This is a genomic window from Exiguobacterium sp. s16 (assembly GCF_018618115.1).
GTDB lineage: Bacteria > Bacillota > Bacilli > Exiguobacteriales > Exiguobacteriaceae > Exiguobacterium > Exiguobacterium mexicanum_A.
Genome location: NZ_JACSLM010000002.1, coordinates 57672 through 115342, shown reverse-complemented (window position 1 = coordinate 115342; position 57671 = coordinate 57672). Strand labels below are relative to the sequence as shown.

General features: G+C 53.4%; 53 protein-coding genes, 1 pseudogene and 1 riboswitch (2 of these 55 cut by a window edge). Of the genes and pseudogenes, 12 read left to right on the top strand and 42 right to left on the bottom strand.

Going from position 1 to position 57671, the window contains the following annotated elements:
• Both KNP86_RS04110 and KNP86_RS04105 read right to left on the bottom strand, forming a co-directional pair.
• On the bottom strand, positions 1–1188 hold the 5' portion of the coding sequence (locus KNP86_RS04110; RefSeq protein ID WP_029595115.1) for a NupC/NupG family nucleoside CNT transporter. Its footprint begins 24 nt before the window's first position; the window shows 1188 of its 1212 coding nt (coding positions 1–1188); it begins with the start codon at positions 1186–1188; its stop codon lies off the left edge, out of view.
• A 210-nt stretch (positions 1189–1398) separates the two neighbouring features.
• On the bottom strand, positions 1399–1635 hold the full coding sequence (locus KNP86_RS04105; RefSeq protein ID WP_021065517.1) for a YuzB family protein: 237 nt from the start codon (positions 1633–1635) through the stop codon (positions 1399–1401).
• A gap of 97 nt (positions 1636–1732) precedes the next feature.
• Here KNP86_RS04105 and KNP86_RS04100 point away from each other — a divergent pair, with 97 nt between their 5' ends.
• Together KNP86_RS04100 and KNP86_RS04095 are read left to right on the top strand one after the other, a co-directional pair.
• A complete protein-coding gene (locus KNP86_RS04100; protein ID WP_214753004.1) occupies positions 1733–2788 on the top strand; it encodes an NAD(P)/FAD-dependent oxidoreductase in 1056 nt (351 codons plus the stop codon).
• A gap of 237 nt (positions 2789–3025) precedes the next feature.
• A complete protein-coding gene (locus KNP86_RS04095) occupies positions 3026–4456 on the top strand; it encodes a S8 family serine peptidase (RefSeq protein WP_034778398.1) in 1431 nt (476 codons plus the stop codon).
• A gap of 38 nt (positions 4457–4494) precedes the next feature.
• On the opposite strand, the gene KNP86_RS04090 is transcribed toward KNP86_RS04095, so the two are convergent.
• Positions 4495–4788: a DUF1462 family protein gene (locus tag KNP86_RS04090; protein WP_138859124.1), complete on the bottom strand. Its 294-nt coding sequence runs from the start codon at positions 4786–4788 to the stop codon at positions 4495–4497.
• 96 nt (positions 4789–4884) lie between these two features.
• Between KNP86_RS04090 and KNP86_RS04085 the strand changes: the two genes are divergently transcribed.
• Positions 4885–5142, top strand: coding sequence for a NifU family protein (locus KNP86_RS04085; RefSeq protein WP_232819607.1), 258 nt, complete (start codon positions 4885–4887; stop codon positions 5140–5142).
• Between the two features lie 32 nt (positions 5143–5174).
• On the opposite strand, the gene KNP86_RS04080 is transcribed toward KNP86_RS04085, so the two are convergent.
• Positions 5175–5945, bottom strand: a complete 771-nt coding sequence (locus KNP86_RS04080) for a TIGR01457 family HAD-type hydrolase (RefSeq protein ID WP_214706604.1) — start codon at positions 5943–5945, stop codon at positions 5175–5177.
• A gap of 4 nt (positions 5946–5949) precedes the next feature.
• Entirely contained in the window at positions 5950–6393 is a 444-nt protein-coding gene (locus tag KNP86_RS04075; protein WP_214753002.1) for a DUF86 domain-containing protein, read from the bottom strand.
• Between the two features lie 158 nt (positions 6394–6551).
• Between KNP86_RS04075 and glpX the strand changes: the two genes are divergently transcribed.
• Complete coding sequence (gene glpX / locus KNP86_RS04070; RefSeq protein ID WP_214753000.1) at positions 6552–7532, top strand: class II fructose-bisphosphatase; 981 nt, start codon at positions 6552–6554, stop codon at positions 7530–7532.
• Between the two features lie 35 nt (positions 7533–7567).
• Here glpX and KNP86_RS04065 read toward each other — a convergent pair whose 3' ends face one another.
• The 8 genes from KNP86_RS04065 to KNP86_RS04030 form a co-directional block, all read right to left on the bottom strand.
• Positions 7568–8242, bottom strand: coding sequence for a DUF975 family protein (locus KNP86_RS04065; protein ID WP_034778418.1), 675 nt, complete (start codon positions 8240–8242; stop codon positions 7568–7570).
• Between the two features lie 103 nt (positions 8243–8345).
• The gene (locus tag KNP86_RS04060) at positions 8346–8651 is read right to left on the bottom strand and encodes a hypothetical protein (RefSeq protein ID WP_214752998.1); all 306 of its coding nucleotides are present in this window, start codon (positions 8649–8651) and stop codon (positions 8346–8348) included.
• Positions 8652–8807: 156 nt separating this feature from the next.
• Positions 8808–9188, bottom strand: coding sequence for a YutD family protein (locus tag KNP86_RS04055; protein ID WP_021065508.1), 381 nt, complete (start codon positions 9186–9188; stop codon positions 8808–8810).
• Between the two features lie 48 nt (positions 9189–9236).
• Complete coding sequence (locus KNP86_RS04050; protein ID WP_251130424.1) at positions 9237–10577, bottom strand: bifunctional metallophosphatase/5'-nucleotidase; 1341 nt, start codon at positions 10575–10577, stop codon at positions 9237–9239.
• 14 nt (positions 10578–10591) lie between these two features.
• The gene (locus KNP86_RS04045; protein WP_214753384.1) at positions 10592–11437 is read right to left on the bottom strand and encodes a DUF72 domain-containing protein; all 846 of its coding nucleotides are present in this window, start codon (positions 11435–11437) and stop codon (positions 10592–10594) included.
• Between the two features lie 17 nt (positions 11438–11454).
• Positions 11455–12636 carry an MFS transporter gene (locus KNP86_RS04040; protein WP_034778427.1) on the bottom strand — a complete coding sequence of 394 codons (1182 nt, stop codon included), beginning with the start codon at positions 12634–12636 and terminating at the stop codon, positions 11455–11457.
• 114 nt (positions 12637–12750) lie between these two features.
• Entirely contained in the window at positions 12751–14070 is a 1320-nt protein-coding gene (gene brnQ, locus KNP86_RS04035; RefSeq protein WP_034778429.1) for a branched-chain amino acid transport system II carrier protein, read from the bottom strand.
• A 241-nt stretch (positions 14071–14311) separates the two neighbouring features.
• Positions 14312–14584, bottom strand: coding sequence for an acylphosphatase (locus KNP86_RS04030; RefSeq protein ID WP_214752996.1), 273 nt, complete (start codon positions 14582–14584; stop codon positions 14312–14314).
• Positions 14585–14695: 111 nt separating this feature from the next.
• Here KNP86_RS04030 and KNP86_RS04025 point away from each other — a divergent pair, with 111 nt between their 5' ends.
• A complete protein-coding gene (locus KNP86_RS04025; RefSeq protein WP_251128278.1) occupies positions 14696–16060 on the top strand; it encodes an alanine/glycine:cation symporter family protein in 1365 nt (454 codons plus the stop codon).
• Positions 16061–16095: 35 nt separating this feature from the next.
• Here the strand turns inward: KNP86_RS04025 and KNP86_RS04020 are convergent, their stop codons facing one another.
• The 6 genes from KNP86_RS04020 to KNP86_RS03995 all read right to left on the bottom strand — a co-directional run bounded on the left by KNP86_RS04020 (position 16096) and on the right by KNP86_RS03995 (position 22733).
• On the bottom strand, positions 16096–17061 hold the full coding sequence (locus KNP86_RS04020; RefSeq protein WP_214752994.1) for an L-lactate dehydrogenase: 966 nt from the start codon (positions 17059–17061) through the stop codon (positions 16096–16098).
• A gap of 21 nt (positions 17062–17082) precedes the next feature.
• The gene (locus tag KNP86_RS04015) at positions 17083–19677 is read right to left on the bottom strand and encodes a polynucleotide kinase-phosphatase (RefSeq protein ID WP_214752992.1); all 2595 of its coding nucleotides are present in this window, start codon (positions 19675–19677) and stop codon (positions 17083–17085) included.
• Entirely contained in the window at positions 19677–21023 is a 1347-nt protein-coding gene (locus KNP86_RS04010; RefSeq protein ID WP_214752990.1) for a 3' terminal RNA ribose 2'-O-methyltransferase Hen1, read from the bottom strand. The genes KNP86_RS04015 and KNP86_RS04010 overlap by 1 nt, the downstream gene beginning before the upstream one ends.
• 168 nt (positions 21024–21191) lie before the next feature.
• On the bottom strand, positions 21192–22148 hold the full coding sequence (locus KNP86_RS04005; RefSeq protein WP_214752988.1) for a leucine-rich repeat domain-containing protein: 957 nt from the start codon (positions 22146–22148) through the stop codon (positions 21192–21194).
• 3 nt (positions 22149–22151) lie between these two features.
• Positions 22152–22574, bottom strand: a complete 423-nt coding sequence (locus tag KNP86_RS04000) for a DUF6678 family protein (RefSeq protein ID WP_214752986.1) — start codon at positions 22572–22574, stop codon at positions 22152–22154.
• Between the two features lie 6 nt (positions 22575–22580).
• Complete coding sequence (locus KNP86_RS03995) at positions 22581–22733, bottom strand: hypothetical protein (protein ID WP_214752984.1); 153 nt, start codon at positions 22731–22733, stop codon at positions 22581–22583.
• Between the two features lie 629 nt (positions 22734–23362).
• Between KNP86_RS03995 and KNP86_RS03990 the strand changes: the two are divergent.
• Positions 23363–24702, top strand: a pseudogene (locus KNP86_RS03990) (IS1182 family transposase); the annotation flags it as partial.
• 157 nt (positions 24703–24859) lie between these two features.
• On the opposite strand, the gene sufB reads toward KNP86_RS03990, so the two are convergent.
• From sufB to KNP86_RS03940, 10 genes are all read right to left on the bottom strand, one after another.
• Positions 24860–26257: a Fe-S cluster assembly protein SufB gene (gene sufB, locus KNP86_RS03985; RefSeq protein ID WP_034778439.1), complete on the bottom strand. Its 1398-nt coding sequence runs from the start codon at positions 26255–26257 to the stop codon at positions 24860–24862.
• Positions 26258–26276: 19 nt separating this feature from the next.
• Positions 26277–26711 (bottom strand): Fe-S cluster assembly sulfur transfer protein SufU, encoded by a 435-nt coding sequence (gene sufU / locus KNP86_RS03980; RefSeq protein WP_034778441.1) that lies wholly within the window; start codon positions 26709–26711, stop codon positions 26277–26279.
• Positions 26701–27921, bottom strand: coding sequence for a cysteine desulfurase (locus tag KNP86_RS03975; protein ID WP_034778443.1), 1221 nt, complete (start codon positions 27919–27921; stop codon positions 26701–26703). Before KNP86_RS03975 ends, sufU begins: the two co-directional genes overlap by 11 nt.
• A 1-nt stretch (position 27922) precedes the next feature.
• Complete coding sequence (gene sufD / locus KNP86_RS03970; protein ID WP_034778444.1) at positions 27923–29191, bottom strand: Fe-S cluster assembly protein SufD; 1269 nt, start codon at positions 29189–29191, stop codon at positions 27923–27925.
• A gap of 12 nt (positions 29192–29203) precedes the next feature.
• Entirely contained in the window at positions 29204–29965 is a 762-nt protein-coding gene (gene sufC, locus KNP86_RS03965; RefSeq protein WP_152567746.1) for a Fe-S cluster assembly ATPase SufC, read from the bottom strand.
• 172 nt (positions 29966–30137) lie between these two features.
• Positions 30138–31352 (bottom strand): MDR family MFS transporter, encoded by a 1215-nt coding sequence (locus KNP86_RS03960; RefSeq protein WP_214752982.1) that lies wholly within the window; start codon positions 31350–31352, stop codon positions 30138–30140.
• Between the two features lie 102 nt (positions 31353–31454).
• A complete protein-coding gene (locus tag KNP86_RS03955; protein ID WP_214752980.1) occupies positions 31455–32285 on the bottom strand; it encodes a MetQ/NlpA family ABC transporter substrate-binding protein in 831 nt (276 codons plus the stop codon).
• Positions 32286–32315: 30 nt separating this feature from the next.
• Positions 32316–32978 (bottom strand): methionine ABC transporter permease, encoded by a 663-nt coding sequence (locus KNP86_RS03950; RefSeq protein WP_034778455.1) that lies wholly within the window; start codon positions 32976–32978, stop codon positions 32316–32318.
• Positions 32968–33996, bottom strand: coding sequence for a methionine ABC transporter ATP-binding protein (locus tag KNP86_RS03945; protein ID WP_034778457.1), 1029 nt, complete (start codon positions 33994–33996; stop codon positions 32968–32970). Before KNP86_RS03945 ends, KNP86_RS03950 begins: the two co-directional genes overlap by 11 nt.
• Before the next feature lie 78 nt (positions 33997–34074).
• Positions 34075–34180, bottom strand: a riboswitch (SAM riboswitch).
• Positions 34181–34633: 453 nt separating this feature from the next.
• Positions 34634–34891 (bottom strand): thioredoxin family protein, encoded by a 258-nt coding sequence (locus tag KNP86_RS03940; protein ID WP_214752978.1) that lies wholly within the window; start codon positions 34889–34891, stop codon positions 34634–34636.
• A gap of 187 nt (positions 34892–35078) precedes the next feature.
• Between KNP86_RS03940 and KNP86_RS03935 the strand changes: the two genes are divergently transcribed.
• Positions 35079–36131, top strand: a complete 1053-nt coding sequence (locus KNP86_RS03935) for a PTS sugar transporter subunit IIC (protein ID WP_214752976.1) — start codon at positions 35079–35081, stop codon at positions 36129–36131.
• A 42-nt stretch (positions 36132–36173) separates the two neighbouring features.
• Here the strand turns inward: KNP86_RS03935 and gcvH are convergent, their stop codons facing one another.
• The 6 genes from gcvH to KNP86_RS03905 form a co-directional block, all read right to left on the bottom strand.
• The gene (gene gcvH, locus KNP86_RS03930) at positions 36174–36557 is read right to left on the bottom strand and encodes a glycine cleavage system protein GcvH (RefSeq protein ID WP_021065488.1); all 384 of its coding nucleotides are present in this window, start codon (positions 36555–36557) and stop codon (positions 36174–36176) included.
• A 39-nt stretch (positions 36558–36596) separates the two neighbouring features.
• Positions 36597–36959, bottom strand: a complete 363-nt coding sequence (locus tag KNP86_RS03925; RefSeq protein ID WP_034778464.1) for an arsenate reductase family protein — start codon at positions 36957–36959, stop codon at positions 36597–36599.
• Between the two features lie 45 nt (positions 36960–37004).
• Positions 37005–37733 carry a hypothetical protein gene (locus tag KNP86_RS03920; RefSeq protein WP_214752974.1) on the bottom strand — a complete coding sequence of 243 codons (729 nt, stop codon included), beginning with the start codon at positions 37731–37733 and terminating at the stop codon, positions 37005–37007.
• A gap of 89 nt (positions 37734–37822) precedes the next feature.
• Complete coding sequence (locus KNP86_RS03915; RefSeq protein WP_214752973.1) at positions 37823–39607, bottom strand: acyl-CoA dehydrogenase family protein; 1785 nt, start codon at positions 39605–39607, stop codon at positions 37823–37825.
• A gap of 13 nt (positions 39608–39620) precedes the next feature.
• Complete coding sequence (locus KNP86_RS03910) at positions 39621–40793, bottom strand: acetyl-CoA C-acetyltransferase (protein WP_214707315.1); 1173 nt, start codon at positions 40791–40793, stop codon at positions 39621–39623.
• Positions 40794–40812: 19 nt separating this feature from the next.
• The gene (locus KNP86_RS03905) at positions 40813–43224 is read right to left on the bottom strand and encodes a 3-hydroxyacyl-CoA dehydrogenase/enoyl-CoA hydratase family protein (RefSeq protein WP_214752971.1); all 2412 of its coding nucleotides are present in this window, start codon (positions 43222–43224) and stop codon (positions 40813–40815) included.
• A gap of 214 nt (positions 43225–43438) precedes the next feature.
• Between KNP86_RS03905 and KNP86_RS03900 the strand changes: the two genes are divergently transcribed.
• The 3 genes from KNP86_RS03900 (at position 43439) to KNP86_RS03890 (ending at position 45651) form a co-directional block, all read left to right on the top strand.
• The gene (locus KNP86_RS03900; protein ID WP_371743398.1) at positions 43439–44341 is read left to right on the top strand and encodes an SDR family oxidoreductase; all 903 of its coding nucleotides are present in this window, start codon (positions 43439–43441) and stop codon (positions 44339–44341) included.
• Positions 44342–44463: 122 nt separating this feature from the next.
• Entirely contained in the window at positions 44464–45018 is a 555-nt protein-coding gene (locus KNP86_RS03895) for a YcxB family protein (protein WP_214752969.1), read from the top strand.
• A gap of 60 nt (positions 45019–45078) precedes the next feature.
• A complete protein-coding gene (locus KNP86_RS03890) occupies positions 45079–45651 on the top strand; it encodes a YcxB family protein (protein WP_214752967.1) in 573 nt (190 codons plus the stop codon).
• Between the two features lie 15 nt (positions 45652–45666).
• Here KNP86_RS03890 and KNP86_RS03885 read toward each other — a convergent pair whose 3' ends face one another.
• The 6 genes from KNP86_RS03885 to secA2 all read right to left on the bottom strand — a co-directional run bounded on the left by KNP86_RS03885 (position 45667) and on the right by secA2 (position 55390).
• Positions 45667–46584 (bottom strand): proline dehydrogenase family protein, encoded by a 918-nt coding sequence (locus tag KNP86_RS03885; RefSeq protein WP_034778483.1) that lies wholly within the window; start codon positions 46582–46584, stop codon positions 45667–45669.
• Between the two features lie 158 nt (positions 46585–46742).
• Positions 46743–47414 carry a PAQR family membrane homeostasis protein TrhA gene (trhA, locus tag KNP86_RS03880; RefSeq protein WP_034778486.1) on the bottom strand — a complete coding sequence of 224 codons (672 nt, stop codon included), beginning with the start codon at positions 47412–47414 and terminating at the stop codon, positions 46743–46745.
• Positions 47415–47509: 95 nt separating this feature from the next.
• On the bottom strand, positions 47510–48952 hold the full coding sequence (locus tag KNP86_RS03875) for a carbon starvation CstA family protein (RefSeq protein WP_034778488.1): 1443 nt from the start codon (positions 48950–48952) through the stop codon (positions 47510–47512).
• Positions 48953–49161: 209 nt separating this feature from the next.
• Positions 49162–51906, bottom strand: coding sequence for a bifunctional 2',3'-cyclic-nucleotide 2'-phosphodiesterase/3'-nucleotidase (locus tag KNP86_RS03870; protein WP_214752966.1), 2745 nt, complete (start codon positions 51904–51906; stop codon positions 49162–49164).
• 291 nt (positions 51907–52197) lie between these two features.
• Positions 52198–53019, bottom strand: coding sequence for an SLAP domain-containing protein (locus KNP86_RS03865; protein WP_034778490.1), 822 nt, complete (start codon positions 53017–53019; stop codon positions 52198–52200).
• A 1-nt stretch (position 53020) separates the two neighbouring features.
• The gene (secA2, locus tag KNP86_RS03860) at positions 53021–55390 is read right to left on the bottom strand and encodes an accessory Sec system translocase SecA2 (protein ID WP_214752964.1); all 2370 of its coding nucleotides are present in this window, start codon (positions 55388–55390) and stop codon (positions 53021–53023) included.
• A 236-nt stretch (positions 55391–55626) separates the two neighbouring features.
• On the opposite strand from secA2, the gene KNP86_RS03855 reads away from it, so the two are divergent.
• Together KNP86_RS03855 and KNP86_RS03850 are read left to right on the top strand one after the other, a co-directional pair.
• On the top strand, positions 55627–56922 hold the full coding sequence (locus KNP86_RS03855) for a Y-family DNA polymerase (protein WP_214752962.1): 1296 nt from the start codon (positions 55627–55629) through the stop codon (positions 56920–56922).
• The gene (locus KNP86_RS03850; RefSeq protein ID WP_214752960.1) at positions 56919–57248 is read left to right on the top strand and encodes a YolD-like family protein; all 330 of its coding nucleotides are present in this window, start codon (positions 56919–56921) and stop codon (positions 57246–57248) included. The genes KNP86_RS03855 and KNP86_RS03850 overlap by 4 nt, the downstream gene beginning before the upstream one ends.
• Here KNP86_RS03850 and KNP86_RS03845 read toward each other — a convergent pair.
• Positions 57245–57671, bottom strand: the final stretch of a protein-coding gene (locus KNP86_RS03845; protein WP_214752958.1) for a SulP family inorganic anion transporter. Its footprint extends 1130 nt past the window's final position; only the last 427 of its 1557 coding nucleotides appear in the window; the start codon falls outside the window, past its right edge; its stop codon occupies positions 57245–57247. The genes KNP86_RS03850 and KNP86_RS03845 overlap by 4 nt on opposite strands.

The window sequence follows — 57671 nt, the reverse complement described above, 5'->3', positions numbered from 1 at the left end:
CGCTGACATCAAGTTGGCAAGCGTACCTGCGAGAATCGCGAGGACACCCATGCGCGCGATGTCGTTCCGACGGTTCGGCGCCATTCCACCAAGACCACCGAGAAGGATGGCGAGTGATGAGATGTTGGCGAATCCACAGAGTGCGAACGCGATCATAGCTTCCGTACGTGCCGAGAGGTCACCAGAACCGATGATTGGTGCGAATTCAGAGAAAGCGACGAATTCGTTCAACACGAGTTTTTGTCCGAGGAAGCTACCGAATTGAACAGCATCTGCCCATGGCACACCGATCACGAATGCGAGCGGTGCGAACACATAACCAAGAATCAATTGAAGCGTGAGACCGTCGAAACCGAACAAGCCACCGATTCCACCGAGAATCAAGTTAACGAGCGCGATCAATGAAACGAAGGCGAGAAGCATCGCACCGACGTTCAAAGCAAGGAAGAGACCGTCAGAGGCACCGCGAGCGGCTGCATCGACGAAGTTCGCTGCCTTGTTCTCTTCATCTTCAGCGATTTCGATATCGTCATCCGGTACGTCTGTTTCCGGGACGATGATTTTCGCGAACATGAGACCAGCAGGAGCAGCCATGAAGCTCGCTGCGAGCAAGTACTCGAGCGGTACACCAAGAGCAGCGTATCCAGCAAGAACTGAACCGGCAACCGAGGCGAGACCACCGACCATGACAGCGAAGAGTTCCGATTGTGTCATCGTTGGAAGGTAAGGTTTGATGACGAGCGGCGCTTCCGTCTGACCGACGAAGATGTTCGCTGTCGCTGAGAGCGACTCTTTACGTGACGTGCCAAGTGCTTTGGCGAGAGCCGTACCGAGGATACGAATCACCCACTGCATGACACCTACATAGTAGAGAAGTGCGATGAGTGACGACATGAAGACGATAATCGTCAACACTTGGAACGCGAAGACGAAGTTGTCTCCGCCGACAGCTGTACCGAAGACGAAACTAATCCCGGCGTTCGCCGTGTTCAAGACGTTCTGGACGCCTCCTGAGATCCATTCTAACGCGTTACGTCCTACTGTAGTGAAGAGGACGAGGAAGGCGAACGTAAACTGTACCGCGAAAGCGGCAAGCACGGTGCGCCATTTGATGGCTTTACGGTTGGTCGAGAAGATGTAAGCGATTCCAATTAGTGCCAAAATACCAACCACGCTCATGATATTCATTGGTGTTGTGCTCCTTTCATATTGGGGAAACCTGATAATGTGATATACCCGAATCGAGATGTGTCCTACCGTTTGAAACGCTTTCTTTTTCTGTTGTTAAACGTCAGACAACCTACATTCGAACCTCTTTGAATATAACAGACCCTTTTTAAAAATGCAACGGGTCAAAACGGTCAAAATAAAAAAAGTTTGAAGGTCCTTCAAACTTTTTCACCATGCCATTTCTTCAATTTTTTCATATACATTCGTCACGAGTTGTTCCGGTGTATCCCCGGTCACGACCTCACCATCGACGAGACAAAACAAGTCAAGCGAACAGACGCCGCAGTAGCCCGTACAGCCATATTCGACGACGTCTAAGTCTGGATCGGACTCTAATTTGGCGCGGGCGATTTGTGAACCCATCGCTAAATTGGAGGCACAGAACTCAATGATCGGATTCATCATGTCATTCACCCTTCCCCTTTCCTTCAAAGCAGGAAAATGGTTCTTCTACGGCGTATTATAACATGATACAGTTGAAGTGTAACAAAGGGGGATTTTTATGCGCAAATTAGTCGTCTTGGGAGGCGGTTACGGGGGTATGCGTGTAATCGAACGTGTCCTCAGCCATCAGCTGAAGGACGTATCGATCACACTCATCGACCGTCTACCTTACCATGGATTAAAAACAGAGTATTATGCACTTGCGGCGGGGACCGTGTCGGATCGTGACATCCGTATCGATTTTCCAGAAGAGGTCGACTACATATACGGCCAAGTCACCGATATCGATACGGGGGACAAAATGGTCCTGCTCGCGAGCGGGGAAAAAGTGCCGTACGACGACCTCGTCATCGGCCTCGGCTGCGAGGACAAGTACCATAACGTACCCGGTGCCGCCGAGTTCACGTACAGCATCCAAACGTTAGAAGAATCACGAAAGACCCAGCAAGCAATCAACGGCCTATCTCCGGGATCGGTCGTCTCGATCGTCGGTGCCGGCCTGTCCGGTGTCGAGCTCGCCAGCGAGCTGCGCGAGAGTCGTCCCGACTTGACGGTCCGTTTGTTCGACCGCGGCCCGTCCGTCCTATCGTTCCTATCAAACCGCGTCTCGATGTATGTCCAGTCTTGGTTCGAGGAACATGGTGTCGAAGTCATCAATAGCTCGAACATCGTCCGGGTCGACGCCGATGGGTTATGGAACCATGAACAGCACTTCGCTTCCGATTTGACGGTGTGGACCGCCGGGATTCAACCGGTCGCCGTCGTCCGCAACCAAGGTTGGGAACTCGACGGGGGTGGACGTGTCAAATTGACACCACACCACTACGTCCCGGAACAGCCCGACATCTTCGTCGTCGGGGACAACGCCAGCCTGCCGTATGCACCTTCGGGTCAGCTCGCGGAAGCGCAGGCCGAACAGATCGTCCAAGTGCTACTCTGTAAATGGAAAGGTGTCGCATATCCGGATTTACCGGATATCAAACTCCGAGGCACGTTAGGATCGCTTGGGAAGAAGGCCGGATTCGGCGTCTTCATGGGCAAACAGTCGCTCACCGGAAAAGTCGCGCGATTGCTCAAGTCCGGAATTCTTTGGAAACATAAAGTCATTAAATAACATGCCTGGGTCGGCCATCTCGGTCGATCCTTTTTAGTGTAAAGCAATCCATTTGTCGTTCAGCCACCGTCGTGTTGAGCCAAAAGTCTTGTATCTGAATCCCCTGTGTCCTTATCTAAATATTCAGATTATTGATTCGATTGACATATTCTACCCGTTGGCAAAACTTGTTACTCTAGGGTCACGGCCGAACGACTTCGTGTCACCTCGCCTACATAACCCGAAGGAGGAAACAAGTTGAAAAAAATCTGTAGCACCGTCCTCGCCTCATTGCTCGTCTTGTCAACCGTCCCGGAAGCCGCGGAAGCTGCTCCCAACAAATCGAAAGAACGCGTCATCGTCGTCTTCAAAGAGTCAGCGAAGAACATCCCGCTCTCAATCGAAGGCATGGAAGTTCGCCAACAGTACAAAAACATTCCAGCCGCAGCGCTTGAAGTACCGAAAGCCGCACTGAACGGACTGAAGAACAACCCGCACGTCGCCCACGTGGAAGTCGATCAAACGGTACAAATCGAGAACCAGACCCAGGACTGGGGCATCCCGAAGTTGAAAGCCCCATCGGCTTGGCAGAGCGGATACACCGGGAAAGGCGTGAAAGTATCGGTCGTCGATACGGGGATCTCGCCGCATCCTGATTTGACGATTTCGGGCGGTGCCTCATTCAGCGCGGTCACGAGCTCGTACGCGGATGACAACGGTCACGGGACGCACGTCGCTGGTATCATCGGGGCCCGTAACAACAGCATTGGGACCGTCGGGATTGCCCACGAGGCGAGCATTTACGCCGTCAAGGCACTCGAGGCGAACGGTAGCGGTAGCCTATCGAGTATTATCGCCGGGATCGATTGGTCAATCACGAACGATATGGACGTCATCAACTTGAGTCTCGGGACGACGAGTCCATCCTCAACGCTCCAACAAGTCGTCGACCGTGCCAATAATGCTGGCATCCTCGTCGTCGCGGCAGCCGGTAACAACGGACGCACCGACGGATCGGGCGACCTCGTCAACTACCCGGCCCGATACAGCTCGGCCATCGCTGTCGCAGCGACGGACATCAACAACAATCGCGCTTCATTCTCGGCTACAGGCAGCACGGTCGAAGTCGCGGCACCAGGCGTGAGCATCAACTCGACACTCGCAACTGGCGGATACGGCCAGATGAGCGGGACATCGATGGCGACACCGTACGTCGCTGGTAACCTCGCTCTCATGAAGCAAGCGTTCCCGACGTTGTCGAGCGCACAACTCCGCTCAAAACTCTCACAAGACTCGATCGACCTTGGCGCAGTTGGACGCGACGCCTGGTTCGGAAACGGACTCGTCCAAGCTCCAACGTCTGGTGGGACGTCACAACCTGTTCAAGCACTCGCGACGACAGTATCGACATCGAAGTCGACTTATTACGCGGGTGAGCAAGTATCGATCTCATCGACGGTGCGGGACGCGAACGGCCAACCGGTCGCAAACGCCGACGTCCGTGTGACGGTCACACAACCTTACGGCACGACGCTCACAGGGACAGGCAAGACAAGTTCGACCGGCGCCATCACGTTCACGCTCTCGACAAGTTCTTCGTCACAGCGCGGCACGTACCAAGTGAAGGCTGATGCGACGCTCACTGGCTACACGGCAGGTTCGGCGACGTCATCGTTCCGCCTTCTGTAACGAACAAGAGTCGAACGACAATCGTCGCTCGACTCTTTTCATGCTGTCGTCTGCTCGATGGCCGAGTAGACTTTTCGTAACTGGACGACCCCTTCATCCACGACTTCTCCATTCAAGAGGACAAGCGGATAAAACCACTCGTCTTGCTTGATCGCCTCAGCGATGTCGTCGTCCGCCGTCTCGAAATCGATGTACTCGAACTCGAACGCCTGATCCGGATATTTCCGGGCAAGCGCACTTTGCAACCATTCATATGTCTCGATCGAGCTAGGTGCCCCGACGCAGCTCGCACACTGCACCTCAGCCCCATATACCGTGATTTTCATGTCCATTCCCCCTGTTCTCTCCTATTATACAAAATTCAAGAAGTGACATCGTCACAAAACGCTCAGCGTTAATGATTGAGAAACAATCTCAAACTTGCTAGAATGAAAGGGAACCAGAAAGGGGTAGATACCATGGAAATGTTTGATCAAGTCCAAGAAGTACTCGATAAATTACGCCCGTTCTTGCTTCGCGACGGCGGTGACGTCGAACTCGTAGACGTGGAAGAAGGCATCGTCAAACTTCGTTTGATGGGTGCATGCGGCAGCTGCCCATCTTCAACCATCACTTTGAAAGCCGGGATTGAGCGTGCGCTCATCGAAGAAGTACCTGGCATCGTTGAAGTCGAACAAGTATTCTAAACAAAAAGGGAGACGTGAGTCATCCCTTTTTTTCATGCATGCGTCCATTCATCTAAGCTTTCGACCATATAGGTCGGGAGCTTTTCTTGTTCTTGGATAAAGGCCGGACCGTGTACGCCCGAATTGACATGAAGCGTCCGGAGTCCACCGTTGATTCCGAACAAGATGTCGGTATGATAGTTATCCCCGACCATGACGACCTCTTCTTTTGTGAGACCGATCATCTCAAGGGCGATATCGACCATGACCGGTTCCGGTTTCCCGATGAAGAATGGGTCTTTTTCTGTCGTCACAGCCAAGACGGATGTGAGCGCCCCGTTCCCAGGCAAAAAGCCACGTTCGGTCGGGATGGCTATATCGCCGTTCGTCGAGATGAAGCGGGCACCGGAACGAATCGCGAGTGCGCCTTTCGCCAACTTCTCGTAAGTGATATGGCGGTCGAGCCCGATGACGACATAGTCCGCCTTCGCCTCTTCCGTCACGTGGAAGCCGCGTTCTTCAAGCGCTAAACGCAAGCCGTCTTCCCCAATCATGTAAACCGTCGCGCCCGGCGTCATCTTCTCGATGTAACGGGCCGTCGCCATCGCGCTCGTCAATACGTGCTCTGGTGTGACATGTACACCCATCGAGACGAGCTTATCTGCCACTTGTTTCGGCGTCATCGACGCGTTGTTCGTGACGAACAAGTACGGGAAGCCCGTTGCTTCGAGTCGATTCACGAAATCGACCGCTGCTTGAATCGGGGCTGTCCCCGCATAAATCGTGCCGTCTAAGTCAAATAAGTATCCTTTAATCGAATCCATCCAATCACTCGCTTTCTGGTAGAAATGCTGATACAGGTCCAAGTTCCACTTCGATATAATGCCGGACCTGCTCTGGGAATGCCTCGAACGTCGCTCTATAGCGCTCGACCCAAGCGTCGAATCGGTCCGAGTCTGCCGTGACGAACTCCCGGACGTAATGAGCCCGTAGCGCCACGAGCGCTTTTGCGGCTACTGCCGTCTCGGCATCGAGCACGCGTTCATCGAGCAAAATATCGACGATGTCCTCATAACTGCCCGGGTCGCGCATGATGAAGCCATCAATCATCGAATTGCCGACATCAATCACGCCTTCCATCAAATGGACGGCCAACCGCTGTTTCGCCAGTTCGACCGTGAAGGCGTCCCCCTCTAGTTGATCAAGTCGACCGAACATCGTCTCCATATGGGCCAACGTCTCGCTAATCTTTTCTCTGTTCACAAAATACATCGGAATCCCCCCTGCCTCCTATAGTAATCCTTTTTCTCGTTCGAGAAAAGAATCTCACCTATTTACATCATTTATCTGATTGTGATACACTAATCCACGGATTAACACAATAAATAGTATGACACATTAAATAGACATCACGTGGAGGGTACAACACTATGGAACGAGAATTAGCGCTAGAGATCGTACGAGCAACTGAGGCAGCAGCACTTGCTTCGTCAAAATGGATCGGTCGTGGTCAAAAGAACGAAGCAGACGACGCAGCCACGTCAGCAATGCGTGAAGTCCTCGGGACGGTCAATATGGACGCCACCGTCGTGATTGGTGAAGGCGAGCTCGATGAGGCACCGATGCTCTATATCGGTGAACGTCTCGGCACGACGTTTGGGCCGGAAGTCGACATCGCGGTCGACCCGCTCGAAGGGACGTCCATCGTCGCCAAAGGGCTCGGCGATGCCATGGTCGTCATCGCGGTCGCCGATAAGGGCGCCCTCCTCCACGCACCGGATATGTATATGGATAAACTCGTCGTCGGGCCGAATTTGAAAGGGAAAGTCTCGCTCGACGAACCGCTCGAATCGATCATCGAGAAGGCAGCCCTCTATAACGGCAAGCGTATCGAAGAAGTCACGGTCATCATGCAAGACCGTGATCGCCATGAGCACTTGCGTCAAGCGGCGATGAACATGGGCGCTCGCGTCAAGCTGTTCGAAGACGGAGACGTCTCGGCGGGAATCGCGGCAGCCGTCAAATCAAATCCGATTGACATCTTTATCAGCACGGGCGGCGCCCCGGAAGGCGTCATCACGGCAGCGGCCGTCAAAGCGCTCGGAGGCGACATGCAGGCACGCCTTCACCCGATGAACGAAGAAGAAACGGCGCGCGTCATCTCGATGGGCATCGAAGACCCGCTCCAATTGCTCACAATCGACGACCTCGTCAAGAGCGATGACTGCATCTTTGCGGCGACAGGCGTCACGTCAGGCGAATTGCTCGACGGCGTCAAATTCTTGACGGATGATATCGTCGAAACGACGTCGCTCGTCATGCGCTCGAAAACGAAGACGATTCGTAAAGTCGTCGCCGAGCACACGTTGTCACTCAAGCCATACCTCCAAAAACAAGAAATCAACGCATAATAAAACCTCCGCTCTCGATGAGCGGAGGTTTTCGTTTAGAATCCTTGTTCGAAATCCGTTCCGGCATGGTTCGTCTGTGGTCGTTCCGCTTGACGAATCGAGTCGTAGAACGTCGCGTACGTCGTCGTGAAGTACGGGTAGACGTACAAGAAACCGATTCCGAGCGTAAACACCCCGACGAAGAACCAACCGATGAACGAGAGGACGAGTTTGAACGCGTCCATCTTATGCCCATCCATCATGCGGCGTGATTCCGTGATCGCCTCAAGGGCCGATAGTTCCGGTTGGTCCCGTAAAATGTAGTACGTCAGTGAGTACGAGAACCCTTTGATGATTCCCGGGATCACGAGGAGCAACGTCCATAAGAAAATGAACAATCCCATGAAGAACGGGGCGAGCACGTGCTTGACGTAGCCCGTTTTAAATGGCTCGAACAACTTTGAGACGCCTGGCCGCTCGCCGCGTGAAACGGAAAGGACGAGCCACGCCCAGCCGATCGTGAGAGGTGCAATCAACAAAGTGAGAAGAAGCGACAAGAACGTAAGTCCCGTGTCAGCCGCTGTCGGTATCGCCTCTGGGTCTACAGGGACAGGCGGCGCGAACGATTGTGGAATCCCGTTCAAGACGACGAATAAAATTAATAGCCCGGCCATCAGCCAACGCTTTCCGGTTAACATTTTTTGTGCATGTTGTTTTAACTGTGCAGTCATTTTTCATCATCCTTTTTGTGAGGTCTTTCCTAAGTGTACGTCATCGCCCCCAGAAAAGTTTCAAAAAACCACGAAAAAAGGGAAAAGGTTTTTCCCCTCCCCCTCAATACATCACATTGCCCATGAAAAACTGTGACATCGATAAAATAAATAAGAGCACACCTGTGGCCACTGCCGCCAACGAAATGATTTTAAATAGACGGCTTCTCAGAAACGCCTGACGATATTCAAAGCGGCGGATCAGCAATACGTGGACAACCTCATAGAGAAGGACTGCGGCCGTGAAGTAAAACGTCATGATACTCCCGAACCCGAAGAACAACATCGCAAGTAAGCCCAGACCGAAGTTATGAATTCGGTTGTGGACGTCATCGCGGTCACCGACGGTCGCCGTTTGTACGTGTTGCATACTTCCACCTCACTTCCAAAACCCGAACAGAAACAATTGCTATAAATATAAGTTATCACAATTTTCCCACCCCTAAACCTGTCACACCGTCTTTTCACCTAAAAGAAACATTTGGAAAATAAATGTAACAAAAAAAGCGCTGATGTCATCAGCGCGTCATGTGCCGGTCGAAGGCTCAGCTTCTTCCGACTTATTGAATTTGCGTTTCAGTTTGAGCGGTTGTTTCGTGCCGCCGAAGACCGGACCGTCTTCCGCCTCATCGATTTCCGTCTCTTTCTTGAGCACGAAGAACGGGCACCCAAAGTTACAGTATTCATACACGTAATCCATCACATGGTCGATCCGATTGTCATATGTCGCGAACTTGGATTTTGTCTCATAAAATCCTTTCAACCGAAGTTGTCCGTGACCCCAGTCCCCGACGATATAATCATACTTATCGAGCACGTCGCTATAGCGTGCGATGAATGCCTCCTCGTCAAAACCGTCCCGTTTTTCTTCGATGACGGTATAGCCGTGGCGATTCACTCTAATCATGTTTCACACCTCCACTCTCCTATCATATCATGCCGACCGGCCCTGCCCCTATCCTTTTCGGATGGCATTATGGCGTGTCACAATCGTTTCCCGCAACACATCACGGAGCAGTTCTGGCATGAAGTAACGCTTCGTCTGGTCGGCCAAGTAAGGAAGGAGCGGTCCGAACGTGAACATGTCGACCGTGGCGACGCGATACGTCTCATCGAGCTCGACTTCCTGACCGTGGACGTAATAGCGACCATGCCTCAACTCGAGACCGTGGACAATCGGGGCGCCAAGCACCGTTCCGCGAAATCCGAGGCCACGGACATGCATCGTCGTGAACGCTTCTTCTTGGACATCGTTTAAAAAACGGATCAGTGTGGCTCCGTCCAGCGAGAGCAGACAGGGATTGATCGGATGCGGACAGATGCGGTGAAGCATATTGAGCGTGACGTGCCCCGGTAATAATCCTTCCAATAGGACGCCTGCCGGGATCACGCTCACTTCAGCGTCACACCAGTCCGCCAGCCCGCCTGCCAACAGTTCACCGAGGGCAGATGGGCCGAACCAGTCGCTCGGATAACCCGGCGTGTCAGCGATGGTCACGTCGAGCAGCCGCTCGGCTTGGCTGTATTCTTCTTGTAAGGTCGAAACCGTCGCTTCATCTGTATCTCGTTCCGTCAAGTCATGCAAACTGGCCCGCTTCTCGATGATTCGGTTCCCGTCGAGGGTGAGTTCCACTTCCCCGACGTATTGACCGTATTTGCCGGCCTGGGCGATCAGGACGCCGTTCGTGACGACCCCGTCATCGAGCACGTGATGGGTATGGGCCCCGAGGATGACATCGATTTCCGGAAATGCTTCGGCGAGCCGCTCATCGGCGTAAAAACCGAGGTGGCTGAGGGCGATGACGACATCACAGTCTCGAAGTGTTTCAAGCGCACGTTTCGTCGCCGCGTGCGGGGCTTCGATGGCCCAACCGAGTTCCGGATAAAGTTCTTCATACGGTGCCGTCACGCCGAACAGCCCGATGCGGAGTCCGTCTCGTTCGACGACGAGCGTCTCCGTCGCCCAATCGGGTCTCGTGCCATCCGCCTGATAGACGTTCGCGAGCAACACCGGGAACTCCGCTTCTTCGTATAGATGGGCGAGCCAGTCATGCGGGAACGTGATGCCTTCGTTGTTCCCAATCGTGACCGCCGTCGGTTGGACGCGATTGAGCAGGCGGACGTTCACTTGTCCTCGCGTCACTTCCGTCGCCGGATGGGTCCGATCGGCATGGTCGCCGAGATCGAAGACGAGCGTCTCTTCTGTCCGGTGCTCGTTCAAAAACGAGACGAGACGCGGCCAGTTATGAAATTTCGAATGTAAGTCATTATAATGATACATCGTGATCGTTCTCAAGACGATTCCCCTTCCTAGAACAGGCTGATTTGGCTCGGGGCGAGCTCATATTCGGCACCGAGGATCTCGATCAACCGTTTGGCATTCGGTACCGCGTCTCCGGCCGAGTTGTTGTTGAAGTAGACGTACACCGACTTCGCCGCTGCGTCGACTTGTTTAAGCGCCGCCGCGAGCTCTTGCAGTTCGTCTTCACTATAGCGATACAGACAACGCACATGACGCCACTCTTGGCTCGTCATTCCTGGTTTTCTAAGCCAGCCAGCCGTGTTGCGCCCGTGTAAGCGAACGACGGCCACTTCCGGATTGGTCACGACCGGCACGAACGGGATGCTGCTCTCTTTCGTCTGCGGCTCATCACAGATCGTGTTGATGAACCGAAGTTCCGTCAAGAAAGCGAGCGTCCGCTCCCGGAACGCCTCGGAGAACCAAGTCGGGTTGCGGAACTCGATTGCGATGTCATAGTCCTTCAACTCGTCGCGAATCGTCCGCAAATAATCGAGATGCGGCTTTGAGACGTCAAACCACGGCGGCAGCTGGACGAGCACGGCCCGTAGTTTTCCGGCCTGCTTCAACGGTTCGACCGAGGTCCGGTACCGTTCGAACAGTTCGGCGAGCGGTAATTTCGGGTCGCGGTCATGTCCGCTCATTTCCCTGGAAACTTTGACGACGAACTGGAACGTTTCCGGTGTCTCCTGGTTCCACTTCTCATAGTTCTTCACAGGTTGAATCGCATAAAACGAGGAATCGATCTCGACGGTCGGAAAATGCCCCGCGTAGGTCGACAGTTTATGTTTACGTTCTTCCGGGTTCGTATAGAGCAAATCGTGGTCGCCCCATCCCGTCACACCGACATAAATCATCATGTTCCCTCCTCACATCATTGTTCGAACGTGGCCGTCGCTTTCCGCTTCGACCAGTTCAACGTTCCGGCGAACGTCACGAGCAACAGGACGAGTCCCATCACGAACGGATAGCGCATATCGATATCAAACGCGATCCCGGCGAGCGTCGGCCCGACGATATTGCCGATGCTCATGTAGGCGTTGTTCATCCCCATCGCAAACCCTTGTTCCTTATCGGCCATTTTCGACACGAGCGTATTCAACACCGGTCGTAAAATCGACGTCGACAAGAAGATAATCAACGTGACGGCGAAGAAAATCGTGTAAGACCCGGCGAACAACGAGAACAAGAAGCCGAGCGCGGCGAGCATGATGAAGATGAGCACGACTTTGATCTCACCGAGCAATGAAACGAGACGGTCGACGGCGAACAGCTGCACGATGACACTGACGATGCCTGTCCCGGTGATCATGACCGCGATTTGTTGCGGTGTCGCGCTGAACGTCTCACTGACGAACAAGCCGAGGACAGATTCATACGCCATCAAACCGAACGCCATGACCAAGTTGATGACGAGAACGAAGAAATACGGCTTCCGTGTCGACGACACGAGTTGGCGCGGCAACGACTCGCTCTCGCTCGTTTGAACGTATGGCTCTCGATCCGGTTCCTTCAATAGAATGATCGACGAGATGACGGCGACGAACGAGACGATCGCCGACAAGAGAAGCGGCGCCTTCAAACCGAACTCAGCGAAGAAACCACCGATCCCCGGTCCGATAACAATCCCGAGCGACATTGCCGCGGAAATATAACTGTTCCCTTTCGCCCGTTGCTTGAGCGTGGTGATGTCGGCCACGTAGGCGAAAATCGCCGGAATCAATAGCGCGGCCCCGACGCCGCCGATCGCCCGTGAAATCAAGAGGACGGTCAGGTTGTCAGATAAGTAAAAGACGCCCATCGAGACGGTAAAGCCGATCAGACCTAAAATAATCATTAGACGGCGCCCGTAAACATCCGCCCATTTCCCGGCAATCGGCGACATGAGCAACTGGGCCCCTGCGAAGACTGAGATCATGAGACCGGCAGCAGTGCCGCCTTCTCCGATCATCTTCAAATAATCAGGAATGATCGGAATGATGATCCCGAATCCTGCTACAGCGATGAACATGTTCAACATGAGAATCGCCAATTGTTTCTTTTGTTTAGTCGTCAATGTATGTCACTTCCTTTTCATCCTTTCATTTTACTTGTTGATGAATGGAATGAGCAAACGATAAGACAGCAAAACACCCATCCTTGACCAGAGGATGGGTGTTCGTTCACTTGCTTATGAGATGCGTGATTGAGCGAGTGATTGATTGGAACGTTGTTTCGGTAAGAAAAGCGTGATCACATACACGATCAACGTTGGAACCGCCCAGGCGAGCCCGATCTCAGCCATCGGCAAGTTCGTGATCCATTCGGTTGCAGCAGACGGCGCCAAACCGTGTGTCGTCTCAAAGAGCGAGAGCACGAGGGCCGTATACACTGTCGCCTTCATGGCGACGTGAGGGTTGCGTTGAATCCGTTCCGTGATCGACACGAGAACGAGTGCGATCATGACCGGGTACAAGAGCGTGAGAAGCGGTACCGCGATTTGAATCAACGTACCGAGTCCGACGAGTGAGATGAGATAGCCGAACAACGTCGTCGCGATAACGACCTGATAATACTTGAGTGATTCGAACGTGTTGCTGATGAAGCGTGAGAACTCAGTGATGAGTCCGACTGCTGTCGTCAAACAAGCGAGGAAGACTGCTGCCCCAAGGGCGAGCATTCCGACTTGTCCGAATGAAGAACCGGCGAACGCTTGAAGCAAGCTTGCGCCATCTGTCGTCCCCGTTTGACCCGTCATATTCGCTCCGATCGATCCGAGCGAGATATAGACGAGCATCAAACATGTGACGGCAAGTAAGCCTGACGAGCGGAGAAGCGAAGACGCTTCTTTTTGGTCTGTCATACCGTTCGCTTTGAGCGTGACGAGCACGATGGCACCGAAGACGAGTGCGCCGAAGACGTCCATCGTCAAGTAACCTTGTTTGAAACCTTCCCCGAGCGCACCGATCCATGTCTCATATCCTTCTGCTGGTGCGACCGGCTTCCCGAGTGGAGCCACGAGGTTCGTGATTCCGATTGCCGCAAGCAAGAGCAAGAGGATTGGTGTGATGATGCGTCCGATGATTTCAATCAATTTTTGAGCGCGTAACGTCAAGAAGAACGTTAATCCGAAGAAGACAGTTGAACTGATTGCGAGCGTGAGCGTAGATGGCGCACCGAGGAACGGTACGACTCCCATCTCATACGTGACGGCTGCCGTCCGAGGAATCCCGAAGAACGGCCCGATTGCCACGTACATTAATCCCGTCAAGACGAGAGCAAGACGCTTCGGAATATACCGAGCGATTTGGTCAGACCCACCGCCGACCCGCGCGACTGCGAAGAGCGCGAGTAATGGTAGCCCGACGCCGGTAATGACGAAGCCGACTAGGGCTGGGACGAGGTTCTGTCCTGCCATCGCACCTAGCATCGGTGGGAACAGCAAGTTCCCGGCCCCGAAGAATAATGCGAAAATCGTGAACGCTAACGGGAATAATGTCGATTTTTTCATACAACTACCTCCACATACATGTAATACCTTCCGTGTTACCCAATGAATCAAATGACTAAATTTTCTGACAATAAAGCGCTTGGTCTATTTCATTATACACACTTTCATTTTTTTGACCACCCTATCCTTAAAAATGATGTTTATTTTTTTGAAATGTGGATTTTTCATATGGAACCGTTCCCTCATTTTACAAATTATCGGCGAGTAAATGAGGAAGGATTGCTCTTTATGAGAGAAATGGTCAATAACGGATATCGAATTTCCGGAAGGATTCGATCGTCGCCTCTTCGGCTTCGATGCGTTCGACCCCGACAAAACGATTGCCGTCATATAAAGCACGTTTATAAGATTCGAGTCTCTCCGCGTCTCCTTCGATTCGAAGTTCGACCGTCCCGTCATTCAAGTTCCGAACCCAACCCGTGATGCCGTATTCAAGCGCTGTCGCTTGAGCGAAGTAGCGGAAACCGACCCCTTGGACACGACCCGATACGATGAGATGTTGTGCTTGTTTCATGCATGTATTCCTCCTTGTATGTGAAATAACAGGTTTAATGACGCTGTAGTTAGGAAACAATATTTAAGTAAAATAATGGATAGGAGTGGTGATGTGGAACAACTTGTGAATATGGTGACGACGTTTTCGGATTGGCTATGGGGAGTGCCAATCATCTCATTACTTGTCTTGTCTGGACTTTATTTGACGATTCGTTTAGGGTTCTTCCAATTCCGATACCCGCTATACATATTGCAACAAACGTTAGGCAGTGTCTTTAAAAAACCAAAAGGCGAAGGCGACATCAGTCCTCGCCAAGCACTCACGTCGGCCTTGTCGTCGACGATCGGTGCTGCCAATATCATCGGGGTACCGGCTGCCATCATGTTCGGTGGTCCCGGTGCCATCTTCTGGATGTGGGTCATCGCCGTCGTCGGGATGGCCATCAAGTTCTCGGAGAGCGTCCTCGCTGTCCGTTACCGCGAGAAAAACGAGGCCGGGGAATTTGTCGGCGGTCCCGTCTACTATATGGCCAAAGGATTGAAGTTGAAATGGCTCGCTTCTTGGTTCGCCTTCGCCCTCATGATTGAACTCATCCCGAGTATCATGGTCCAAGGGAACGCCGTCAGTTCGGCCGTCCGCGAGACGTTCGACGGCAATACGCTCGTGACCGGACTCATCGTCGCGGGCCTCGTCGCGCTCGTCGTCTTCGGCGGCGTGAAGCGGATCGCCAAAGTGACGGAGGTCATCGTCCCGGCGATGGCGCTCGTCTATGTCGGTGCCGGGTTCATCATCGTCTTGATGAACTTCTCGCAAATCCCGGAAGTACTCGGGCTCATCTTCTCGTACGCATTCCAACCGATGGCTGCCCTTGGCGGTTTCGCCGGTGCCGCGATTGCCGAGACGATTCGTTGGGGCTTCGCCCGCGGTCTGTATTCGAACGAGGCTGGACTCGGGACGGCACCGATCGCCCACGCGGCCGCCCAAACGGATCATCCGGTCCGTCAAGGCTTCTGGGCCGTGATCGGGATTGTCATCGATACGCTCATCATCTGTAGCACGACGGCGTTCGTCGTCTTGTCTTCCGGTGTATGGACAGAGGCCGGCGCCATGAACGACCCGGCCGCTCTGACGACGATCGCATTCCAACAGTACTTCGGTTACACGGGTAGCCTGCTCGTCACGATCTCGCTCATCTTCTTCGTCTTGTCGACGATCATCGTCATCATCTTTTACGGGTCGCGCCAAGCCGAGTACTTGTTCGGGTTGAAGGCCGGATTCTTGATGAAAGTCGTCTATATCGCCTCGATCGTCATCGGTGCGATCGGCGGCGCCCAAATGATTTGGAACTTCCTCGACTTCATGCTCGCGATGATCCTCATCCCGAACATGATTGCCGTCTTGATGTTGAGCGGTGAAGTGAAGCGCTTGACGACTGAGTTCTTCACGTCCGAGAAATATTATAAGAAAGACGTCGCCGAGAAGAAGGCTTCGTAACGACAAACCCGGCTGCAATCGCAGCCGGGCCTTTTTTATGAACTCGATTCAATCTTGTCGATCGCTTGACGAATCCGTCCGACCGAGGCGTCGAACTGTTGTTGTTCCTCGTTCGTCAGTTCGATCTCGACGATTTGGCGGATACCGGTCCGATCGATCAAGGCCGGTACGCCGATATGGAGCCCAGAGGCACCGTATTCTCCGTCGAGATGAGCACCGATCGTCACGACGGAGTTCTCGTTCCGGACGATGGCGCGAACGATCCGGAGGAGACCGAGCCCAATCGCGTAGTACGCCGCGCTCTTATATTCGATAATTTGATTCGCCGCATCGCGGACGTCTTGATAGATGGCGTCCAAATCTTCTTGGCGGTACGATTCATTCTCCTCAAGTAACTGCTTCATCGACTTCCCATAAATGCGGGCATTGTCCCAGGCGACGAATCCCCCGGCGCCATGCTCGCCCATGTAATAGACGTGGCAGTTCCGTGAAGACAAGTCGAAGTACTCACCGACCTTATAACGAAGACGGGCCGTGTCAAGCACCGTACCCGAACCGATGACGCGGTGCTTTGGCAAGCCGGACGCCTTCCAGGCGACGTGCGCCATGACGTTAACCGGGTTCGTCGCAACGACGATGATGCCGTCGAATCCGCTCGCCATGACTTGTTTCGTGACGTCACGGACGACGACCGCGTTTTGTGCAGCCAGGTCCATCTGGGTCTGACCGAGCTTTTGAGCAGCACCGGCCGTGATGACGACGATATCGGCGTCACGGCAGTCCGCGTACTCCCCCGCCCAAATGCGGACCGGGCTCGGGGCGAACGAGATGCCATGGTTGAGGTCCATCGCCTCCCCTTCGGCCTTGGCGTGGTTCGAGTCGATCAAGACGAGCTCTTCACAGAGCGCCGCCATCGACAGTTGATAGGCGAAACTGATACCGACCCAGCCGGCGCCGACGACGGCGATGCGGGTGATGTCTTTTGGATCAATCGTTTCCATTCAATCATTCCTCCCTAATCTTTATAGTCTTGGATCAACTGGCTCGGCTTCCATCGCAAGTGTCGCCAGAACGCATTCATGATACCTTTCGAGCGATTCTCGCTCCACAAAACGTTTCACACCTTCTATCCCAAGTGCAAATTCACGCAAGGCGAGCTTTTGTTTCTTCGAGACGTTCCGTTTTTTTAATCGCTTCAAGTTGTTAGGTTCTAAATAATCCATTCCATAGATGATGGATAAGTACTTCCGACCACGTACTTTGATCGCAGGTTGAATCAGTTTCCCTTCAACTTGCGTCAAAAACCGCTCTGGTTTGATGACGATTCCCTCGTGACCGTCTTCAGTCATCGTTTTCCACCATTCAATCACATCAGTTTCAGTCTCGGCATCTTCAATGATTCTATAATCGGTCGCTAAAAACAGTTCATCCATTTCTGAAAATCTCTGATTCATGGTCATATGCCATTCATGCGTCTTATCAAAAAACGTTTCTTCGCTATGTGCCAACACATGGAAAGGTGCAATCTTAATCGCGTTAAGATCTTCAACGTCCCAACAATACGTTTGAAACGCCTGTTTAAATGTCTCGGCTTGTTCCAGCTTTTGACTCACTTCTCTATACCATTCACGAACGCCATCCACGCGGTCTACAGCTGACTCGAGCGAACGTTTTAATTGCTCTCGATCGAGTAACGCTTGCTCAGCGACGTGAGCATACTGATGACGAATCAACTCTCTCGCTTTCAAATTCCAAGGCAGGATTTCGGCATCAAGTAAGACAAACTCTGTTTGATGCGACGCGAAGTAATCGTTTGATGTCAACGACTGATGAAGTCGCGTAACGACTTCAAGCTCTTGCTCAGATTCAAAGAACCGTCTACCTGAACGCGTATAAATGATCCCCTTCGTTCGTCGGCCAATCGCTTGCTCTGCAGCATCCTCATTCTTAAATAGAAGTAGAATTGCACGACTCCCCATATGCTTTTTCTCAGCGATCAGTCGCGTAATCCCAAGTTCTCGATAATAGGCAATCGCTTCGTTTGGGTGCTCGAGATAACCCTCCTCAGCAGCTGGCTTCGGTGTCGGGCTCATCGTCGGTGGAATGTAAACCAACTCTTCAAGCGGGACGGTATGATGTGATACGAGATCAATGGACGGTAATGCTGTTTCTTTCGAGACCTTTACTGCACCGATGGCTTCCGTTTCTACCGTATAGCCATTCATAAACTTCCCGATATTTGGTGGGTCTAATCGTTTCGCTTCTAGCATCGCGAGCGGATTGTCATCGACTTGTGCATAATCTTGCTTTGCTTCCACTTGAACGATGGTTTGTTCCGGATAACGAAATGCCGTCAAGCGCCCACCAAAAACCACACCTTGATCGATATTAATGGTTTGATTGAGACGTAGTGGACGTGGACGCGGATCGTGTCCCCAAATGATTAACTTGTTCGAGCGATGATGCACCGTCCAATCTTTTCGAATCGGCTTACCTGCGTCATCAAATCCATCATTGTCACCGTAGCGACAAAAATCACTAATCTCTCGAGAGTACTTACCAATGAACTCGTCTCGAATACCGGCATGGACACAGACTGCTGTCGGAATATCGTGCTTGGTCAGAACATAGTGAGAGGGTGCATGTTTTAGCAGGCGCTTCATTGAAGACTTTAACGCCTCCGTTAATTCTGCGCCATTCTCCTCTTCGAATGCATGGAGTTCTTCCACAAATAGCTCATCCCCATGCTTCATCGTAACGTTTCGTCCTTCGAGCCAGCGCAACACTTTCCAGCCATGATTACTATCAATCATTTTCGCAACACCCGCTTCGACGTGCCGAATGAAGAACAAAATGGTGTCAAGTGACTTCGGACCGCGACTCGTAATATCTCCAAGTGACAAGAAGGTGCGTCCTTCTGGATGTACGTATAACCCTTCTTCGTTTTGGATGTATCCTAAGCGTCCGAGCAACTCGATGAACTCATCGAAACATCCGTGAATGTCCCCAATCACATCAATCCCATGATCCGCCGATATATGGAGAGGATTATTCATTTGGCGCACAAGTTCGACTTTCTCAACGTCTGCAACGATGTGAAGTTGGTCGAATCCTTCGCGTTTCATCGAGCGCTTTTCCCGATTGAACACTTGAACTTGTTGTTTTACACGTCGCCCCCCACGAGGGAAATCGCGTTGTTGATCACGCTCAAGTAATGTGTGTTGTTCGACGTCTAAGACTAGCGCGTAGATAGGTTGATGCAACCGTCGTGCCAATTCGATATAAGTTTTACGGTCAGACGCATAGAGGTGTGTCGCGTCGATTATCGTCAGTTTATTGAGTCGCGCCCTTGCTTCGATGAGTGAAGTCATCAGCGCAAACGCCTCTGTGGATATGTCTTGATACGCTTCATAAAGCGTGTCAGCTTCGTCCGGCGGATGTCCTTTCCAATCGATATGCTCGACATCCCCGACAAGTTTCCGGTAATCATCCGAACTGACGACTTCGCTCGGACGAATCGTTTCGTCTTCGATTAATTGTTTGAGCCATGTCGACTTTCCGCTATTAGACGGTCCGACCAATAATACAATTCCCGCATAAGGAAGTTGAATCCGCATTATAACACCTGCTTTCTTGTAAACTCGGCGAGTTGAGTCGGCTCTCCAAACGTCGGATGGTTTTCGCCTATCCCACTGAACGTACACGAGTAACCGAACAGCGCTGCTTGCGTCTCACAAAAAGACATGAACTCTGACCTCGTCCACTCGAAGCGGTGATCCGGGTGTCGATATGACGAATCGAGCCCATACACCTTGTTATACTCTCGATTTGGTGTCGTCACGAAGAGTGACTTCGGTCGGTACGTATCGAGAAGTGTGGCCATCATCTTAGGAATACGATCTTCATCGATATGTTCGATGACCTCACAAAGAATGAAGACGTCCGCTCCGCGTAATCGGTCATCCACATAAAACAGCGAACCGAACATCGACACCGGTTGATTAAATGTTTTATCTTCGGCATTTTTTTCATAACGTTTTAATGCCTTGAGTCGCTCACGCTCAGACGGTTCGACCGCATAAATCAGTTCAATCCCAGGCACAAAACCAAGTTTGCTCGCAAGCTTCCCTTCTCCGGCACCCATATCAATGACGACACGACGCTCTGGTAAGGCGCTCACTTTTCCGATGATTGCCTCATAACGCAGGTCGTTCAACCGCTGGTGATCCGCTTTTTGTACTTTAGCTACCGGCTCCTCTTCTAAGAGACGATATACGTCTTTGAAGCGCAATGCTTGTTTCAAAATATATGTACGTTGTGGATGAGAATCTAACCATCCTTCCCCGTAACGTTTGAGTTTTTCAATTTCTTTCTCATCGATAAAATAATGCTTATAATTGTCCATGACAGGAATCAAAACATACAATTGTCGCAATGCCGATTGAAGTGTCGTCATGCCTGACAATTGTAGCATTCGGGCAGAGTGTTTCTTCGTTAAATCTAAATCGTCGGTTGTCTCGCTATAGACGAACTCCACCTGATAACCGAGTGGTTCGAACAACTCACGAATGGCTCCATCACTTAATGCACTCGCAATCGGCCCAACAGAAATGTGTAACGGAAACGAATGATTGACCCATTCCGCATATTCTGGTTTTGGTTTACCGTTGAGCGCCGTGCCGAGGGCCGTTCGTAATAACGAGCAAAAAATACTGCTGACGGCAAATTCTCGGTCATTTATGTATGAAGTAATATCGTATTGGCCAGCATTGTTACGTGAAAGTTCGATTGGGTCGGGCGTTACGAAAAATGTGACGTCTACATGTTCAGCCTCAAAGCGGTTAAAGAACATCCGGACGAGATGACCGTTTTCAGTGCGTTCATATATATTGTTTGGATTTTTAGCAAGCAAATAGGACAAGACTTCTACGTGTTCGCCTGTAGCTCGGATGGAGAGTTGCATGGCTTCACCTGACTTTCTTTGAATGTATGTGTTCAATTTTATTCAAATATACCATATTTTTGAATCCTCTCGTACTCGCCATATGCTAGAATGCGTTAATCCCAATCACTGATCTCAACCTTCCCGTACTGGTTCATCATTTCTGTAAATTCGTCATTCCGACGCACGCTACCAAAATCGACCACTACTTCCTCCACAATCGGGTTTTCTAAAAGAGGTACATAATCTTTGAATTGCATATGCTTCGCAGAAAAATGGGAAAAATTGTCGTAACGAGGGTGCTTCACCTAAGCTTGAAAGATTGATCAGGCCTTGTAAATGTTCGATTTCTATTCTTTTCAAGTGATAAAGTTTACTAACATCAGGTAATTGTTGAACACGACGAAGCGACTGTAAATGAAGTGTTCGCAACTCGAGCAATTCAGAAATGACGGATAAATCTTCTAATCCCCGAATGTGCCGCAACCCCAAATGTTGTAGCGCTTTTAATGAGGAAAGTGCCGTCAAATCGCGTGTCCCGCCTAATAGGATGTTCAGTGTTGTCAGTTTTTCAAGACCGCCTAAACAAGAAAAGTTATGTAATCGTACCGACCGTAACGTCAGCTCTTCTAATTGAGGGAGTCTCCTCAACACATCGATGCCTTTCGTATGTCCTTCTATGCGCAAACGTTTTAGTCTCGAGAATCGACTAATCACCGATAAATCGGGCTTCGTCGACTTCGTCGCCCCGATCGAGAGGTCAATCAGGTGCTCTGTCACACCGTCTAAAATGTCTAAACTTTCTAATCGATAGACGTGTAACACGAGTTCAGTTAACGAACGAAGCTGATGAATGACGTTTAAATTCGTTATTCTACGATCAACGTCAACATATAACCTTCTTACTGACGGGACATACGCAAGATTAGATAAGTCGCACCGTGCAAAATCAAAGCTATGTGCACGCAACACGATGTCATCACGTTTTGAAAAGAGATGCGCTTCTAATAACATAAACGTTTCTTGTGATACAACATCAGAGAATTGAATCGTGTGCAGGGTTTCCAACTGTATGAGTTCAAGTACTTCTGACTCCGTTAACCGGTCCGTGATTTCGACTCGTCCGCCACCTATATCTTCATACATGTTTTAATTCTCCTCTCTTTCGAAAATCCCCGTATCTCGAACATAACCAAAAATACAAATAATCTCACCTTCCATTACAAAAGGTATCTTTAGTCGTCTCAATATGTGATGAAATTTATCGGTTACATCATGAATCTCTGGTTCCATGATAGAACCACGAGCTTCTTTGACGATAGGTAGAATCCGCATCCATTCGATTGAAGCGGTCGGATAAGGAAAGCCATCATCCCAATCACTTGAGAGATCAGCCGTCTTCGATAAAAATTCAGGACTTGGTGTGTCTTCTAATACATATTTGATTTGATAAGGCGCTTCAGATAAGCATTCAGGTGCCACCGCTCGTCTCAGTTCCTCCCACTTCGTCTTGTTCATCACGGATGTCAATTGCCGCTTTTCAATTTCATGTAGCCGTTTTTGTCGGTCCATCCCGGTTCATCCCTTCTCATATACGATCTCTAAGCGCTTGATTGCCCGCGACACGTCTTCTCGATTATGTTTTTGCTTCATCCACTTGGGCAAGCGACTCTCCATACTTCGGTTCGCGCCGTCGCTCGTCCGAATATCTGCTTCCACGTACTGTCTCATATACGCGAGGTGCTCCTGGTTATAAGCCCATAGGATATGACCACAGCAGTTCGTCTGTAAATAAAGTGGAAGTCTAAAGAAAGGATCGTAGGCGCCTCTTTCTACCCGTATGCCTTGATCCGAATACATCCGTACGTACCCACAGGCCAGACAACTAAGACGTACCTCTTCATGAACGATTATGTCGGCGCGCTGCTCACATCGAGGACACCGCACAAGAATCTGATGCATGAACGCCATTAATGTTTTGCTCTTTAACTGAAATCGCTTCACTCGACACGCACCTCCTCATTTGATTATACAAAAAACCAGCGAAGCTACGCTTCGCTGCAGCTTGTTGACTAACATGATTTATATCGCTCGTCCTTCCGGCGCCCACGCTTTCCGCAGGCAATCCCGGAGCCGCATCGCGACTAGCGTCGCTGCTGGGTCTCCGTTGGATTGCTCTCCTGCAGGAGTCGGGGCGCCATCGGACGAGCAACGCAAACGGTCGCCACTCGGCGGCCGTTTGTCTTTTTCTGAGGCCTCGATGGCCGAAGAAAAAGCCCCGGATATGTTCTTCGAACCCGTGAAAACGGGAAATGGTATGTATGGAACGTCACCGCCTCCGAACAGGAAGGGGAATCATCATGTATCGAGCCCATATCTCCAAACGTCATGAACCAATCCACACCGATGCCTCGCTGGACCAGCTGGTCCCAAAAGACCATCTCGTCCGCAAGCTCGACCGCCACATCGACTTCTCCATCGTCCATCGGCTATGTGCACCGCTCTATTCGAACACCGGACAGCCTGGCATCGACCCCGAGATCCTCATCAAAATCATCCTCCTTGGTCCACTGTTCAACATCCGCTCGGTCCGCCAAACCATCAAGGAAATCGAGACGAACCTCGCGTACCGTTGGTTTCTTGGGCTCGGGATGGACGAGAAAGTTCCCGACCACTCGACGATCAGCCAGGCCTATAGACGCCGGTTCGCCGGCACGGACGTCTTCCGGCAGATTTTCGAGGACATCGTGGGCCAGGCCGAAGCCCATAGTTTCGTGTCGGGGCGTATCCTGATCACGGACTCGACCCACATCCGCGCCAACGCGAACAAGAAGAAGTTCGACAGGGTCGAGGTCGAGCGTGTCGTCGGCGATGTCGAAGACGAGCTCCTAGCCCGGGTGAACGAGGAACGGTCGGACCGCGGAAAAAAGCCCTGAAGCCCGCCACTCCGAAAAAGGAGAGCCGATTTATGAAAGTGAGCCGGACCGACCCGGAAGCGGGTTATATGTATCGTGATCAAAAGCCGGAAGGCTTTTTCTGGCTGGTGCACCGGACGGTGGACGCCAAGCACAACTTCATCGTCGACGTGCACGTCACGCCCGGGAACGTTTCAGACAGCACCGTCTATCTCGCCCGTCTCGACTATATCCTCGCTCATTTCTCCTATCCGCTCGAGGCGGTCGCGCTCGATGCCGGGTACCACACGACCGAGATCGCGAAAGCGCTCGTCGAGCGCGGTGTTTTCGGTGTCATCGCCCGGCGTCGCTTCGGAGGCAAGAAAGGGAAGTTCCGAAAGTCAAAATTTACCTATCTGCCGGGCGAGGACGTCTATGTGTGTCCGGCGAAACAGCGCCTCGCCTACAAGACGACCGACCGTCGCGGCTACCATCATTACGCCTCCGATCCTGCCATCTGTCAGAATTGTCCGCTCCTCGAGAAGTGCATGTCCAACCAATCCCATCGTCGCGTCATCACCCGTCACCTTGACGAATCCTACCGCGAAGCGGTGAGCGTGAACAGGCTGTCCGCATCCGGACGGTACCTTTACCGTCTCCGGCCGCAGACCGTCGAGCGCTCTTTCGCCGATGGGAAGGAGCTTCATGGGCTCCGCTTCACGTTCTACCGTGGGCAGCAGGCGGTAGAACGCGCCAATCTAGTGGCAGCGACCGCACAAAACATGAAGAAGCTGGCCAATCTCTTGGCCGAAAAAGACCGTATACATATCATTTTTTCAAATCTATGTCGGGCAGAGCGCCTCGAGTTCTTTGAACACAAAAAAAGACGAACCAATTCGCAAAAGCGAATTGGTTCGTCAACAGCCTGCAGCGAAGCTACGCTTCGCTGGTTACATGAATAGATTACCCGATTGATCCTTCCATCTCGAACTTGATGAGACGGTTCATTTCGACGGCATATTCCATTGGCAATTCTTTCGTGAACGGCTCGATGAAGCCCATGACGATCATTTCCGTCGCTTCTTCTTCCGAGATTCCACGGCTCATGAGGTAGAAGAGTTGCTCTTCTGACACTTTAGAGACTTTCGCTTCGTGCTCGAGTGAGACTTGATCGTTCAAGATCTCGTTGTACGGGATCGTGTCCGACGTCGACTCGTTGTCCATGATGAGCGTGTCACATTCGATATTCGAACGTGCGCCTTTCGCTTTACGGCCGAAGTGGACGATACCGCGATACGAGACTTTTCCGCCTTGTTTCGAAATCGACTTCGAGACGATTGAAGATGACGTGTTCGGTGCGAGGTGAATCATTTTCGCGCCGGCATCTTGGTGCTGCCCTTTACCGCCGAGGGCGATTGAGAGCGTCATACCGCGTGAGCCTTCACCTTTTAAGATGACGGCCGGGTATTTCATCGTGAGTTTCGAACCGATGTTACCATCGATCCACTCCATCGATCCACCCGCTTCACAGACGGCACGCTTCGTGACCAAGTTGTAGACGTTGTTCGCCCAGTTTTGAATCGTCGTATAACGGCAATACGCGTCTTTGTTGACGAAAATCTCAACGACCGCTGAGTGAAGTGAGTTCGTCGTGTAGACCGGTGCTGTACATCCTTCGACGTAATGGACAGATGCGCCCTCGTCGACGATGATGAGCGTCCGCTCGAACTGACCCATGTTCTCCGAGTTGATGCGGAAGTAAGCTTGGAGCGGTTGCTCGAGCTTCACGCCTTTTGGTACGTAGATGAACGAGCCACCTGACCAAACAGCCGAGTTGAGTGCCGAGAACTTGTTGTCCGTCGGCGGAATCAATTTTCCGAAATACTCACGGAAGAGGTCTTCATTTTCTTTAAGCGCCGTGTCTGTATCTTTGAAGACGACACCTTTCGCTTCGAAGTCTTCTTGCATGCTGTGATAGACGACTTCAGACTCATACTGAGCCGAAACGCCTGCCAAGTATTTTTGCTCCGCTTCCGGGATTCCGAGCTTGTCAAACGTACGTTTGATTTCTTCAGGAACCTCGTCCCACGAGTGCTCTGTCTTTTCAGACGGTTTGACATAATACGTGATCTCATCGAAATCGAGTGCCGTGAGATCGCCGCCCCATGTCGGCATCGGCATTTTGCGGAACTGTTCGAGTGATTTCAAGCGGAACTCGAGCATCCATGCCGGTTCTTCTTTCATGCGCGAGATCGTCTCTACGATTTCATTCGTCAAGCCGCGGCCTGAACGGAAAATCGAGATGTCTCGGTCATGGAAGCCATATTTATAATCGCCAATGTCAGGCATGTTTTTCGCCATATCGGTCTCCTCCTTCTACTTACGCTTCCTCGTCGACTCCCTTTTCAAGCGCTTTCCACGCGAGCGTGGCGCACTTGATGCGAGCCGGAAACTTTGAGACGCCAGACAACGCTTCGATGTCGCCTAGGTCGAACGTGTCTGTATCGTAGTCTTTCCCTTGGACCATCTCCGAGAAGATGTTGGCCAATTGGAGTGCCTCGTCAACAGACTTGCCCTTCACGATTTGAGTCATCATCGATGCCGAGGCGAGACTGATCGAACAGCCTTCCCCTTCAAACTTGGCATCTTTCACGATTCCATCCTCGACTTGGAGTTGGAGTCGGAGTGAATCCCCGCATGTCGGGTTGTTCAAGTCGATCGTCACGCCATCTTCGATGACGCCACGGTTTCTTGGGTTTTTATAATGATCCATGATGACCTGTCGGTACAACATGTCGAGATTGTTAAAACTCATAATTGAAATACTCCTTCGTTTGACGTAGCCCTTCGATGAAGCGGTCGACTTCTTCTTTCGTATTGTACAAGTAGAAGCTCGCTCGGGCTGTCGATGATTGCTTCAGGAGACGCATGAGCGGCTGAGCACAATGGTGGCCGGCCCGGACCGCAATGCCTTGCATATCCAAGACGGTCGCTAAGTCGTGGGCGTGCACGTCACCTAAGTTGAACGTGACGAGTCCGACCCGTTCCTCTGGCCCGAAGATTTGGATACCTTCGATTGTCCGCATCTGTTCGATGGCGTACGTCGCAAGCGCCCGTTCGTGGGCTTCGACGTTCTCGAGACCGAGGTCTTCTAAAAAGTCGATGGCCGCTGCCAAACCGACGGCGCCGGCGATGATCGGCGTCCCTGCTTCGAACCGGTACGGGATGTCTTTCCATGTCGACTCATACAAGTCGACATAATCGATCATCTCGCCACCGAATTCGACCGGCTCCATGTTTTTAAGCAACTGTTTCTTCCCGTATAAGACCCCAATCCCGGTCGGACCGAGCATCTTATGGCCTGAGAAGGCGAGGAAGTCGCAGTCGAGTGCTTGCACGTCAAGTTTACGGTGCGGTGCGCTTTGCGCCGCATCGACGACCATGACCGCGCCTTTCTCGTGGGCGAGCTTCGCCACGTCGGCAATCGGGTTGATCGTACCGAGCACGTTCGAGACGTGACTCATGGCGACGATTTTCGTCCGGTCCGACAAGACGGCACGGACCGCGTCGAGCGTGACTCGACCGTCCGGCGTCAATTCGACGTAACGGAGTTTGGCCCCTTTACGCTTGGCGAGCTGTTGCCACGGAATCAAATTGGCGTGATGCTCCATCGGCGTGAGGACGATCTCGTCCCCCGCTTCGACGTTGGCATCCCCGTAGCTTGACGCGACGAGGTTAATCGCCGTCGTCGTCCCGCGTGTGAAGATGATCTCTTCCGGGACGGCGGCGTTGATGAATGAACGGACGCGCTCCCGCGCCCCTTCATACGCATCCGTCGCGTGCGTCCCGAGCGTATGGACGCCCCGGTGCACGTTCGAGTGGATGCGGCGATAGTAATCCTCGATCGCCTCGATGACAGCAAGCGGTTTTTGGGAGCTCGCCGCGCTGTCGAGATAGACGAGCGGATGACCGTTGATTTCCTGATCTAAAATCGGGAACTGTTTACGAATCGAGGCATCGATCATCTTAACGTACTTTCCCTTCGATGACTTCACGGAGACGGTCTTTGACCGACTCGATCGCGAGTTGCTCGACGACCGGGTTCAAGAATCCGTGAATGATCAAACGTTCGGCTTCTTTACGCGACAGACCGCGGCTCATCAAGTAGTAGAGCTGCACGTCGTCGACGCGTCCGACCGAAGCGGCGTGACCGGCCATGACGTCGTCCTCATCGATGAGGAGAATCGGGTTCGCGTCGCCACGTGCCTTTTCAGACAACATGAGGACACGTTCCGTTTGAACGCCGTTCGATTTCGAAGCGCCATGGTGAATCATCGATGTCCCGCTGAAGATGGCCGTGGCCGAGTCTTTTTGGACACCGTGAATCAAAATGAACCCTTCTGACGACTTCCCGAAATGGTCCGTCCGGATGTTGAAGTTTTGTTTCTGTGCGCCACGACCGACCGTGACGGCTTTCGTGTCTGAGAACGTGTTGTCTCCGACGAGGTGTGTCTTCGTCTCGACGAGCGAGTTGCCGTCATTCATGTGACCGAGCGCCCATTCAAGGCGTGCGTTCTCATAGACGACACCACGGCGGTTCATGAACGAGAGGGCCGACTCAGCAAGCTGATCGACGCCACCGAAGACGACTTTCGCGTTCGCGGCTGCGAACACTTCTGTCACGGCGTTGACCGTGTGCGGCTCGTTCGTGTTCGAGAGGAAGCTCTCGACATACGTCACTTCACTGCCTTCGTCCGCGACGATGATCGTGTGGTGATAGAGCGCGCCGTTCGCTTGTTCCATCGTGAAGATGGCTTGGAGCGGGTCTTTCAACTGGACGTTCTTCGGTACGTATAGGAACGCACCACCGTTCATGAGGGCAGCGTTCAACGCAGACAAACGTTCTTCGTCCACGCGGACACCTTCCGTCATGAAGTACTTCTCGACGAGGTCCGGATGTTGTTCCATCGCTTCGTTGATGCCCATGAAGAGGACACCTTCTGGCGTCGCGAGTTCGTTGTAGACGACATGACCGTTGCGTTCAACGAGCACGTTTGTACGGTGGTCTCCAAGAAGTGCTTCGATTTCAGGCGTCAAGCCGTCGTGCTTCGTGAGCTCGACGTCTCCAGAGACGAAGTCCCATTTATCAATCTTGATCTTTTCAACTTTTGGCAAGGCGAGAGTCGGCGCAAGTTCTGCTGCTTCTTTGCGACGGTTGACCATAAATGCCGGTCCACCGAGCGCCTCTGCACGTGCCGCTACTGCTTGTGCATCCAATTCAAATTGTACGGTCATCGTACAGCCTCCTTACGCTTCTGTGTCTACTGTCATTCCAAGATCTTGCTTCACCCAGTCGTAACCTTCTGCTTCGAGTCGTTGTGCAAGCTCTTTGCCACCTGACATGACGATTTTACCATCCATCATGATGTGAACAAAGTCTGGCTCGATGTAGTTAAGGAGACGTTGATAGTGCGTGATGATCAAGCAGCCGAACTCTTCGTTGCGCATTTCGTTGACGCCTTTGGCGACGACTTTGAGCGCATCGATGTCGAGACCTGAGTCAATTTCATCGAGGATGGCGATGTTCGGTTTAATCATCATCATTTGAAGAATCTCGTTACGTTTTTTCTCTCCGCCTGAGAAGCCTTCGTTCAAATAGCGGTGTGCCATTTCTGAAGGGATTTCGAGGACGTCCATTTTCGCATCGAGTTCACGGATGAACTTCATGAGTGAGATTTCTTGTCCTTCTTCGCGGCGTGAGTTGATTGCTGAACGCAAGAAATCGGCATTCGTGACACCACTGATTTCAGCAGGATACTGCATCGCGAGGAACATTCCGGCTTGCGCGCGCTCGTCAACTTCCATGTCGAGTACGTCTTCGCCGTTCAAATCGACGCTTCCGCCTGTTACTTCATACAATGGATGTCCCATAAGTGCCGATGCGAGTGTAGATTTACCCGTCCCGTTAGGACCCATGATGGCGTGAATTTCGCCACCTTTAATTTCAAGATTAAGACCTTTGACGATCTCTTTTCCTTCGATTGAGACGCGGAGGTCATCAATTTTCATGTGTGGTACGTTAGACATTCGGATACCCCTTCCGTTTTCTCGCCATTTTTGGCGTAGATTAGATATATTCTAATCTTAATCTAGGCAATTTTTTATTTCAAGCGACTCACCTTATTATTCATTCTCAATAAAACTTAAATGTTGAGAATGAGAATATCGGGAAATCAAGACTTTATCCAACTTTTTCCTCGATTAAGGCCAAACTTGTTTTCCGTTCTTTCAAGGCGCCGGCGAAGAAGAAGGCGCCGCAAGCCGTCAACACGGCCAAGCTTCCAAACACTGGCAACGCGGCGTTATCAAACCCATCGAGCAACACCCCGCCGATGACAGGGCCGATCGTCTGACCGAGCGCCGTCAACCCCATCGCCCCGAAATACGTCCCGCGCAGGTGAGCCGGTGCCAATTCGTCCGTCAATACGTCCGTCATCGTGAACATGAGCACCTCACCGATTGTGAAGATGACCATCGCGATGAACAACACCCACGTCTCGGTCGCAAAACCGATGAGCAGGAGCCCCGTCGACAGCGTTCCGACGCCGAAAAAGAGTGACTTGATCGGCGACACGCGAATCCCGAAGCGCATGATCGGATATTGGACGATGAGGACGGTGATCGCATTGACCGTCAATAGATAGGCGAACAAACGTGAGCCATCGCTGAAGCCGTCATGGAACGCGATGAACTGCGGCAACGTCGCATTGAACTGACTATAGCCGATGATGGCGAAAATCATCCCGATGATGACGTAGCGGAACGTCTTATCTTGTTGTAACACACGGAACGTCTCCGTCAAGCGCGGCCGGACTTTGACGCCGTCCCCTTCCTCGAACGGATATTTCCGGAACAACGTCGAGATGACGAGACCGTATAACACATAGACGCCCGTGACGACGAAGAAGGCGCTCTTCGCCCCGGTGAGCGACAACACGACCGCGAGCAATGGACCGATTGCCGCCGCGATATTGATTAAAAAGTAGCGGACATTGTAGACGATGACGCGCTGGTCCGGTTGCGTCGTGTCGCTGATGAGCGCGCGGGACGCCGGTTCGAGGAACGACCGTGACACGCCCATAAGTACCGAGAACATGTAAAACCAAAATAATTCCGTCACGAGCGCGAAGCCGCTGAACGTGATCGCATTCAAGGCGATCCCGATGAGCATCAACTGTTTGCGCCCATACCGGTCAGACAACGTCCCCCCGAAAAAGCTCATGAACAACCCCGATAACGCCGAGATGGCGAACACCGTCCCGATGACACTCGCCGAGAAGCCAAGCGTCGCAAGATAAATCGCAAAAAACGGCATAACAAAAAATGTCGACAGCCGGGCAAAAAATGTACCAAATAAGACACCCAGCGTCAGCGGATGAATGTGTCGTATGTTCATCCGGATCCCCCCTTTTTCTACATATATGTAGTGTACTTCTATTGGTGCGTCAAAACTACTCCAAACAAAAAAGGCCCGGGATGTCCCGAGCCTTGACGACAATTATTGTTTGACCGGTACGACTGCACCTTTGTATTCGTCCAAGATCCACTGTTGTGTCTCTTCTGATGTGAGGACTTCAAGGAGTGCCTTGACGCGCTCGTCGTCTTCGTCGCCTTCACGTGTGACGATCAAGTTGACGTAAGGTGAGTCTTCGCCTTCGAGGGCGATCGCGTCTTCGAGCGGGTTGAGGCCGGCATCGATCGCGTAGTTCGTGTTGATGAGGACCGCGTCCCCTTCACCGTTGTTGAACGCTTGCGGGAGAAGTGCCGCTTCAACGTCCGTCTTGAACTCCAAATTTTTCGGATTGTCGACGATGTCTGAAACCGTCGCGTCCGTCGTCTTGCCTTCTGCGAGCGTGAGTAAGCCTTCTGATTGGAGCATCGTGAGGATTCGTCCGTGGTCAGCGACTGACGAACTCATGATGATTTCAGCGCCTTCTGGCAGCTCATCGAGTGATTTGTAGTCTTGTGAGTAGACACCAATCGGCTCGATGTGGACGCCGCCGGCTGATGCGAATTTGTAGTCTTTGTTCTCAGCCATTTGCGACTCGAGGTACGGCTCGTGTTGGAAGTAGTTCGCGTCGAGTTCGCCGTCCGCGAGCGTTTTGTTCGGGAGGACGTAGTCTTGGAACTTCTTGATTTCGAGCGTATAGCCCTTCTCTTCGTAGTCGTCTTGAATGTGCTCTAAAATCTCAGCGTGCGGGACGTTTGACGCACCGACGACGAGCGTCTTGTCATCGCCCGAACCTGATTCTGAATCTCCGCCGCAAGCCGCGAGAATCGTGAGTGCTGAAGCTGCTGTCAATCCGAGTACTGTTTTCCATGATTTCATTATAAAACCCCTCCAAATTTTCTATTTAGATCAAGCGGAACGCTTGTCAATTACTGATACGAGTCGATCGCCGATGAACTGGATGACGAAGACGATAACCAAGATTAAGACGGTCGCGACGAACGTGACGTCACTCTGTGAGCGCTGGAACCCTTCGAGGAACGCCAAGTTCCCGAGTCCCCCGCCCCCAACGACCCCTGCCATCGCCGTATAACCGACGATCGCGACGATCGTGACCGTGATGCCTGACACGATGGCCGGCAATGCTTCTGGGAACAACACTTTATAGACGATTTGCCATTTTGTCGCACCCATCGATTCAGCCGCCTCGATGACGCCGCGGTCGACTTCACGAAGGGCGAGCTCGACCATCCGCGCATAGAACGGAGCCGCACCGATGATGAGCGCCGGCAACGCTGCCGTCGATCCGAGCATCGTCCCGACGACGAGTAACGTGAACGGGATGAGCAAGATGATCAAAATGATGAACGGGATCGACCGGAACACGTTGACGATTGCGCTGATGACCGTGTAAATCGGACGGTTTTTCATCATGAGCGGTTCGTTCGTGACGTATAAGAGCATCCCGAGGGCGAGACCGATGACGAACGTCGCGGCTCCGGCGACGAGCGTCATATAGAGCGTCTCCCACGTTTGCTCGAGCATGACTTGCCAATCTACATTAGGAAACATCGCTTTCTACCTCCACTTCCACTGCCTGCGACCGGATTGAGGCGATGGCCCGCTCGACTTCAGCCGGCTCTCCGATCAATTGGATGAATAATGTCCCGAGGGCACCGACTTGTGACTGCGTCACGTTCCCGCCGATGATGTTGAAGCCGATGTCATGTTGCTTCAACACTTCTGACAGAATCGGTTGCTCGGCCGTCTCGTTCAAGAATTTGAGCTTGACGATTTGACCGCTCGGATAACGCGCTTTCAAGTGCTCGAACGTGAGCGACATGTCTTCGACCGCGCCGATCTGTTTGACGAACTCTTTCGTGATCGGCTGTTCCGGATGTTGGAACACCTCGGCGACTTGTCCGGTCTCGACGACCTTCCCGGCCTCCATGACGGCGACGCGGTGGCAAATCTTTTGGATGACGTGCATCTCATGGGTGATGAGGACGATCGTCAATCCGAGCTTTTTATTGATGCTGACGAGCAGTTCGAGAATCGAATCGGTCGTCTTCGGGTCGAGTGCGCTCGTCGCTTCATCGCAGAGGAGCACTTCTGGATTCGTAGCGAGCGCACGGGCTATCCCGACTCGCTGCTTTTGACCGCCCGATAGTTGCGACGGATAGCTGTCTTCCCGTCCGCCTAAGCCGACGAGTTCGACAAGTTCTTGGACGCGGCGTTTGCGTTCGCTGGCCGGTACCCCGATGAGCTCGAGCGGGAAGCTGATGTTCTCAGCGACCGTGCGCGACCATAATAGGTTGAAGTGTTGGAACACCATCGAGACGTTTTTACGTACCCCGCGTAGTTCCTTAGGCGTGAGCTTCGTCAGCTCGCTGCCGGCGACCACGATTTCACCGCTAGACGGTGCCTCGAGTCGGTTGAGCAAGCGGATGAGCGTCGACTTCCCCGCCCCTGAATATCCGATTATTCCAAAAATTTCGCCGCTTTCGATGGTAAGCGACACATCATCGACCGCCTGGACCCGACCGTTTTTCGTATCGAACCATTTGGCCACATTGCGTAGTTGAATCAATCCATTTCCCTCCTGACAACAAAAAAAGTACGCACGTTTGAGCAAACGTGCGTACTTTATCGGTACGGACAACGATTGCTCTCATCTTCCAAGGTTTACACCTTGCTGGAATTAGCACCATTTCGGATTGCTCCGCGGTTGCTGGGCGTCATAGGGCCAGTCCCTCAGCCTCTCTTGATAAGAGTGGTTGCGTATTTGATTAGCTTTATCATAGCGACACATTATTTTCATGTCAAACTATTTTTTTCAGACAAATTAAAAAAGGTGCCATCCGAGGATGACACAGAACGTAGCACCTTGAGTCACTGAAGGACAACCCATAGATGAACCTCTTTTGCCCGATCAGAGCATTCATCCTTATATGGGGGATTTTTACCCGATCATCACTCGGTCTTCGAACGGACCATGCAATTACGCGACCGGTGCCCCGACGCTTGATTTTTTTGGGGGACAATCGAAGGGAAGGTCCACCTGAAATCGCGTAAGCTCATGCAACGGTTGTTCGAAAACGTCTTGCTGACGGGAAAATCTCGACCTATGTTGTGTTCAAGTAAGATGTTGTAATGAATATATCATTCGTGAACTTTCTGTGTCAACTGATTATTTAAAATTTTCAGATTATTCTAATCATCCTATCTCATTTGACGAAAGATAGGACGTGCTGGACGTTTTGAAACGCATACAAACGATCGCGAACTTGGCCATTTTCCAGCTTCAATAGCGCCGGGACGCTCATGACTTGATACACCTCGAGCTCGTTCGGGATAAAGTTGGCATCGCGCTTTTCAATCTGGAGTTCGGGGTCGACGGCCTCGACGACCGAGAGCATCCGCTCGGCCACGGCGCATGTACCGCACATCGGGGCGTATATATATAAGAATCCGTCAGTAATCATTGTTCTCACCTCTCCTCTAAGTATATGAATCCGGACCGGTCGGTTCAAAAGTTGTGCTCAAATGGAAAATTCTGAACATTTCAACATTTTATATTGACGCTTGCTAGAAAGAGGCATAGTATGGTCATTAACTTTATTGCTTTTGTACATAACAGCATACCAGTAGAAAAGGACAGGTGAATCCCCAATGACGGAAGAGAAGCTTACCAGAAAACAGTTTTTGATGAACGTCTTGAACGGCCTCAGTCTTGCCATCCTCATCGCCCTCATCCCGAGCGCCTTGCTCGGTGAATTAACGAAAGCCATCTTACCTTATGTTCCGTCACTGCAGTTCATCTTAGATGCGACGACAATCGCGATGCGTCTCTTACCGGTCATCATCGGTGTCGCCGTCGCCATGCAGTTCGGACGCTCGGCACTCGAGGCCGGCACGATCGGCATCGCGACCCAAGTCGGGAGCGGCGCCATCCGCATCGAAGAAGGGGCGTTCCTCATGGCTGGAATCGGTGACGTCATCACGGCCGGTGTGACGGCCGCTCTCGCGACGTTCCTCGTCATGCAGTTGTCGCCACGCTTGAAGACATACACGGTACTCGTCTTACCGATGACGGTCATCGTCGTCGCCGGAGGAATCGGGGCGTTCCTGCTCACTTACATCTCACAAATCACCACATACGTCGGGACGATCATTATGACGATGACGGAACTGCAGCCGATTGTGATGGGTATGTTGATCGCGATGGCGTTCTCGCTCATCATCGTCTCGCCAATCTCGACGGTCGGCATCGCCACAGCGATCAGTCTGTCTGGTGTCGCGGCCGGGGCCGCCAACTTAGGGGTCGTCGCCGCCGGCTTCGGTCTCGCCATCGCCGGCTGGCAGATGAACGCGACGGGAACGTCGATCGCCCACTTCCTCGGGTCACCGAAGATTCAAATGGCGAACTTCGTCCGTCGTCCGATCATGATGTTGCCCGTACTCGCCAATGCGGCCATCCTCGGAGCGCTCGCAGGCATCCTTCGGATCGAAGGCACGCCGATCAGTGCCGGTTTCGGCGTCTCCGGCCTCATCGGGCCAATCAACGCCTTGCATTTGATGCCGGGAGGGTTCGCGCTCTGGAACGTCATGCTCGTCATCGTCTTGTTCGGACTCATCCCGATAACGCTCGGAATCATCTTCTACCGCCTGTTCAACCGGACGTCGCTCATCCAGCCTGATCATTACCGCCTCGATTTCGAATGAACAAAAAAGCCCGGCTTCTCGTGAAGAGAAACCGGGTTTTGTTTAGCCTTGAATCATCGCTTCGTATTCTTCGGCTGACATGAGTTTGTCGACGTCTGACGCATCGTTCAACTCGACTTCGATCATCCAAGCGCCTTCGAACGGTGCCTCGTTGACGAGTTCTGGTGAATCGGCGAGTGATTCGTTCACCGCTGTGATTTTTCCAGAGATTGGAGCGTACAACTCTGATACGGTTTTGACCGACTCGACCGAACCGAACGGCTCATCGAGTAAAATCGTGCCGCCGACTTCAGGAAGTTCGACAAAGACGATATCCCCTAGTTCGCTTTGTGCGAAATCCGTGATCCCGATGCGGGCCACGCTTCCGTTCACTTCAACCCATTCGTGCTCTTTTGAATAACGTAGATTGGCAGGTACTTTGCTCATCTTAACTTCCCCCTCAAATGAATTAGACTCACACGAGTATTATAGCACTTCGCCCCAAACGTCTGTAAACGACTTTTCTGAAAATCCGACAGTTGATTTTTGACCATCTGTCACGATTGGACGCTTTAAAAGCATACCATTGCTCGCGAGAAGCTCGAGTTGTTCGTCTTCTGATAAATTTGGCAGTTGATCTTTGATGCCTTCGTTTCGATATACTTGGCCGCTCGTATTGAAGAATTTTTTGAGCGGGAGACCCGACTGTTTCCATAGTTCGGCCAGTTCATCTTTCGACGGTGTCGCCTCGACGATATGGACGTATGTATACTCGACGTCGTTCTCTTTCAACCACTTCTCTGCTTTTTTACACGTACTGCATGGCGGATAGCCATATAGTGTCACCATGTTCATCACCTCTTCTATAAATGTAGCACATTCCGAATCGACCATTCACGCTTCAAGCAAACGCTCAATCTCTCGCTTCAACGATGCGTTCACCGGATGACGCGCCTCGATATAACCGAGAATCGCAGCTGCCGCCTCGACGGAACGCCCATAGCCTAATACCCCTTGCTCAAGGAGCCTAGTCACGTCAGGATGCTTCGTCTCGACGCGTCGCGTCGGATTGAACGGGTCACTCATCTCTCCATGTGCCTTCAGCACGTTATTGATTGCCGCGACTTGAATGAGTTCAAAGCCCGCAAGTCGCTCGCCACGTCGTTCCCGGAGCAATCCGACGTATAGGTTCGTCAGCGCCTCTTCATAGCAATATGCGGCGTCAGGGACGTCTGTGACGACGTTAGGCGTTACGAAGGCGTGGAGCGCCTCGTCCCGCTCCCAGACGACACGGCCTGGCGTGTAGGCGATGCCAGGCATCTCAACGACTTCAAACACGGCGAACTCGGCGTAAATGCCGTCCTCATACATGACCTTATGTCCGTCTTTCGTGTTTTGGAACTGGTACGCCAGCGGCTCGACGGCGAGCCAATCCAAATTGTCGATAAAGCGGGCCTTATGCCCATCCTCGACGATCAAGAAGAAATCGAGGTCCGAATAGTCGTCGAGCCGATCCGTCTCGAGCCCGATCGAACCGAGCGCGAGGAGCATGAGTGTCCCATCATGCTCTGCGACTGAGCGGCCAATCGCACCCATCCGTTCTAACAATGCCTTACGTCTCATCTACTTCGCCTCCTCCCGTCCATTGTACGGTGTCGGCAAGGCAAAAAGAAAGGGCCGACCGCGTCCGGCCCACCCTTTCTCTCGCTTGCTTACACGATAAACTTGTTCGCTTTGATGAGACTCGCTGCGACTTCGCGTTTCGTGCCGATGACGTTGATTGGCTGATAACGGCTGAACTTCTTCATCGCCGATAAGAGCATGCGCTGCTCGTCGCCCGATGCGGCCGCGTACAAGACTTCTTTCGCCATGAGTTCGACTTGCTTGAACACTTGTTCGGCGAAGATTTCGGTGTAGCGGACTTTCTGTCCGTTCTTCTCAGCGCCTGTGCGGGCGATGGCTTTATCCGTCCGCGTGATGGCCGCTTCAAGCGCGTAGATGGCGCTGATGATGTCGGCGATCTTCGCGAGAATCTCTTGCTCATTCTGAAGGTCTTGCTGATATTTCTGGACGGCCGTTCCGGCGATCATCAAGTTGATTTTCTTCATGTTCGACAGAAGCATCTTCTCGCGTGCGAGCGGTGAGCCGTCGAGCTCTTGCGGCATGTAGCTCATGAGCTCTTTTTGGAGTTTCTGTGCTTCGGCGAGGAGTGGCAAGTCGCCTTTCATCGCTTTCTTGAGGAGCGTGCCCGGCACGATCAAGCGGTTGATCTCGTTCGTTCCTTCGAAGATCCGGTTGATGCGTGAGTCACGGTACAAGTTCTCGACTTCATATTCGGTCATGAAGCCGTAGCCGCCGTGGATTTGGACCGCTTCGTCGACGACGTAGTCGAACGTCTCCGAGGCGAACACCTTGTTCAATGAACATTCAATCGCATACTCAGCGATCGCTTGGGCGACTTTCGAGCCGTCACGCATGTTGTCGTCGCCGAGGGCGTCGAGGCTGTCTTGGAACAGACCGCCCGTCCGGTAGACCGAGCTCTCCATCGCATAGATGTTCGCAGCCATCGTCGCGAGTTTTTCTTGGATGAGCGGGAACTGGCTGATCGGCGTCTTGAACTGTTTACGTTCGTTCGCGTACTGGACCGAGAGATCGAACGCACGTTTCGACGAACCGACCGCACCGACCGCGAGTTTGTAACGACCGACGTTCAAGATGTTGAAGGCGATGACGTGCCCTTTGCCGATTTCTCCGAGGAGGTTGTCGACTGGGACTTCGACGTCTTCTAAGATGAGCGTCCGTGTCGATGAGCCTTTGATGCCCATCTTCTGTTCTTCGGCCCCTGTCGAGACCCCGTTGAAGTCACGCTCGACGATGAAGGCGCTGAACTTGTCGCCGTCGATTTTCGCGTAGACGACGAACACGTTCGCGAAACCGGCGTTCGTGATCCATTGCTTCTCGCCGTTCAACACGTAGTGCGTGCCGGCCTCGTTCAAGACGGCCGTCGCTTTCGCACCGAGCGCGTCCGAGCCTGAGCCTGGCTCTGTGAGGGCGTACGCCGCGATCCATTCGCCGGTCGCGAGCTTCGGCAAGTACTTATGCTTTTGCTCTTCCGTTCCGAAGAAGACGATCGGGAGTGTCCCGATCCCAACGTGGGCGCCGTAGCTGAGGGCGAATGAACGTGCCTTGGCGAACCGCTCCGTGATGATCGATGACGAGATCTTATCAAGCTGATAACCGCCGTACTCTTCCGGTACGTCCGCGCCGAGGAGGCCGAGCTCGCCCGCTTCTTTCAACAGTTCGACCGAGAGATCGAACTCATGTTTCTCGATGCGTCCAAGGACTGGCATGACACGGTCGTCGACGAAGCTCGCCGTCGTGTCGCCAATCATCTTGTGCTCGTCCGAGAAGTCTTCCGGTGTGAACAAACGATCCGCGTCGAGTGCGTCGATGACGAAGCTACCGCCTTTAATCAATTCATGTTCTGTACGTTCCATTGTCAATTCCCCCTTATAGTAATTCGAAGACGCCAGCAGCACCCATACCGCCACCGATGCACATCGTCACAACCCCATACTTTTCATTGCGTCGTTTCATCTCATGCAAGATCGAGACCGCGAGTTTCGCGCCCGTGCAACCGAGCGGATGCCCGAGAGCGATCGCGCCGCCGTTGACGTTCACTCTCGACGGGTCGATGCCGAGTTCACGGATGACGCCGAGCGATTGGCTCGCGAACGCCTCGTTCAGTTCGAACAATCCGACTTCTTCCAACTTCACGCCGGCCATCTCGAGCGCTTTCGGGATGGCGACGACCGGGCCGATGCCCATCACTTCCGGACGGACACCGCCGACCGCGAACGAGAGGAATTTTGCCATCGGTTTCAAGCCTTGGCGTTCGGCTTCTTCACGCTCCATGACGAGCACGGCTGCCGCGCCATCGGACACTTGTGACGCGTTCCCCGCCGTCACCGAGCCCTTGATTTTGAATGCCGGGCGCAGTTTACCGAGCGCCTCGAGTGTCGAGTCGGCACGGACGCCTTCGTCATGTTTGACGACGAGTTCACGTTCCGCGACTTTCCCGTCCTCGCCGAGCACGTGCTCGACGACCGTGACCGGGACGATCTCTTCTTCGAACTTGCCGCCCGCGATCGCTGCCGCCGCTTTTTGGTGGCTGTCGATGGCGAACAGGTCTTGGTCTTCGCGCGAGATGTTATATTCGGCCGCGACACGTTCTGCCGTGTGGCCCATGCTCATATAGTATTCCGGAGCCGTCTCCATGATTGTCGGGTTCGGACGGATGACGTGGCCGCCCATTGGGACGAGGCTCATCGATTCCATACCGCCGGCGATGACCGCCGTCGCTTGACCGATCATGATTTTCGCTGCCGCGTCGGCGATCGCTTGAAGGCCGGACGAGCAATATCGGTTGATCGTGATGGCCGGTACTTCGTGCGACAAGCCACCTCGTACGGCCGCGTAGCGGGCGATGTTCATCCCTTGTTCCGCTTCCGGCATGGCGCACCCCATGATGACGTCGTCGATTGGTCCCGTGTAGCCAGACCGCTCGAGCGTCGCTTTAATCGCGTGACCCGCGAGTTCGTCCGAGCGAACGTTTCGGAACGAACCGCGTTTTGCTTTTCCGACCGGCGTCCGTGCGCCGGCCACGATGACTGCTTCTCTCATCTGTTAAGTCCCCCTTTTGTCAGTTCCGAAGTGGCTTGCCTTTGACGAGCATATGTTGCATCCGTTGCTGCGATTTCGGTTCCCCGATGAGGCTTAGGAACGCCTCGCGCTCGATGTCGAGGAAGTACTGCTCGTCGACCATCGTGCCGTATGCCAAATCGCCGCCGCTGATGACGTGGGCAAATTTTTTCGCAATCTTCAAATCGTGTTCAGAGATATAGCCACCGTAGAACATCTCGTACGCCGCGAGTTCGAGTGTCGCTTTCCCCGTTTGACCGACGACCGGCAACTTCTCACGAACCGGTGCCGTGTAGCCGTCAGCGAGACCGAGCACCGTCTGTTTCGCGTCGAACGTCAAGTGGTCGCGGTTCATCGAGATGCCGTCGACCGGACGGTGATAGCCGAGCGCTTTCGCGTCATAGGCCGACTTCGATACTTTCGCCATGGCGATATTCTCGAACGTCTGTTGCGCCGCTTTCTCGATGTTTTGCATCGACTTCGGTGTCTGCTCGAGGAGACGACGGTACGTGTTGAGGTTTCCGCCCCCACCTGGGATGAGGCCGACGCCGACTTCGACGAGACCCATATACGTCTCGAGCGCCGCCTGCATGCGTGCGGCCGGCAAGCTGATTTCTGTCCCGCCGCCGAGCGTCATGCCGTAAGGTGCGACGACGACCGGGCGACCCGCGTAGCGAATCTTCTGGACGACTTGTTGGAACTTGTTGATGATCCAATCGAGCTCGTACCAGTTCTCGTCTTCCGCTTCCATGAGCATCATCGCGAGGTTGGCACCGACACAGAAGTTCTTACCATCGTTGGCGAGGACGAGTCCTTTGAAGTCGGTCTCGACGAGGTCGATCGACTGTTCAATCATCTGCATGATGTCGACACCGATCGCATTGTTCGGTGACGTGAACTCGAGGGCGACGACGTCGTCTCCGATATCGATGAGGCGGGCCCCACCGTTCTCGAGCACGATCCCGTTCGACTTGGCGAGCGGGGCGAGTTTCACTTCTTTCGGGTTGACGGTCTTCTCAACGTACGTCTGTGACGCTTGGTCGTAATACTGGTCTCCCTTATAGAAGGATGTGTGTCCGGCAGCGAGCATCTCATCGATCCACGCCGGGACGTCATAGCCTTCCGCTTTCATGCGGGCGACCGATTTCTCGACACCGAGTGCGTCCCATGTCTCGAACGGTCCGAACTTCCAGCCGAAGCCCCACTTCATCGCGTCATCGATGGCGACGATCGAGTCACTGATCTCGCCTGTGAGACGAGCCGAGTAGACGAGCGTCTTCGCCGTGACCGGCCAGAGCAATTGTCCGACGCGTCCCTTGTTCAAGATGGCACCTTTCAGCTTCGCTTTTGAGCCTGGGAGCGATTTGATTTGGTCGAGCTCCGGTCCTGTAATCGCTTTCAATTGTTCGTATTCGAACGTCTCGAGATTCAGTTCCTGGATGACTTTTCCGTCTTTCTTATAGAAGCCTTGTCCGGCCTTTTGACCAATCCAACCCTTCTCGACGAGCGTCTTCATTTCAGCAGGGACGTCGAACGTATCCTTCTCTTCACCTGCGTCGAGCGTCTCATAGACGTTTCCGGCGACGTGGACGAACGTGTCGATGCCGACGACGTCGAGCGTGCGGAATGTCGCCGATTTTGGCCGGCCGATGAGCGGTCCGGTGATCGAGTCCATCTCGCCGATCGAGGCGTTCTGCTTGAGCATCTCTTCGAACGTGACGAGGAGTCCGTACGTGCCGATGCGGTTCCCGATGAAGTTCGGTGTGTCTTTCGCTTCGACGACGCCTTTCCCGAGACGGTCCTCAGCAAAGCGGGCCATGAAATCGATGACCGGGCGTGCCGTCTTCTCCGTCGGGATAAGTTCGAGCAGTTTCAAATAGCGCGGCGGGTTGAAGAAGTGTGTCCCGAGGAAACGTGCCTTCAAGCCTTCCGGCAATACGCTCGCCATCGCCTCGATCGAGATACCCGACGTGTTCGAGCTGAGAATCGCGTCTTCACGGATGTAAGGTGCGATTTTTTCGAACAGTTGCTGCTTCACATCGAGCCGTTCGACGACGACTTCGATGACCCAGTCCGCTTCCTTCAAGCGCTCGAGATCATCTTCTAAGTTCCCCACGTCGATGAAGTTCAAGTGCTCCGCTGTCGCGAGCGGTGCCGGGTTTTGTTTCAATAGCTTTTGACGGTTCTCAGAAGCGATGCGGTTCCGTACTTGTGGCGACTCGAGCGTGAGCCCTTTCGCTTCTTCTTTCGCCGTCAATTCACGTGGTACGATGTCGAGCATGAGCGAACGAATCCCCGCGTTCGCCAAGTGAGCCGCAATCCCCGCCCCCATTACTCCTGAACCGATGACGACCGCAAAACGAATGTTGCTCGTCAAACGGAGGTCGGCTGATTGTTCGATGTGACTCGTCATATTGTTCCCCCCTCAATGAGAATGAATAGTGATTCATTTCAAGCGTAAAAAAAATCGCAATCACCATCGTGTTTACTCTTCTATCATAAATGAATGACAATTCATTCGCAAGCGTTCATTTTTCAAATTCGTTCCAATTTCACCGAGGACGATTTATTTTTCGGTGACTGTGGTATAGACACAAAGAGTCAATTTTAGAAAGGGGAATGTATTCATGAGTGACAATCGTTTAAACACAATGGGGAACCGACAGGATTTTGAATCGTTCAAGAAAGACGGCCAAGAACAAGCCCATCAACCGGGAATCGATTCGAAGATGGAGCCGTACCCGATCTATGAACGTAAAGGATATAAAGGAAGCGATAAACTGAAAGATAAAGTCGCCATCATCACGGGCGGTGACTCCGGCATCGGGAAATCGGTCGCCATCTTCTTCGCCCACGAAGGCGCGAATACGGTCATCGTCTATAAAGACCAAAACGAGCTCGAGGACGCCGAGGCGACGAAAGAACGCATCGAAGAACTCGGTCAAGCTTGTCTATTGCTGCAAGGTGACCTCGGCGACTCGGCTTTCTGCCAAGACGTCGTCAAACAGACGCTCGAGACGTTCGGCCATTTGGACATCCTCGTCAATAACGCAGCCGAGCAACATCCGCAGGAGTCGCTCCTCGATATCTCGGACGACCAGCTCGAGCAGACGTTCCGGACGAACATCTTCAGCATGTTCTATTTGACGAAAGCCGCCCTTCCATACTTGAACGAAGGCGCAAGCATCATCAACACGACGTCGATCACAGCGTACGAAGGTAACGATCAATTGATCGACTACGCATCGACGAAAGGTGCAATCACAGCGTTCACGCGTTCGCTCGCCAAGAATTTGGCCGAGAAGAAGATTCGCGTCAATGGCGTCGCACCAGGTCCGATTTGGACACCGCTCATCCCAGCGACGTTCTCAGCGGAAAAAGTCGCCTCGTTCGGTGACTCGGCTGAGATGAAACGTCCGGGCCAACCAGCGGAACTCGCCCCGGCTTACGTCTATCTCGCAAGTGACGACTCGACGTACGTCAGCGGACAGGTCATGCACGTCAACGGTGGGACGGTCATCAACGGATGATTTTGTAAGATGGCCCAGTGTTCAGTCACTGGGTCTTTTTGTTGGAAAAATAATCCATCCTATGCTAGCGTTATTGCATGCGTCAACCTGTCATTTAGACGAAAGAAAGGAGCCAATGATGGATGATTCATTATCGATTGACACAAGATGATTTTTTCACGTTACAAAAGAACTTCATCAAAAACTCGGTTCCCGATAAACGAAAATCTATACTTGTCACGCTCATACTCATGTTACTGACCGCCTTTTACGGATTTGCCCTCGCGATTGTCTTGTTACCGCAAACGCTCTCCGTCCCTGTCATCCTCGCACTCGCCGCCAGTGCCGCTGTGGTCCCGGCGCTGCTCTTATTCCCGCTCTTCAAGAAAGTGTATTTCACGATGAGGTTGAGACAGTTGCGATCCATACTTCGACAGGACTCGAAATGGCCACGTGATGTCACTTTGTCAATCCATGAGAACGGGATTGAAGTCAATTCGCTCCACAATGCCGTCAACAAACGGGTTCAAGTCGCGTGGGAAGCGATTGAACGAGTGAACGAGGACGAGACCCATCACTATATATTTATTGAAGCGGCGGAAGCGATTATCGTCCCGAAACAAAACCAGATGCTCAACGAGACGGAGCGAATTCGAATGAATGATCTGCTACAAAAACACTTAGGCATCACACTCTAAGCGACAAAGTTCTTCTTCAATCAGCACGTATTTATGACGAATCTCAAAGGAGTGGATGCAATGGTCACCACCTATCAACTGACGCTTGACGATTTTTTAGCTTTCCAAAACGACATGATTCACCATTCCAATCAATATAAACGAGCTCGCGGCGTATGGTTGAAATATATGAATCTCCCGCTATTCGCTCTCGGGTATGCGGCTGCATTCTTCCTCGTACCGCACCCCGAGTCGATCGGCTTATCTTTACTCATCACAGTCGGAATCGGGCTATTGTTCGCGCTATTACTTAGACCGCTGCTAAAGGACTTGCATGCCCCGCTCGCCCTTTGGCAAACCCGTCGTGCCCTCAACAAACAGGACACTTGGCCAAAAGACGTCACGCTCCAGCTTTCTGACACGACCGTCGAGATGCAGGCCGTTCGTGGCAACGTCCACCGAACGACGCAAGTCCCATGGACATCCATTCTCAAAGTGAACGAGAACGAGACGCATCGCTTCCTCTATTACGAAGAGGATGAGGCGTTAATCATCCCGAAGGTGAAAGACGGAGTCACGGAAGTCGAACAAAGTGAAATCGAGCGAATCCTCGACAAACATATGAACACAGAAAAGCACACGAGTTCACGTTGAACTCGTGTGCTTGTTTCATTTCTTGACCATCCCTTTTAAAACGAACGCGACGTTCGCCGGACGTTCTGCGAGGCGGCGCATGAAGTAGCCGTACCAATCACGGCCGTATGGCACGTAGACACGGACTTTATAGCCTTGACGGACGAGCTCAAGTTGACGCTCGACCCGGATGCCGTACAGCATTTGGAACTCGAACTGGTCGAGTGGGATGTTGTTCAGTTTCACATGTTCGATGACCGCATCGATCATATGGTCGTCATGTGTTGCGATAGAGGCGTAGTTCCCGTTCGCCAGATGGAGTTTGACGAGCTTCAAGTAGTTGTGGTCGACGTCTTCTTTCTCCGGGAAAGCGACCGTCGCCGGTTCCTTGTAAGCCCCTTTGACGATACGAAGGTTCGGCTTGAGCGGCGCGAGATGATTGATGTCATCTTCCGAGCGGTACAAGTATGACTGGATGACCGTCCCCAGGCCCTCAAAGTCCGTTTTCAATTTCTTGAACAAGTCGAGCGTCTTCTCGCAACGTGCCTCGTCTTCCATATCGATGGCGACGAACACACCGACTTCTTTCGCCGTCGTCAAGATTTGACGCATGTTATCTTCGATCAACTCGTCCGAGATATCGAATCCGAGCGACGTCAGCTTGAGCGACATGTATGCGTCAAGCTTCTCTTCCGCCATGATTTCGATGGCACGAATGATTTCATCCCGGTTTTCGTTCGCTTCTGCGACCGTCGTGATGAATTCCCCTAAGTGGTCGACCGTGACCGATAATCCTTTCGCGTTCAACTCACGAATCGTCGGCACCGACGTCTTGAAATCTTCCCCCGCCACAAAGCGCGAAGCCCCGAATCGAAGCCCGTATTTTTTAGCCAAACTGTTGAGTGTTTTGTTTTGAGACATGTAGATAAATCCATCGCGCAACACTTTTTCCATCTGATTTTCCCCCTTACGTTTACACCCATCTATCTCTATGACGATGTCTGAAATTATTATGACATACAAACGTCCATCCGTCTGTAATTTTGTAATCGTTTTCACCGATTCATTTCCTTAGATTTAGAAAAAAACAGACGCCCCGTGGGACGTCTATTTTACAGGCTCGTATTCGGTGCCACATAGAGCAAAATACTGAGGAAAACGAGCACACTTCCAGCTAGGACGAACATATGCCAAATCGCATGGTTGAACGGCAGTTTCTGCCACATGTAAAAGACGATCCCGACCGAATAGGCGATCCCTCCGGCGAGGAGCAACATGAACCCGTTATGTCCGATGGATTCATACAGCGGGCGCACGACGATGATACAAATCCAGCCGAGCGCGAGATACGTCACGTTCGATACCCACATGTACTTCCCAGTCGAGAACAGCTTCCAAATGATACCGAGAATCGCGACGCCCCAGACGATCCCGAACAACATCCAGCCGAGCTTCCCGTGGAGTGACACGAGCGCGAACGGCGTATAGCTACCCGCAATCAAGAAGTAGATCCCGGCATGGTCGAACACTTGGAGCACGCGCTTCGCCCGTGGATGCGGAATCGCATGCATGAGCGTCGAGAAGAGGTACAGTAAAATCATCGATACCCCGAACACGCTCACGGCGATGACGTTCCACGTGCTCCCCGTCTCGGTCGCCGTGTTCACGAGCAAGACGAGCGCGACGATGCTGAAGATGACCCCGAGGCCATGGGTGATGGCGCTCGCAATCTCTTCCCCGAGCGTGTCGGCATGGAGCATGTCTTTTAGCTTCTCTTGATCCATTCAGGTCCCACCTTTCAAATCTATTCCTCTAGTATGGTCATTTCCCGATTTTGTTGCAAACAAAAACATGGGCCGAAGCGACCCATGTCTGTGGATTATGCGACTTCCTTCACCGGGACGTCACATTCCATATTTTGTGCCCGCATCGCTTTGGCGCGCATGTGGAACAAGACGAGCAGCGTGATCGTCCCAATCGTGGCGATGACGTACGGGATGACCCCATCCATCTTGAAGCCGATCGGTGCCGTCAAGATATAGAACCAGACCGCATACAACATGAACGTGCCCGGGATGAGCGCGATATAGTGGTTTCGCCCTTTGATGTAGAGGTACATCGCCCCGACGAACAAGGCGATGACAGCCGTCGTCTGGTTGGCCCAGTTGAAGTATTGCCAGAGCATCTGGAAGTCCATGTTCGTGAGCACGTATGAGATCGCGAAGAGCGGGAGCGCGATCCACAGGCGTGACGAGAACTTCTTCTGCGCGACTTTCATATAGTCGGCGATGATCATCCGAGCGCTACGGAACGCCGTGTCGCCTGACGTGATCGGCAAGACGATGACGCCGAGGATGGCGAGTGTGCCGCCGATGCTGCCGAGCATGAGCGTCGCCACTTCTTGGACGACAAGTGCCGGCGTACCCGTTTGAATCAATCCGAGCAATTCGCCTGGCTCGAAGATGGCCATGGCGGCCCCGGCCCAAATCATGGCGATGACCGCCTCGACAATCATCATGCCGTAGAAGATTTCACGGCCGTTGCTCTCTTTCATCGTCGTCCGCGAGATGATCGGCGACTGCGTGGCGTGGAAGCCTGAGAGCGCCCCACACGAGATCGTGAAGAAGAGGAGCGGCCAAATCGGCAAGCCGTCCGGATGCATGTTCGTGAGTGTCATCTCTGGAATCTTGTAGCCCTGTGCGAACAGGCTGACGGCGATCCCGATGGCGCTAATCATGAGGAGCGCCCCGAAGAACGGGTAGATGCGCCCAATGATCTTATCGACCGGGAGCAATGTCGCCAAGATGTAGTAGGCGAACACGGCGAAGATGACGATCGTGAGCGTCGTCGCGTTGCCGTCGAACAAGTTGTTGATCATGTTACTCGGCGACGTGACGAACACCGTCCCGACCAAGAGCAAAAGAAGCAGGGCAAACCCGTTGACGACGTGGCGGAGCGAGCGGCCGAGGAACTTCTCGGCGAGTTGCGGCAAGTGCGCCCCGTTGTTCCGTAGCGAAATCATGCCCGTCAAATAGTCATGCACCGCTCCAGCAAAAATCGATCCGAAGACGATCCACAGGAACGCGACCGGTCCGTAGAGCGCCCCCATGATCGGTCCGAAAATCGGGCCGACCCCGGCGATGTTCAACAGTTGAATCATCGAGTTCCGTTTTTTCCCCATCGGCACGTAGTCGATGCCGTCCTGTGACGCGTAGGCAGGTGTCGTCCGCTCTTCCTTGATGCCGAACGTCTTCTCGACGTAGCTGCCGTACACTTTGTACCCGACGAATAGGATCGCCAAGGCGATAAAGAATGTAATCATGTGTGCTGTCCCCTTTTGAACGTATGTAGCCGGTCCCCACCGGCCCCGAAAAAATGAATCCCGTTGTTTTACACATATAATGTAAACGCTTACGTGATTGATTATACAGCAGTTCCCCTTTTTTCGTAAGAGGTTTCGTTCACTTTTTTGACACTTTTTCGAGCGCGAAAAAACGGCGCCCTGTTGGGACGCCGTCTCGGTTGAATCGCTTATTTCAATGCGAACTTCGCTTGTTTCGCACCTGCGCCTGTGTAGTCGCTCGCGATGACCGCGTAGCTTCCTTTAGCAAGGCCTTTTTTGAATGTGAACGTATACGTTCCGGCCCAGCTCGCTTTCACTTTGGCGACTTGTTTGCCTTTCGCGTCTTTCAAGACGACGACGGCACCCGGTGTCGTTTTCCCGATGAGCGCTTTCGTTCCGACCTTCACGCCTTTCGTGTTCTTCGGTGTCGCGATGGCCGCTTTCTTGAACGTGAACGCCTTCGCTTTGACGACTTTTCCGGTCACATCTTTAGCGATGACTTCATAGTCCCCGTAGATGAAGCCGGCGCGTTTCGTGAATTCGAACGATCCGTTTTTGTCCGACGTCGCGTAGGCGATCGTCTTGCCGTCACGTTTGAGCGTCAACTTCGTCTCCGGCGTCACTTTCCCAGAAATGACGTTCGTGTTGGCGTACGTCAACTTCGAGGCGAGGGCCGGTGTGCCGACGAAGCCAGCTCCGACGACTTTCGTTTCCGTCACGGTCTCCCCATCGAGTTCAGAGACGATGGTAAGTGACTGACGAAGTTTGAGCGGTTTCGTCACGAGCGTATACGCGCCGTCTTTGTCCGCTTTCGCTGTCGCGAGCACTTTGTCACCGTCTTTCAACGTGACCGTCGCGTTCGGTGTCGTCGTACCGGTCACTGCTTTCGCACCCGGTTTGATCGTGTTCACCGTGAGAGCAATCTCAACTGCCGCTTGATCGAGCTCGATCGTGTACGTGCGGAACAAGCGGTTCGCCGCGTCCGGACGTGTCGTCTCGGTCGCTTCGATGCCTTCATACAAGTCGACGTACTGTTTGCCGGCGTCGGCCGTCTCGAATTTCGCGATTCGTTTCGCATCGGCGACGATCTTCCAGTTGTCGTCTGCTTTGTAGTCGACGCTGCCTGCGCTGTTGACGATATAGTCCGAGATCACGTTCCGTGTCTCGTAAGCCGAACGGTAGACGATGTTCTTCCCACCACCGAGACCCGGGAACGACGTCGAGCCGGCCCGATAGTTGTTCGTCGCGACGAGGAACTCCTGGTCGAGCGTGATCGGTTTGCCGTTATACTCGACGTTCTTGACGCGGTTCGCCTTGTCGTTGATCAACTTCCCGCCCGCATCGAACTTGGCTGGACCCGTGACATCGATCTCATACGTGAGGCCGTCAAGGATATCGAAGTTATAACTGCGGAACTCCAAGTTGAGCAACTCGTCGTTCTCGTCTGAGACTTGTTTGTACGCCCCGGCTGACATCTCGAGCCAGTCCATCACGTCCGCGCCCGTCACTTTGACGACTTCGAGCGTGTTCGGATAGACGTACAAGTCGGCCACGTTTTTCAATGCGATCGAGCCTTTCGGAATGTTCGTGTAATAGCTGGCGTCCGTCAATTGACGGTTACCAGCTTTGAACGGTGCTCCGGCCGAGAGAAGCGGGAGTTCTTTATACGCCGCGAGTTCCGGGTTTGTCGCGAGTTCTTTCTCGACGTACCATTTCTGCGCGTTCGTCACGAACTGGACCGACGAATCGTCACGGACGAGCGCGAAGTAGCTTTGGATATCGTCTTGAATCTCCCCGACCGAACGATTGATGTATTCGATCGTCGCCTTATGCTCCGTATCGATGAGCGCCTGAATCGTCGCATCGACCGGTGTGTCGGCCGTGACCGTATCGAGTTTCGCGTTCGCATCGAGTACTTGCCATTTGCCATCGACGAGCTCGAGGTCGAGGTCGATGACCCCGAGGTCTTTCCCTTGGTTGTTCGCCATGACGACCGGCTTGCCGTTGATCGTCCCTTTATCCATGTTCACGTTCGGGAACGTGGCGAACATGCCTTTCGCGTCCGGGAAGCGGCCGTGTTGGTGACCGGTCATGACCATGTCGAGCCCTTCGATTTTCGTGAGCGCGTAGCCGACGTTCTCTTCCCCGTCTTCTTGTTGATCGGCGAGCTTCGCACTTTCCCCGATGCCTGAGTGCGCGAGCGCGACAACGACGTCCGCGCCTTGCTCTTTCAATTTCGCGACCGCCTCACGTGCCGACGGGATGATATCATCCGCTGTCACCTTGCCTTGGAGGTTGCTTGAGTCCCACGACATGATTTTCGGCGGTACGACCCCGAAGACACCGACTTTGATCGTGTGCGTCTCGCCGTCCGCGTCGACGACTTGGCGTTCGATGATTTGGACTTCTTGTCCGTCCTCGTTATATTTCGAGACGATCTGCTCACCCGACAAGTCTTTCACGTTTGAGTTGACGAAGCGGAGCTTGCCTTTTGAGCCTTGCATCGCGTCATACAAGAATTGGAGTCCGAAGTTGAACTCGTGGTTCCCGAGTGTGACCGCATCGAACTCGAGCGCCGACATCGCTTTGTACATCGGATGTTCGAACGTGCCCGGTGTTTGTTGATGCTGTTCACGGACGTAATCCCCGAACGGCGTCCCTTGAATCGTATCCCCGTTATCGAATAGGAACGTGTTCGGTTTGCCGGCTTCCATGCGATGTTGCTGAATCAACGTCGCCACTTTCGTCAAGCCGATCGTGTTGTCGATCTTGTCCTGGAAGTAGTCGTAGTTCGTGATGTTCGTATGTAAGTCGGTCGTCTCCAAGAAGCGCAGTTTGACGACGTCCTCGTCTTCCGCTGCTGCGTGTTGGAGCGGGATGAGCGTTGGGACGATGAGCGACGTAGCAATGGCCATCTTCGTAAATTTAGACATGATTTTTCTCCCCATTCATGTGGTGTGCATTGCGGACTAAATATACCATAGCCGGACTCTCATTTTAATGAATCCTATGTCCTATTTCCTTAAAAATTTGGTAAAGAAAGGTCTGATTGCAGACGACTTTCCGAGAACATGGAAAAGGTATGAAACGGTATGATTTACCGGAACAGACGACTTCACTTCAAGCGATTTTTTAGCCCGACTTGTTCAGAGGCTAGACTTCACACAAGTAGTCTGTTGGACCTAAAAAACCATCCCCGACGCGTGTCAGGGATGGTCATTTCGTCATGAACGGATGCGAATCGAGATCGGTCCGTCGCTGTCTCCTTCCGGCCGCTTGAAGCGGACGTGGAGCGGATAATCATGTTTCGGTAAAATCGGTTCGTTGAGCGTTGCGTCGGCTCGGCCGACGACCTCGTCCCGCTGCATCAACTCGAGCGGGAGGCGCGGGATTTGGAGCGCCTGTCCCGGGTACCCGTTCCGGACGAGGAGCGAGGCACCGATTTCCGTGTCGGTCACGTCGAGATGGACGAGCAACAGATCAAACTGCCCTTCGGCGACCGGACGGCTGAGGACGTTCATCCGCTTCAGGCGATGCCACGCCACGTCAGGGAACGCGTCCCGTTCGCCGTCGGAGATGTCTTGGAGCGGTGCCGTCGGGTTCATTTGGAAGGCGAGTTGGAGCGATTCGGTGTCGAGAGCGTCGACATCGGTGAACAGTTCCTCCTCGAAGAAGTCGAGATAGACGGGCTTACTCGTCATCGCCTCGAACGACGGCAAATCCATCCGGCTCAGCATCTTTTGGCCGAGCGGTTCGCGGCGTTCGTTCAACAAGAGCACCGGGATCTCGTCGAGCGAGAACTCGGTCGCGACCGTGTTGCGGAACAAGGCGACCACGGACAGACCGCCCGGGTTCTTCGTCGCACTGAGCAGCTCGATCGACAACTGGTTGTCCGCGAGCGGCGGCAACGTCGTCGCATGATAGCGGAACACGTACTCATCTTCTTTCGAGATGTCCATCCCTTCATCGAACACGAGGCGGAGCGCCCGCTCGTCGTCTTGGCGGATGATCGTCTCGACTTTCTTTCGTTTCAACAGTCCGAACATGTCACAGCCCCTCCTCTTCCCGTTGCGCAAAGTATAAATCTAGCTGGCACAGTTGAATCGTCACGTCGCGGGCGATATCGAGATACGTCTCTTGGAAAATCTCGAGCCCTTCCTTGCCGAACTGACGGCTCGGGTCTTCCTGGCCGTAGCTGCGGAGCCCGATGCCTTCCTTCAAGGCGTTCATCGTCGTCAAATGGTTCGTCCAGCGAATATCAAGGTGGCTGAGCAGTTGTTGCCGCGCGAAGGCGATGACTTCTGGGTAGCCCTCGATCCGCTGTTCTGCCGTCGCGACGATGCCGTCGATCCATGGCGCGACCGCTTGTTTCAACTCTTCTTTGTCCCCGACCGTGTCATCCCACGTCGGCGCCTGTTGCGTCAAATAGAGATAGTCCTCGATGAGCGCGTCCGTCGCCCACTCTTCCGGGACGAGGTCGGCCGCGATATGACGGTCGAGCGTCTCGTTGAGCGCGAGGCGCATCATCGCGAGCACGTTGTTCAAGATGGCCGTCGCATTGGCGTCGACCGCCTCATCGCGAATCGTATAGATGATGCGGCGCTGCTCGTTCAAGACGTCGTCGAGCTTGAACATGTAGTCACGGACCGACACGCCGACGCCTTCAATCGTCGTCTGGGCGTATTCGATGATGTCGCCCGCTTCTTTATGGCGGACTTCCCCATGTTCGTCCGGCGTCAGTTTGTGCTCGACACGTTTCAACCGCTCGGCGGCGTACCGCTTGACGAGATCATCCTCGAGCGAGACGAAGAAACGTGACATGCCCGGGTCGCCTTGACGTCCCGACCGTCCGCGGAGCTGATTGTCGACGCGGAGCGATTCGTGCCGTTCCGTCCCGATGACATACAAGCCGCCCCGTTCGCGCGCCGTCTCGTCTAAGACGATGTCGGTCCCGCGTCCGGCCATGTTCGTCGCGATCGTCACGTGACCGAGCCGTCCCGCCTCGGCGATAATCTCGGCTTCTTGGGCGACCGTCTTCGCGTTCAACAGTTCGTGCGCGATGCCTTGTCGCTCGAGCTGTTCACTGACGGCCTCCGACTGGGCGATCGAGGTCGTCCCGATCAAGATTGGCTGTCCCGTCGCGTGGATGGCCGCGACTTCTTGACCGACCGCCGCATATTTATGGGCAATCGTATCAAAGACGCGGTCCGGTAGGTCTTGGCGCTGCTTCGGCCGGTTCGTCGGCACTTGGACGACGTCCATCTGATACGTCTTCATGAACTCTTCGCGTGACGTCTGCGCCGTCCCGGTCATGCCGCCGAGGAGCGGGTACATCCGGAAGTAGTGTTGAATCGTGATCTCCGCCGTCGTCTTGTTCTCTTCGGTGATGTCGAGCTGTTCTTTCGCCTCGAGCGCCTGATGGAGGCCTTCCGACAAGCTCCGGCCTTCCATGACCCGACCCGTGAACAAGTCGATCAACTCGATTTTGCCTTCTTGGACGATATAGTCGACGTCCCGCTCGAACAACACGTTCGCCCGGAGCGCCTGCATCATGTAGTGATACAAGACGTGGTGCTCGGCGGAAAACAAGTTGTCGACCGAGAACAACGCCTCGATTTTCTCGATACCTTTGTCCGAGAACATGACGGCGCGCGCCTCGAGGTCGACCGTATAGTCGTCTTCCGTCAATTGGCCGAACACGGTTTGGGCGAGACGTTTCAAGCGGTCGTGCGACTCGTCCTTCTGGGCAATGATGAGCGGCGTCTTCGCCTCGTCGATCAAGACGCTGTCGACTTCATCGAGCAGCGCGAAATGGAACGGACGCTGGACCCGTTCTTCCGGCGAGCCGACCAAGTGGTCCCGAAGATAGTCGAACCCGAACTCGGTCCCGACCCCGTATGTAATGTCGGCCGCATACGCCGCCTGTTTGTCAGCAAGCTCCATCTCCGGGACGTTCAGTCCGACCGTGAGCCCAAGAAACGTATGAATCTTGCCGATCTGTTCGGCGTCACGCATCGCCAAATAGTCGTTTACCGTGATGACATGGACGCCTTTCCCTTCGAGCGCCTTGACGAACGCCGGGAGAGCCGCGACGAGCGTCTTCCCTTCCCCGGTCGGCATCTCGGCGATATTTCCTTCGAGCAGCGCGAGACCACCGATGAGCTGGACGTCATAGTGACGGAGCCCGATCGTCCGGACGGATGCCTCGCGGACGAGGGCGAACCCTTCCTCCGTGATGGCGCGGACGTCCGCACCGTCCGTGAGCCGCTGTTTCAGTTCGAGCGCGTACTGGCGAAGCGCCTCATCGTCTAAGGCGCGCATCGTCTCCTCGTACGCGTTGATGCGTTCGACTTGTTTCTTATAGGTTTTCAATCGTCGTGCCTGATCATTGGTCAATTGCTTCACAAAATCAATCACAGGATAGCCTCCATCGTCCGAAACCATATTTGTCTAGCTACCCTCTCATTATACCGGATTTTGTTTCCGCCTCGCTTTATTATTTCGGTAAATTCCAAAAAGATGGAATTTCATTCACCATCTATCCTTTTTTTAACTCTTTTCAAAATTTCTTTTCATTTTTCTATTTGAGACGGCGTGAGACCATGATACGATGAAAAAAACAGAACGTTTGTTCGTAAAAAGGAGAGGTGGCTATGCGACGTCGGATTTTTTGTATCGACAGCGTCTCGTTCTACGCCAGTTGCGAGTGCGCCGCCCGCAAGTTGAACCCGTACAAGACAAAGCTCGTCGTCTTATCGAACTTACAGGACCACGGCGCCCTCGTCCTCGCCGCGACGCCGCCGATGAAGCAGCTCGGCATCAAGACCGGGTCCCGGCGCTTTCACATCGACCGGTTGCCGTGGCATGAGCGACGGCACGTCATCTACGCCGAGGCCCGGATGAGCCACTATTTGAACGTGTCCGTCCAAATCGTCCACATCTTGCATCAGTTCGCACCCCCCGAGGCGATCCGTGTCTACTCGGTCGACGAGACGCTCGTCGACTTGACCGGGACGGAGCGGCTGTTTGGGAACGATGCGCACGTCGCCCGCCTCATCCGCTCGACCGTGTTCCGCTACACCGGCATCCCGGTCACAATCGGCATCGGACCGAACAACGTCCTCGCCAAGCTCGTCCTCGACCTGCATGGGAAGAAGACCGGCGTCGCCAGCTGTTTCCTCCACGACGTCGAGAAGTTGATCCACCCGGCCCCGATCGGCAAGATGTGGGGCGTCGGGGCGAAGATGGAAGTCCATCTCCGGCGGCTCGGCATCGAGACGATCGGTGACCTCGCCCGCTATCCGCTCGAGACGCTCCATGAGAAGTTCGGCGTCATCGGCGCCGAACTGTGGCATCACGCCTGGGGCATCGACGAATCGCCGACGATCCTCCCGCCGAGCTCCCTGTTCGGGGCGAAACGGCAACGGCCCCGGACGATTGGCCACGGCATCACGCTCATGAAGGACTATGCGACGTACGCGGCCATCCGGCTCGTCTTGCAGGCGATTGCCGTCGAGGTCGGCATGCGGACGCGACAGGCCGGTCTCGTCGGCGGGAGCGTCCATCTTGGTGTCCGTTACACCCGGACGAGCGAGCGGCGCGGGTTCAGCAAACAAAAAAAACTCGCCCGCTTCACAGCGGACGAGCGCGAGTTCTTGCCGGTATTGTTGACGCTCTTCCTCGACGCCTGGGACGAGACGGAGGCCGTCCGTTACGTCTCGGTCGCCCTCGGTAAGCTCGAGCCAAGGAGTGACCACGTTCAGCTCTCCTTCTTCGAGGACGAGTGGGCCCGGGCGCGCCGGTTCGACTTCCTCGACCTCGTCGATCGCTTGAACGTCCGCTTCGGGCGCGGCACGATCCGCCCAGCATCGAGTTTACTGAAAGACAGTCCGCTCCGGACGCGGCAACGCCTCATCGGCGGACATAAACAAGGAGGTGAATCGTCATGAGCCAGACCCGCTACAAAGACCGCGGTGAATTGAAATGGATCCCGTTCCTCATGCCCGAGCACGTGGCGCTGCTAAAGAAATATTACGCCCACGTCCAAAAAATCGAGCTGCCTGACTTGGATGAGCAGCTCCTCTACTTATGGCAGACCGAGCTCGAACGCGCCATCCGTGAAGGCGACGCCGTCGAGCTGACGCTGTTCGACAACGGCATGACCCATACGGTGCGCGGCTACGTCCACGCCATCTATTATGCCGAGCGTGAAGTCGAGCTGTTCGACACGGACGTGCTTCGCATCCCGTTCGGTCAGATTCTGTCCGTCCGTTAAGACGCGTCAATCGCTTCCTGCGTCGTCTCGAACGTGTCGACGTGGTCGAGCACGCCGTAATGCGTGAGCGTCTGGCGCACGGGTGCCGACAAGTGCGCGAAGACGACACGACGGTCGGCCGCTTTCAACTCGCGGACGACGCGGCGAATCTCTTCGACGGCCGTCACATCGATGACCGGACAGCGGTGGAAGTTGAAGATGAAGACGTCAGGCTCGTCATGGATATGATGCAACACGTGCTCGAACATCTCGATCGCCCCGAAGAAGAGCGGTCCTTCGACGCTGAAGACGACTTGACCGTCGCGCGTCACGTACCGTTCCGTCTGTTCGCGGACGTCGATCGTATCGGCCATCCGTTTCGCGAACAAGGCGAGCGCACAGATGACCCCGACCTCGACGGCGACGACGAGGTCGACGAACACG

Coding starts and splice junctions, on each gene's coding strand:
- KNP86_RS04105 (WP_021065517.1), bottom strand. CDS start 1,635: ATGATGAATCCGATCATTGAGTTCTGTGCCTCCAATTTAGCGATGGGT.
- KNP86_RS04100 (WP_214753004.1), top strand. CDS start 1,733: ATGCGCAAATTAGTCGTCTTGGGAGGCGGTTACGGGGGTATGCGTGTA.
- KNP86_RS04090 (WP_138859124.1), bottom strand. CDS start 4,788: ATGGACATGAAAATCACGGTATATGGGGCTGAGGTGCAGTGTGCGAGC.
- KNP86_RS04085 (WP_232819607.1), top strand. CDS start 4,885: ATGAAAGGGAACCAGAAAGGGGTAGATACCATGGAAATGTTTGATCAA.
- KNP86_RS04080 (WP_214706604.1), bottom strand. CDS start 5,945: ATGGATTCGATTAAAGGATACTTATTTGACTTAGACGGCACGATTTAT.
- KNP86_RS04075 (WP_214753002.1), bottom strand. CDS start 6,393: ATGTATTTTGTGAACAGAGAAAAGATTAGCGAGACGTTGGCCCATATG.
- glpX (WP_214753000.1), top strand. CDS start 6,552: ATGGAACGAGAATTAGCGCTAGAGATCGTACGAGCAACTGAGGCAGCA.
- KNP86_RS04065 (WP_034778418.1), bottom strand. CDS start 8,242: ATGACTGCACAGTTAAAACAACATGCACAAAAAATGTTAACCGGAAAG.
- KNP86_RS04060 (WP_214752998.1), bottom strand. CDS start 8,651: ATGCAACACGTACAAACGGCGACCGTCGGTGACCGCGATGACGTCCAC.
- KNP86_RS04055 (WP_021065508.1), bottom strand. CDS start 9,188: ATGATTAGAGTGAATCGCCACGGCTATACCGTCATCGAAGAAAAACGG.
- KNP86_RS04045 (WP_214753384.1), bottom strand. CDS start 11,437: ATGATTTATGTCGGTGTGACGGGATGGGGCGACCACGATTTGCTCTAT.
- brnQ (WP_034778429.1), bottom strand. CDS start 14,070: ATGAAAAAATCGACATTATTCCCGTTAGCGTTCACGATTTTCGCATTA.
- KNP86_RS04030 (WP_214752996.1), bottom strand. CDS start 14,584: ATGAAACAAGCACAACATCTCATCGTATCGGGTCGTGTCCAAGGGGTC.
- KNP86_RS04025 (WP_251128278.1), top strand. CDS start 14,696: ATGGTGACGACGTTTTCGGATTGGCTATGGGGAGTGCCAATCATCTCA.
- KNP86_RS04020 (WP_214752994.1), bottom strand. CDS start 17,061: ATGGAAACGATTGATCCAAAAGACATCACCCGCATCGCCGTCGTCGGC.
- KNP86_RS04015 (WP_214752992.1), bottom strand. CDS start 19,677: ATGCGGATTCAACTTCCTTATGCGGGAATTGTATTATTGGTCGGACCG.
- KNP86_RS04010 (WP_214752990.1), bottom strand. CDS start 21,023: ATGCAACTCTCCATCCGAGCTACAGGCGAACACGTAGAAGTCTTGTCC.
- KNP86_RS04005 (WP_214752988.1), bottom strand. CDS start 22,148: ATGTATGAAGATATAGGTGGCGGACGAGTCGAAATCACGGACCGGTTA.
- KNP86_RS04000 (WP_214752986.1), bottom strand. CDS start 22,574: ATGGACCGACAAAAACGGCTACATGAAATTGAAAAGCGGCAATTGACA.
- KNP86_RS03995 (WP_214752984.1), bottom strand. CDS start 22,733: ATGAGACAGTACGTGGAAGCAGATATTCGGACGAGCGACGGCGCGAAC.
- sufB (WP_034778439.1), bottom strand. CDS start 26,257: ATGGCGAAAAACATGCCTGACATTGGCGATTATAAATATGGCTTCCAT.
- sufU (WP_034778441.1), bottom strand. CDS start 26,711: ATGAGTTTTAACAATCTCGACATGTTGTACCGACAGGTCATCATGGAT.
- KNP86_RS03975 (WP_034778443.1), bottom strand. CDS start 27,921: ATGATCGATGCCTCGATTCGTAAACAGTTCCCGATTTTAGATCAGGAA.
- sufD (WP_034778444.1), bottom strand. CDS start 29,191: ATGACCGTACAATTTGAATTGGATGCACAAGCAGTAGCGGCACGTGCA.
- sufC (WP_152567746.1), bottom strand. CDS start 29,965: ATGAAAATTGATGACCTCCGCGTCTCAATCGAAGGAAAAGAGATCGTC.
- KNP86_RS03960 (WP_214752982.1), bottom strand. CDS start 31,352: ATGAACATACGACACATTCATCCGCTGACGCTGGGTGTCTTATTTGGT.
- KNP86_RS03955 (WP_214752980.1), bottom strand. CDS start 32,285: ATGAAATCATGGAAAACAGTACTCGGATTGACAGCAGCTTCAGCACTC.
- KNP86_RS03950 (WP_034778455.1), bottom strand. CDS start 32,978: ATGTTTCCTAATGTAGATTGGCAAGTCATGCTCGAGCAAACGTGGGAG.
- KNP86_RS03940 (WP_214752978.1), bottom strand. CDS start 34,891: ATGATTACTGACGGATTCTTATATATATACGCCCCGATGTGCGGTACA.
- KNP86_RS03935 (WP_214752976.1), top strand. CDS start 35,079: ATGACGGAAGAGAAGCTTACCAGAAAACAGTTTTTGATGAACGTCTTG.
- gcvH (WP_021065488.1), bottom strand. CDS start 36,557: ATGAGCAAAGTACCTGCCAATCTACGTTATTCAAAAGAGCACGAATGG.
- KNP86_RS03925 (WP_034778464.1), bottom strand. CDS start 36,959: ATGGTGACACTATATGGCTATCCGCCATGCAGTACGTGTAAAAAAGCA.
- KNP86_RS03920 (WP_214752974.1), bottom strand. CDS start 37,733: ATGAGACGTAAGGCATTGTTAGAACGGATGGGTGCGATTGGCCGCTCA.
- KNP86_RS03915 (WP_214752973.1), bottom strand. CDS start 39,607: ATGGAACGTACAGAACATGAATTGATTAAAGGCGGTAGCTTCGTCATC.
- KNP86_RS03910 (WP_214707315.1), bottom strand. CDS start 40,793: ATGAGAGAAGCAGTCATCGTGGCCGGCGCACGGACGCCGGTCGGAAAA.
- KNP86_RS03905 (WP_214752971.1), bottom strand. CDS start 43,224: ATGACGAGTCACATCGAACAATCAGCCGACCTCCGTTTGACGAGCAAC.
- KNP86_RS03900 (WP_371743398.1), top strand. CDS start 43,439: ATGAGTGACAATCGTTTAAACACAATGGGGAACCGACAGGATTTTGAA.
- KNP86_RS03895 (WP_214752969.1), top strand. CDS start 44,464: ATGATTCATTATCGATTGACACAAGATGATTTTTTCACGTTACAAAAG.
- KNP86_RS03890 (WP_214752967.1), top strand. CDS start 45,079: ATGGTCACCACCTATCAACTGACGCTTGACGATTTTTTAGCTTTCCAA.
- KNP86_RS03885 (WP_034778483.1), bottom strand. CDS start 46,584: ATGGAAAAAGTGTTGCGCGATGGATTTATCTACATGTCTCAAAACAAA.
- trhA (WP_034778486.1), bottom strand. CDS start 47,414: ATGGATCAAGAGAAGCTAAAAGACATGCTCCATGCCGACACGCTCGGG.
- KNP86_RS03875 (WP_034778488.1), bottom strand. CDS start 48,952: ATGATTACATTCTTTATCGCCTTGGCGATCCTATTCGTCGGGTACAAA.
- KNP86_RS03870 (WP_214752966.1), bottom strand. CDS start 51,906: ATGTCTAAATTTACGAAGATGGCCATTGCTACGTCGCTCATCGTCCCA.
- KNP86_RS03865 (WP_034778490.1), bottom strand. CDS start 53,019: ATGTTCGGACTGTTGAAACGAAAGAAAGTCGAGACGATCATCCGCCAA.
- KNP86_RS03855 (WP_214752962.1), top strand. CDS start 55,627: ATGCGACGTCGGATTTTTTGTATCGACAGCGTCTCGTTCTACGCCAGT.
- KNP86_RS03850 (WP_214752960.1), top strand. CDS start 56,919: ATGAGCCAGACCCGCTACAAAGACCGCGGTGAATTGAAATGGATCCCG.